A 57671-nucleotide genomic window follows, 5' to 3' on the forward strand; every position below is an offset into this window, starting at 1 on the left:
CCCGGTGCAATACCGGACTCATTTGGATCAAGCTGCCTAATGAAATAACCGTGTCTAACTTTTAGGGGTCACTTCAAAATCCGCTCTTTTTTATTTATCTTACTATTTTCAGGAGAATTATATGAATAATGCTTTTATTAATGAAAACTTCATGTAATTTTTTCTGGAATATATGTGAAACATTGTATAAAATAATCAAGAAAGCCAAAAATTATAGGGGGAAAGTTGTGAAGAAAAATAAGAGTTTAATAAGTTTTTTAGGAGTGTTTATTATGTTGTTTTCTTTTTGTTTTCAAGGAAACGTACAGGCAAATGTAAATACTGTTCAACCTGGAAAAATAAAATCAGGAAACGTAACGGTATGGGAAGTTGGAAATGTAGCGAAAGTGTTAGCTGATGTAGAGCGCTTAAATTTAAATACAGTAAATGTACCGATTCAAGTAGATATTCCGAATGTGACTTCTACTAACATGGTAATTAATCAGGCGCAAAAGAAACAGGCTATCATTTTAATTCAAGAATTATTAAAGCGTAATATTCAAGTTATAGTGGAACCGTTCCCATATATTCAGCAGGGGAATGTTGGAGAAACAGAATGGAATCCAAGTAATATTAATGATTTCTTCTGGAATTGGAAAACGGTTATTCTACAAGATATTTTTAATTCTATTACAAGTAAATACAATGTGTATGGACTAAAGATTGCTTCTAATTTCGTTAATATGGAATATGCAGAAGGATATTGGAACGATACGATTAATTTTGTCCGTCAGCAGTATAAAGGAAATGTTTTGTATCAAATGAACTGGTGGTTAACAGCAAGCTGGGACCCTTCGTATGAAGCGAAGTTTAAAGAGAAAATAAATCGTCCGTATTTAAAAAAGGTGGATATTGTTAGTATCGATAGTTGGTTTGAAGTTTCAGGAAAAAGGAATCCATCATACGAAGAAGTGAAGCAAAGTTTATTCGCGACAACAGTATATAATCGTGGACAAAATGTTGTTCAACAACTGGAACAATTACATAATGCAACAGGAAAGGCAGTTTATTTTGGTGGATTTAACGTACCAGCGCGTGAACTAGGACTACAAAATCCATGGAATCCAGATGTTTCAAATGTATTTTCAAAAGATGTACAATTAAATGGATGGCGCGCTTACCGAGATGTATTAGAACCGAAACCGTATTTTAAAGGTTTTTCAATTTGGTTTATTGGCTCTAATGATAGTACGCATGCGTATCAGATACATAGTAAAGAAGCAGAGGCAGTTATTAACGGATGGTATCGAAAATAAATTTTATAAAATAGGTAAGTTTTGAAGTTTACTACATATATTTCTAGTGAAAGGCCTTTCACCATCTTATCACCTAGGGGGCAATCATAATGAAATTTTTGTCTTACCTTACAGTAATTTTGGTGATTCTTGGCGGTTTGAATTGGTTGTTTGTAGCGTTAGATTACAATGTAGTTGAGAAATGGTTTGGTTCTATGCCGGCGCTTGTGGACACTATTTATTGGCTCTTTGGTCTTTCTGCTATTTATCAAATTTTTGATCGGTTCTTTACGGACAATTAGCTATTATTCTTCTATTATTAAAGTGTTAAGTACGATTATGTACTTAACACTTTTTTATATGTTTACATATAGTATGCACGTGCAAGCGATTCCATCGCGTCTTGAGACATAATATTAGAAAAGAAATTGACCGTATATTGTATTGTGGGTTATAATTCAGAAAGTTTAAAAAATAATAAAATGAGAAATAGGGAGGTCATCCGGGTGATGGAGAGAGTGTATAATTTTTCTGCAGGACCATCAATACTCCCTTTGCCAGTTTTAGAGAAGGTGCAAAAGGAGCTTTTAAATTATAACGGGACAGGCATGTCTATTATGGAAATGAGTCATCGATCTTCTTATTTTCAAAGTATTATTGATGAAGCGAGTAGCCTGCTTCGTGAATTAATGAACATTCCTGATGAGTATGAAGTTTTATTTTTACAGGGCGGTGCATCATTACAATTTTCTATGATACCGTTAAATATAATGAATACGTACAAAAAAGCAGGTTATGTACTGACTGGCTCATGGTCTAAAAAAGCACTGCAAGAAGCAGAAAAAGTAGGGGAAGTACAAGTGATTGCTTCTTCTGAACAAGAGAAGTTTACTACGATTCCTAAATTGGATGGTTTACTCGGTAATGAAAAACTAGATTATGTACATATAACAACGAATAATACAATTGAGGGGACAAAATATGTGGATATTCCACATCTCGAAGAAGTGCCGCTAGTTGCGGATATGTCCTCAAATATTTTATCAGAACGATATGATGTTACGAAGTTTGGCCTCATATATGCGGGAGCACAAAAGAATTTAGGGCCAGCGGGCTTAACGATTGCTATTATAAAAAAAGATTTAATTGGCGGGGCAGATTGCTCTTGTCCTACAATGCTAAACTATGAAACTTATAGTAAAAATAACTCCTTATATAATACACCGCCATCCTTTAGTATTTACGTAACGAAGCTTGTACTAGAGTGGTTAAAAGAACAAGGCGGGGTATCTGCGATTGAAGAACAAAATAGAATGAAATCGTCACTTCTTTATCATTTCTTAGATGAATCTAAATTGTTTACTTCACCAGTTGATCCTACGTATCGATCACTTATGAACATTCCGTTTACAACACCGTCAGAAGAATTAAATAATCAGTTTTTACAAAAAGCGAAGGAACGCGGGTTCGTTACGTTAAAAGGACATCGTTCAGTAGGTGGCATGCGCGCTAGTATTTACAATGCAATGCCAGTGGAAGGTGTGCAGCAATTAGTAGATTATATGAAAGAATTTGAGCTTGAAAATAGATAGGGAGATGGGGATATGTTTCGTGTTCAAACGTTAAATCAAATTGCAGAAAAAGGTTTGCAAGTTCTTGGCGGGGAGCGCTATGAAGTAGGGGATAGAATGGATCATCCAGACGGCATTTTACTTCGCAGCTATTCTTTACATCAAGAAGAGTTTTCAAAAGATTTAAAGGCGATTGCAAGAGCTGGTGCGGGTGTAAATAATATTCCTGTCGATCGATGTACGGAAAAGGGAATTGTAGTATTTAACACGCCAGGGGCTAATGCGAATGCCGTAAAGGAACTTATTATCGCAAGTCTTATTATGTCTTCACGTAACATTATTAATGGGGTAAGCTGGACGAAAAATCTAGAGGGTGAAGAAGTACCTCAGCTTGTTGAATCAGGGAAAAAACAATTTGTTGGATCAGAAATTGCGGGGAAACGTCTAGGGGTTATTGGCCTTGGTGCAATTGGTGCTTTAGTCGCGAATGATGCGCTAGCTTTAGGAATGGACGTTGTCGGATATGATCCTTACATTTCAGTTGAAACAGCTTGGCGCCTTTCTACACATGTGCAAAGAGCGTTTAGCCTAGATGAAATTTTTGCAACGTGTGATTATATTACACTTCATATTCCTCTTACGAATCAAACGAAGGGGCTTATTGGTGAACATGCTATAGAGACGATGAAAAAAGGAATGCGTCTATTCAATTTCTCAAGAGGGGAACTTGTAGATGAAAATGTTCTTCAAAAAGCATTAGAAGAAGATGTTATTACACATTACGTAACGGATTTCCCGAATGAAAATGTGATTAAGATGAAAAATGTAACAGCGACGCCCCATCTTGGTGCATCTACATCTGAATCGGAAGAAAATTGTGCAGTAATGGCTGCACGTCAATTACGTGAATATTTAGAGACAGGAAATATTCGTAATTCAGTCAACTATCCTAACGTAGAACTTCCGTATATCGGAAAGAAACGTATTACAATTATGCATCAAAATGTTCCGAACATGGTAGGACAAATTACAGGATGTTTAGCAGAACATCATATAAATATTGCGGATATGATTAATCGTAGTAAACATTCTTGGGCGTATACAATGATTGATATTGATAACGGAATTGATGATATAATTAAAGAGAATGTTGTGGAAAATATAAGCAAAATTTCAGGTGTTGTAGCCGTTCGAATGATTGTGTAAAGGAGAGAGGAAGTTGGCAAAAATCCGACCGTTTCGGGCCATTCGTCCAGTAGAAGAAAAAGCAGCACAAGTTGCGGCTTTACCGTATGACGTATTAAATAGTGAAGAGGCAAGAGAAGTTGTAAAAGGCAATCCGTATTCTTTCTTACACGTTGATAAAGCAGAAATCGATTTAGATCCGGCACTTTCACCGTACGATGATCGCGTATATGAAAAAGCGGGTGAAAATTTAAAGCAATTTATACGAGAAGAAGTGTTCATTCAAGATGAGGAGCCAGCATTATACATTTATGAGCTGACGATGCAAGGAAGAACGCAGTCAGGACTTGTCGTTTGTACATCTATTGATGAGTATGATGATGATACAATTAAAAAACACGAAAGAACGCGTCATGAAAAAGAATTAGATCGCATCCGTCACGTTGATGTGTGTGATGCAAATACGGGCCCTATCTTTTTAACGTACCGTACAAAAGATGAAGTGAAACGTTTCATTAGCAGCTGGAAAGAAGAACATGCGCCAATTTATACATTTACAGCAGAAGATGGCGTTGAGCATGTTGCTTGGAAGGTTGCAGATGAAGGTGTAATTGCCACTTTAGTAAACGCATTTGAAGATATTCCGAACTTGTACATTGCAGATGGACATCATCGCTCTGCATCAGCAGCAAAAGTAGGGCTTATGCGAAGAGAACAAAATCCGAATTATACAGGAGAAGAGGAATTTAATTTCTTCTTATCCGTTCTATTCCCTCACGATGAATTATCAATTTGGGACTATAACCGAGTTGTGAAAGATTTAAACGGCTTATCAGAGGAACAGTTTTTAAAGCAAATTACGCAGTATTTTTATGTAGAAGAAGCAAATGTTTCTCCGTATAAACCGAATGAGCCGAAAACATTTGGTATGTATATAAACGAGAAGTGGTATAAGCTCACTGTGAAAGAGGAAACGTTTGATGCGAACGATCTTGTGAAAGGTTTAGATGTGTCTATTCTGCAAGACCATCTATTAAGCCAAGTACTTGAAATACATGATCCGCGATCTGATTCACGCGTCGATTTTGTAGGCGGAATACGCGGGTTAGAAGAACTAGAGCGCCTTGTGAACAGCGGTGCATATAAAGCAGCGTTCTCATTATATCCAACGTCAATGGAAGATTTATTAGCAATCGCAGACGCTGGGGAAGTCATGCCGCCAAAATCGACGTGGTTTGAACCGAAACTGCGCAGTGGGTTGTTTGTACATTCTTTAAAGTAAATATAGACTTCTTTAGATTGAAAAACCGAAATGATTTTTAGTTTCGGTTTTTCTTATTTTAAAAGTGTTTTCGAGGAGGGGTATCAATGAAATTGCAAGTAGGCGAAAAAATCACCTTTGAGCGAACGTTTACAAGAGAAGATGTTGTTTTATTTACAGAGGTATCTAAGGATGAGGGAGTTCATCATGTTACACCTGATGAACAAGGGCGATTTGTTGTACAAGGACTTTTAACATCAACACTGCCTACGAAAGTTGGCGGTGATTATAACGTATTAGCTCGCAAGATGGATTTTGAATTTTTACGTCCCGTTTTTAGTGGGGATACGATTCGATGTGACGTAACAATTGAAAAATTTGAACCCGATGAAAAAAATCGTACGAAGATTATTGCGATGTTTACATGTATGAATCAACTTGAAAAAGAAGTATTGAAGGGGAGTTTTTCAGGGATTATTCTTTAATTGGTAGGAGAAGTAATGAATAAGTGGGGGCCCATGCCTCTCAGGCTTAGAGTTTTAATTCCCACCCATAACGAAAATTTTATGTATTATACTCTGTTCTTTTCTTAACGATTAGAAAATAGTTGGATAAGCTCGTCAATAAAAAGGACATTCTTAGTATTACAAGAAATGTCCTTTCCACTAAATTATAGGGTATTTTGCTAAATTTCAAATTCTAAAATTAGTTTACTAGTTTGACCTGTAAACTGATAGTTATAGGACCCTCTCAGACTTTCTAAGTTACCGGTAGCTTTAATAATTGTTCCTGGGGAATCTAAATTTCCTTTATCAAATATTCCTTGCTCTATAGCTGTAAATGTTCCTTGTTGCCCCTTATAAATTCCTTCAAAGTGTAAAAATCCAGAAATTTTAGCAGTAGCCAAGTGACCATCATTTATATTTGAGTCTAAATAATATAATAAGTATTCAACAAAAGCTTTTCCTTTTAATTCCCCATCAATATCATATTCAACATGGGCAATATTAATAGGGAAATCTTTTCTAGTATCATCAATTGGTTTTTCATCCCATTTCCTTACTGTAAATGTTACTTCCATACACGTAAATCCCCCTTTATCATTAGATAAGTAATCTCCATATCATTTAAAAAGTAACAATTCACAGTCATATCTCATAGGAGTGTTTTTATTGATTTGAGTCCTGCCATATCGCTATCAAGCTAATAAAATAAAAATACGCTAGGATCAGGAAAACATAATTATAAAACTTATGGCTTTACTTATTGAAAGTTTCACTCCACTCCACTTTCCCAAATAGAGAAAGATCCATTTTCACAATCAATTTCTGCCATCGCACCGTAAGGTAAAATAAACTTCGGTTCAGTATGGCCAAAATTTAAATTATAAAGAATCGGCAAATCTTCTAAATTATTTTCCTTCATAATCTTAAGTATTGCCTGTTTATATTCTTCATAATATGTTTCGTCTTTCGGTTTACCGAAGATGATTCCCTTTGCTTTTTGCAGAATGCCTTGCGCTGCATAATTTCGCAACCAATACTTTATATAATTTGGTTCTGGATGTTCTTCAGATGTTTCAAAGAATAGAATACTATTCTCCCAATGCTTTTTCTCAGGCCAAAGTTCCGTTCCTTTTACGAATTCCAATACTTCAATACAACCACCAATTAAACGCCCTCGTACAGTCCTAGATCCTTGAAGGACCTCATATCCGTTGTTTTGCTGCATCGTACGTCTTGTATCCTTATTTATTTCTATCCATTCTAAACGCTCACTCGTCCATTCGTTAGCTGGTTGAATTTCACCAATAATCTCATTTGAAAAGAGAGTTCGATTCACTGTTTCAATCGTATATGAATCCATCTCTATATTTTCAGCAAAATCGGTTAAGATTGCTGGACCGTAAAAAGAGGAAATTCCTGCTTTATGACAAAATAAGTGTGACACGGTATCGTCAGAGTACCCCATAAAGATTTTCGGATTTTCACGTATCACATTAAAATCAATATAAGGTAGTAAACGGATACTATCTTCGCCACCAATATTAGTAATAATTGCTTTAACACGCGTATCTTTAAATGCTGTCATTAAATCTTCCGCACGAGCCCCTGGATTGTTATAAAGGTATTCGCTACCTTTTAAACTATTTGGCATTGGGATAACTGTAAGCCCGAATACTTCTTCTAATCTCTTTACTCCTTGCTCATAACGCCATCTTAGCTTAGAATCACCCGCTCCTCCCCATGAAGCACTTACTGTTGCTACGATATCTCCTGCCTGTAATCTCTTTGGTTTTATTAACATATGAATTCCGCCCCTACATAATGTAATGAACTACGATTATACAAACCGTAGCATTGAAAAATATGCTGCATGACAGTAGTTTCTTCATCATCAATCCGTTTACCTGCTGATATTCAAGAATTTAGCAGTAGTGTTGAATATAGGAATAATCGATTTATATTTAAAAATTACAGTATGCAACATTGCAAGAGAAAAGTGGTTGTTATTTTTTATAATCTGTAACCATAATGGTTACAGATTGGTCGTATCCAATCAAAAATAAAATCATCATGAATGGAGATGTACATAATGGGCATGAAAAAAATAATTTTAGCAGGTGCTTTAGGTATCGCAGCATTATCAGGAACGAATGTACCAGGATTAGAAGTAACGAAAGCGAGTGCGGCTTCTATTGAATCGAATTTCTTGACATTAGAAGGATGAGTAGTAGAAGTAGATAATGATGTGATTGTTGTGAAATCTAAGCAATATGAGGAGCCTGTTAGTGTGTATATGGATTCACTTTCAAATGTGAAAGTAGGAGACGAAGTAAAAGCGACTGGATCTATGATGCGTAATTTTACAGAATATATGGTTGCAACTGCAGTTGAAAATACAACAAACAAGTTAGGTATGCACATGAAAGAAGATGGTTCTCCTGGTTATGTAATTGGAGAAGTATCAAAAGTAGGAACGATGGAAGATGAGGGAGACGGTTCTACTAAATATGTCGTAGTTGAGTATCCATCGCTAAATGGGAAGAAAGTTATTATTGATGTTTTCTTAACGAAGGGACAAGTATTTCATACGGGTGAGAAAGTAAAAATTGATATGAAGTATGTGGGCTGGGGCGGAAGTTCTATTAATTGGAACACAACGGACAACATTGAAAAAGTTCATGATGTAAAGAGCAACGTTGAAAATAATGATGATATTTGGATTTGGTCTTAATTAGACTTCTGTAAATAACAAATGTATCATACAGTACCCAGCAAATGGTCATACACATGACTATTTGCTGGGTACTTTTTTGTTTTGTATTTTTTGAGAATAATGGATTTTCGATTAGAATATGATGTTTAAATCGGGGCGAATTTAAAAAATACAATAATGAAAGAGGTGTTTATATATGGAGCGAGATGAGAATTATTTACGAGCTAAAAAAAGAGTGGAGAATTTAAAAGCATTTTACATTCATTTAACGGTTTATATACTAGTGAACTTAATGCTTTTTATTATAAATATAAGTTCTGATTCAAGTAAATTATGGTTTTTATATCCACTTGCAGGTTGGGGGATTGGTATCGTTATACACGGATTGACGACTTTTCCATTTGGGATATTCGGAAAAGAGTGGGAAGAACGAAAGATTAAAGAATATATGGAGAAAGATAAGTAAATTTATTTCTGGAATTTATGAATATAAAATCTCATATAAATCTCTATGATTACACGCTTGGTGCGAAGTATATTCTATAGCTTCGCCTATTTGCTTTGTATTTGAAGTTTGTGCGAGTGAGAGTGTTCATATACATTTTTTAGGGTGAACTGCATGTGAAATCAAAACTTTATTTGTAGTACATAATAAATACAGTTATTTTACTTTTTAAATTACATGTGGATATAGGATAAAGTTGATTTATTACCCTATATTAAAATAAAAATAAACCACTGTTCGATTTGAATATTCCACGATATAATGGTGAGAGTTTATATCTGAAGAAATATTTGCATAAGAAGTGAGGTACTGTATGAAAAAAAGAACGACAGACATTATTTTTATTATTATTGGTGCATTCCTTTTTGCTTTAGGTGTCAATTTGTTTGTTATCCCGAATGAGTTCGGTGAAGGCGGGGTAACAGGTATCACGATTATTACGTACTATTTATTTGAGTGGTCACCAGGTTTAGTCAACTTAATATTAAATGCGATTTTGTTAATAGCTGGTTATAAATTTTTAAACAAGATCACAACAATTTATACGATTATCGCTGTAGTTACGAACTCGCTATTTCTTCATTTGACAGAAGGTTGGACGATTACTTCTGATGAAATGCTCGTAAATGCTATTTTCGGTGGAATATTTATTGGGTGCGGGATTGGTCTTATTATTCGCGTTGGCGGAACAACAGCAGGTACTACCATCTTAGCAAGGATGACGCATAAATATTTAGGATGGAGCATTAGCTATGGTTTACTGTTCTTCGATTTAATTGTTGCGTTTTCATCTTATTTCATCATTGGTGCAGAAAAACTGATGATAACAATTATTATGCTATATGTAGCAACGAAAGTGATGGAGTTTGTAATTGAAGGTTTAAATCCGAAGAAAGCCATTACGATTATTTCTGATAACCCGAATGAAATTGCCGGGAAGGTAACTACCTTAATGGGCAGAGGGGTTACTGTGTACTCAGGTCATGGCTATTACACGAAAACTCCGAAGGAAATTCTTTATGTTGTTATTAATAAGCAAGAAGTAGTGAAGCTAAAACGGATTGTTCAAACTACAGATCCGGCTGCGTTCATCGCTATCCACGATGTTCGTGACGTATTTGGAGAAGGATTCGTTGATATTTCTAAAGCATAGAAATTACTTTTCATTAAAATAATCTTAATACTAAAACGTAAGAATTTATTTTGAATAATCTTTTTTCAAAATAGATTCTTTTTTATTTATCTTAAAATGTTGGTTTGTTTTTCTTTTTCTTGCAAAAAAACCAATTGTTTCTTAATGTAAGAAATGTAGAAGGATGAACAAGAGAGGGTTTAATGAAGATGATACATATTTTATTAGCTGATGATGATAAGCATATTAGAGAGTTGTTACATTACCATTTACAAAAAGAGGGGTTTAAAGTTTTTGAAGCGGAAGATGGAAAGGTAGCGCAAGAAGTATTAGAGAAGGAAAATATTCATCTTGCAATAGTAGACATTATGATGCCGTTTGTTGATGGCTATACGTTATGTGAAGAAATTCGGAAGTATCATGATATACCTGTTATTTTATTAACCGCAAAAGATCAATTAGTCGATAAAGAAAAAGGATTCATTTCTGGTACGGACGATTATATCGTAAAACCGTTTGAGCCAGCTGAAGTCATTTTTCGTATGAAAGCTTTGTTGCGCCGTTATCAAATGTTGAGTGCTGACATTATTACACTCCATGGAACAACAATTGATCGTAAAGGTGTTGAAGTAAAGTGTAACGGGCAAACGATTTTGCTTCCGCTTAAGGAATTTGAGCTATTGTCACAACTTGCTAGTTATCCTGGAAGAACATTTTCAAGAGAAGAATTAATTGAGTTAGTATGGGGAATGGATTTTGAAGGGGACGAGCGAACAGTAGATGTTCATGTAAAACGTCTTAGAGATCGTTTTTCAAAACGAACAGATGATTTTCAAATTACGACAGTGCGCGGACTCGGCTATAAGTTGGAGTTGAAATAAAATGAAATCACTATATTCTAGATTCGTTTTTATGACAGTAAGTATTATGCTTCTTAGTAGTATTATCGGTTTTTTATTAACGAATGTATATTATCAAGTGAAGTTAAAACCGTATAATAGTGAAAAGATTTTAAACTATGCTGAGGAAGTTAAATCGTTATATGAAAAGCAAAGTGAAGAAAATAAATATGATTATTTACAATCTATTGCGAAGTTAGGATATGAAATTTATATTGTAGACGACCAAATGAATGGAAAGCGTATCGGCAACGCGTTTCGTAAAATAACGATAAGTGATGATACGGTTCGTAAAGTATTGCAGGGGGAAACGTTTAATGGTGTTTCCACATATCCAACGAGGCTCTTTATTACAGGATTCTTCGATAATGAATTAATTAATAGTGTCGGTGTACCGTTAAAACACGGTGATAAACAGTACGCTTTATTTATTCGTCCTGACATTCAGCAACAATTTGGTGAAATGAGAATTTTCTTAGCGGTTTTACTTGGTTTTATCGTGTTATTAAGTATTATTTTTATTGCGATTGCAGCAGGATATATCGTTCGCCCAATTCGTAAATTTACGAAAGCTACGCAAAAAATTGCAAGTGGCGAATATGAAATTGAATTAGACGTAAAACGAAAAGATGAAATAGGAACGTTATCTACAAGCTTCCAAAAGATGACGAAAAGTATAAAAGAATTAGATGAAATGAGACAAGAATTCGTTTCGAACGTTTCGCATGAATTTCAATCGCCGCTTTCTTCCATACAAGGATTCTCGAAAACATTGCAAACAGAAAAGATGAGTGAAGAAGAAAGAAACCATTACTTACAAATTATTGAGGGTGAAAGTAAGCGAATGTCTAGTTTATGTAAACAGTTACTTACGCTCGCTTCATTAGATAAGGAGGAAAAGGTTTTACAAGTAAAAGACTTTTCCTTACAAAAACAAATTAAAGATGTCATTTTTATGCTCGAATGGAAATGGCGTGAGAAAGATATCGCTGTTGAATTTGATGTGCCGGACATTACTATAAAAGGTGATGAAAATTTACTACATCAAGTGTGGAGTAACATTTTTACGAATAGCATTAAGTTTTCAAATGATGGTGGGACGATTGAGTTTTTTGTCGAAGAGTTAGAATCCAGTGTCATTATCTCTATATCCGATAACGGGATCGGCATGGAAAAAGAAGAAATGGACCGTATTTTTGATCGTTTTTATAAAGTAGATACGGCAAGGGCAAGAAACGTAGAAGGTAGTGGCTTAGGATTATCAATCGTGCAGAAAATTGTTGAACTGCATAAAGGGGCAGTTTCGGTGTATAGTACGAAAGGGGAAGGGACGACTGTTCGGGTTGAACTTCCGAAATAGATGGAAGAGGCTGTTTGCGAACGCCTCTTCTTTTTTTGTCCGTTATTCTACATGTAAAGTGAAAAAATACGAGTAATCCTATTCTATAATTGGACTTGTTTGTGGAATAAGATTAGGAGGAAGTTTATTTGAAAATGTAGAATCTCTACAGAGTTATAAGGATTTTATTGAAACTTTAACTATTTAGGGAGGAAATTACTTTGAAACGAGTTGACTTGTTTTTAAACGTACTAGATTCAACATTCGATAAAGAGAGTTGGTATGCACCGTTTAAACATGCTATAGAAGGACTTACAGCCGAACAGGCTATGTGGAAACCATCTGGAGAGGGAATGAAAACCATTTGGGAGAACGTTAATCATCTTATTTATTACAAAGAGAGACTTGCTGCAAACTTGGAAGGCCGTGAATGGACACATAATCTCGACGGTGATGAAACCTTTTATCTTACTAAGCAATCTAGTGGTGATAAGGAATGGAAGGAGGTCGTTGAACGTTCTGAAAATGCTCAATGTAATTTAAGACAGGTATTAAGTGCAATTTCTGAAAAAGAACTTGAACAAAATTCACTTGAGGGTAAGTTACTGGATATTATGCTTCACGATGCTTATCATACTGGCCAAATTATTCAATTAAGGAAAATGCAGGGGGCATGGCCATCAAAACGTTAACTGAACGTATTAGTTATTCCATTAAAGGGCGCTATTGTTGAATGGAATTTAGATTTTTCAAATGAATTTATTGTTATATATTTATTTTAGTATCTTACATCCAAAAGTAAACAAGCATAACCCCGTCCTAAATTTAGGACGGGGTTATGCTTGTTTGCGCTTTATAGCAAAAAGAAAATATTTTCTTTATTTGCTATAAGGCAGTACCTTTCACCTGTTCTTCCTTGAACCGAAGCTCAAAAGTATCCTCTGTAATCTTCTGTTCATATTCCGTTCATATTTCTTTTTTATGATAAGTGCATAGAAAGAAAGAGGAAGGAGCGAGCGAAATGTTTTTAGCTCTGCGTGAATTGAAACAATCAAAATTAAGATACGGATTAATCGGACTTATTATGGTGTTATTATCATTTTTAGTCCTTGTTATTTCAGGATTAGCAAATGGATTATCATATGATAATGCGTCATCGATTCAAAATATGGAGGCAAATAAGTTCGTTTTAGCAGATGATGCGGAAAATAAATTACTTCGTTCACAAATTAAGAAAGATGATGTAGATAACGTAGTAAATCAAGTAGGCGAGAAAGAGGCAGTTCCGTTTCGTGTGAAAGTTTCAACGTATGAAAAGAAAGATAGTTCGAAAAAGGTTGATATCGCCATTTTCTCAAGTGAACGTGATACATTTTTAGAACCGAACATTGTAGAGGGTGAGAAATTAGGTACAGCGAATAATGAAATGGTTGCTGACGAATCCATTAAAGAAAAAGGAATCGATATTGGGGATACAATTATCGATCCTGTTTCAAAGAAAGAATTTACAATCGTTGGATTTACGAAAGACCAAATGTTTAGCCATACACCAGTTGTATATGTAAACGAAGATGTATGGGGCGCTATTTCACAACCAAATCAAAAAGATTATAGTGCAATTGCACTTAATACAGATAAAGAGATTAAAAATGCCCATGTTATTGATAAGAAAGAAGTACTGCAAAGTATTCCAGGATTTAAAGAAGAGCAAGGAACATTAACGATGATCATTGCATTCTTACTTGTTATCGCTGCGTTATTAATCGGTGTATTCTTCTACGTCATTACGTTGCAAAAAACACAGCAATTAGGCGTATTAAAAGCAATTGGTACTAAGAACTCGTATTTAGCAAATAGCTTAGTCGTGCAGGCGTTATTCTTATCAGTCGTTGCGATGGTAATCAGTATTGTTCTTGTACAAGGATTAGAACAAATTTTACCAGCAGGTATGCCGTTCTTATTAACAACACCGATGATTGCACAATATGCAGCAATCTTTATCGTCATTAGTATTTTAGGAACACTTATTTCGTTATATCAAGTATTAAAAGTTGATGCATTAGAAGCGATTGGAGGCGGGATGTAATGACTTCATTATTAAAATTAGACAATGTAAGTAAAGTGTACGGAGAAGGGAATACGGAAGTAACAGCCCTTCATCCGATATCGCTTGATGTGAAAGCCGGAGAATTTATTGGAATCGTCGGTCCTTCTGGATCAGGGAAAAGTACGTTATTATCAATCGCGGGTGCTTTATTATCGCCGTCAAAAGGGGATATATACATTCGTGAACAAAATATTACGCAGTTATCCGAAAAGGAAATGACAGATATACGTTTGAAAAAGATCGGTTTCATTTTCCAGTTCGCAAACCTTGTTCCGTATTTAAATGTGAAAGAACAGTTACTTTATATTGCAAAGCTGAAAAAAGACAACAAACAAGAGTCTGAAAAGCGTGCGGATCACCTATTAGCGGCATTTGGATTAGGAGAAAGAAAAAATCATTATCCAAATCAACTATCTGGTGGAGAAAAACAAAGGGTAGCAATCGCTCGTGCGTTCATGAACAACCCAGATTTAATACTAGCAGATGAACCAACGGCAAGCTTAGATTCAAAACGTGCGCGTGAAGTCGTTGAAATGATGAAACGCGAAGTGAAAGAAAGTCAAAAAGCAGCCATTATGATTACGCATGATGAAAGAATGCTTGATGTATGTGATCGTATATTGACGCTTAGAGATGGACAGTTAATATAAAGAAAAAGGCCAACCGCACATGCGGTTGGCCTTTTTATAATTGTTTTTAATAAGTATAATGGCTTTATTTTGAGAATAACGTTTTAATTTTATTTCGTGTTACTAATAAAACGCTGCCTAATACAGATAACATACCTAAAGCCATATTATTTGATTGCTCACTACCAGCGTTAGGAAGTTCTCTAGCATTATTGTTTTTAGTGCTATTATCTGCTTGCGTTTGTTTCGATTGTGATATTTCATTAATTTTGTTATCAACATTTAGCTTCGTTGTATGTAACTCAGCTAATTTGTCATCAATTTTTTTCTCAGTATGTTTAAAGTCGTTGATTTTAATATCTAAGTCTTGTTTTTTCTTTGTTAAATCGTCTGAAACAGTTTGTTTCGCTTGTTTAATTTCGTTAATTTTATTTAGTAAGTCTTGTCTAGCCTTTTGTAATTCAGCTAGCTTATTTTTCACATCTTGTTTAGCTAGTTCTAAGTTAGTGGAAAGACTATCTAAATTGCCTTTAATTTTCTTAAGTTCTTCTAACGTGTTACCAGTATTCGGCTTATTTTCTTTTAGCTCAGCAAGTTTATCCTCAGCAGTTTGTTTCGCTTTCTTTAACTCAGCTAATTTTTCATCTACTTGTTTTTTAACTTCCTTAAGTTCATTAACCTTCTGATCGATGTTTTCTTTATGTTGCTTAATTTCATTTACTGTTTCATCGACAGTTTGTTTATGTTCTTTAATCTCATTAACCTTTGTATCAATATTTTCCTTATGTTCTTTTATTTCAGCAACTTTGTCATCTACTTGTTTTTTATGCTCTTTAATTTCAGCGATTTTATCCTCGGCGATTTGTTTGTCTTGCTGAAGTTTTGCATCTAACTCTTGTTTACGTTGTTTCATTTCGTTAATTTTTTCATCAGCAACTTGTTTACGCTCATGTAGTTCATTAACCTTCGTATCAACATTTTCCTTAACTTGGTTAAGTTCATTCAATGTTTGATCAACGTTTTCTTTGTGTTGCTGCAATTTCGCATCTAATTCTTGTCTATGTTGCTTAATTTCAGCTAATCGATCTCCCGTACTTTGCTGAGGAGTAGCATCAGTTACTTCCGCATGAGCTGAGTTTGCGCCAGCAATCATTGCTAAAGCTAGTGTAGACGCAGCAATTGTTTGTTTTGTTTTCATATTTTTGTACCTCTTTTCTTTCATATGCATGAGCTATTTTGTGTAAAATTGAGCATATAGAAGTAGATTATTTTATTATTATATACCATGTTAGGCGCTCAGAGGAAGGATTTGCATAATAATCTATGATTATGAAATTCTTATAGTCATTTATTTTTGGATAGGGGACAAATCTTTAGCTATATGAACAATTTCTTCTATAGTAGTGTTCACATCTTTACTATCGTGAATAACAAACAAATAATCAGCCTCATTTTCTATAGAATCCACCACATCTTCATGTAGCGATTCAGCCTGTTGTCGATCGAGTACTTCTTTGAAATTAGAATAACCACCTCTAAAAATATTGGTACTTCGCGTGCTTCGAGCTACTCTTTCATAAAGTACATCATCTGGAATGTCAAAGTGAACGAGTATGCGTACATATTCATTTTGTGGAAATAATTCGTTTAATAAATATAACCTTCCGTTTTTACTGCGATTAGAGTTACAAATAATAAGGTGTAAACTTGTATGTCCTCTCGCATAATCAACAATGAATTTCGAAAGACCGTGCTTAAATGTATTAGGGCCTTCAGTTGGTTGTAATTTCTCATAATGTGTGTTAATAAATTCTGCTTGGTTATCTTGGTCCATAACGAAAGAGTGGGGTAACTCTTTTTCTAATACTTTTGCAAATGTAGTTTTTCCGCTGTGGGTTTTTCCTACTGTAATGATAACTAATCTTTTCATGACGGCCTCCGTTGGTGTTGTTATAAACTGGAATATTCTATGCAAGAAGGAGTATTCCTGCTAGAAAATCCACAAATTGCTAGAGTGAAGGTGAGCTGAAAACTTGACAAAAAAACTTATTTATGCTATAATTTACCAATATAAAAATAAAGTGTATAATAGGGTTCTCCTGGCCAGGGGAACCCTATTTTTGTTGTGAAAATGAAGGAGAGTGTATGTGCGTGAAACAAGGTGAAGCAAGTGTAACGTCGTTAGTATCAGCTTTTGGAAGGGCATATCATAGTGAATTTGATAGTCCTAAAATCTTTGATGATTATGTAGCTAAAGATTTCATTTCACAAAAAGAACGTAACAATATTGAAACGAATATGGTTCAAGGGATACATTTTTTCAATAAAGATATTGCAGAGCAGTTTCAAGATAATCCGAAAGAAATATTAAAATGGATTACACAAGTTCAGTTATCACCAACACCTTTAGCACGTGCAGCATATTGTGAAAAGGTATTACTACATGAAATTACATTAGGAGCAAAACAATACGTCATACTCGGTGCAGGCTTAGATACGTTCAGTTTTAGACGCCGAGAATTAGAAAATAAAATAGAAATATTTGAAGTAGATCATCCTTCTACGCAAGCGTTTAAGAAAATAAGAGTGAAAGAGGCAGGATTTGAAATTCCAAATAACCTTCATTTTGTTTCCATGGATTTTACGAAAGGATTTTCCTATGAACAGTTACGCAATGAAGGATTTGAAAATAAAAAAACTTTCTTTAGCCTTTTAGGTGTTACGTACTATTTAACGAAAGAGGAACTTTCCAGTTTAATAGAATGTTTATTCGAGTTGGTTCCAGCAGGGAGTTCCATCGTTTTCGATTATCCTGATGAAAACTTATTTATAGAAAAAGGGTTGTCCAATCGAGTTGAAAACATGGTGAAAATGGCTGCGGTAGGCGGAGAACCGATGAAATCATGTTTTTCTTATACCGAAATAGAAGCACTGTTAGAAAAGTCGGGCTTACTCATTTATGAGCACTTATCACCAGTGGACATAAATAAATTGTATTTTGAAGGAAGAAACGATTATTTAGAAGCTTTTGAGACGGTACATTATGTGCATGCGGTGAAAAGGTAAGAAATTAGTAGGCATGGGGAGGAATCTCTGTGTCTTTTTTGTATTAAATTTCCTGCCTTCGAATAAAGAACAGTAAAACCCTTAAGTATGTAGAGTTTTGATTTTTATTACAATTTTGTAAGGTTAAGTAATAAAAATCGATAGAACGGGATATTAGAATGGGATACTCTGATTTATGGATAGAATATTCTGAAAAAAGGGTGAAGCAAATGAAGAATAGGCAAAAAGCATCGATAATATGCAAAAGTATTTTATGTTTAATGATTTGTATATTCATTACGAATGAAGTATGGTTTACAAATGTGGTGAGGGCAGAATCGGGCACGCTGACTGATAGGAGTATAGAGGATTTCAAAAAAAAGATGGATGAACAGGTACCAAAATGGCAGGAGAATTATGAGGTACCAGGGGTTGCAATAGGTATCGTACATGAGGGGCGTATTGCTTATACACTTAACTACGGTTATGTAGACAAAAAGACAAAAAAAGCGGTGAGTGATGATACATTGTTTCAAGCTGGTTCTATATCTAAAAGCCTTACAGCGTGGGGAATCTTGCATCTTGTAGATGAAGGTCGTTTATCACTAGATGATCCCGTTGGAAAATATCTGACCAAATGGAAATTACCTAATTCAGAGTTTAATAATAATGAAGTCACGATAAGAAGATTATTAAGTCATACAGCAGGGCTGTCTGCACATAAAGGATACCTCGGGGTTGCACCAGGGAAACATCTTGACTCTATTGAGGAATCTCTGTCTGGAAAAGGATGGCTTAATGAACCAGTGGAGGTTACCAATAAACCAGGTTCAGAAACAATTTACTCTGGTGGCGGATATACAATTTTACAACTTGTAATTGAAGAGGTTACCGGAATACCGTTTGATCGTTATATGGAAGAACAAATTATGAAACCTTTAGGAATAAAATCTAGTTCATTCTTACAACGTCCTGAAAACCATAACCTTTCGAAAGCTTATGGATATTTTGGAGAGGAGCTCCCTAGTTACCAATTTACCGAACAGGCTGCTGCAGGTCTTAAGACAAATGTTACGGATATGATGACATTGATACTTGCAAGCATGGATGAAAATAATAAAGGGAATGGTGTCATCAAAAGTGAACATGTTGAAGAAATGCAAAAGCTAGTATTAGGGGAGAATGGTTTAGGTATATTTGAAAAAAAACTATCTAATCAATGGAAATTACTTTATCATTCTGGTGACAATCGAGGCTGGCATTCTTTTTATGGTTTCATTCCTAATACAAAGGATGGATTGGTAATCCTTACAAATGGTGAAGGTGGTATAGACTTACGACAGGATATTTACCACGCATGGATTGAATATGAAACGGGAAAATTACCTGAAAGTTACTTCTCTCTAGCTGAGCAGAGAAAAAACAACTCTATTACATCAATTGTTATTGGAGCCACACTTGGTTTATATTTGCTGCTATTTGTGATTAGATTGTACAAAGGTAGAAGAACTTTCATTTTTAAGCAAGAGAAGAGATCCTACATCGGATTAGTAGTTAGGACATTTTTACTTATTATTACTGCTATCCTCGTATTTTGTGCTGCCTATTTGTGGAGAGTTTTCAGCTTGAATTCCGGTAATACAATAAATTTTATTCTAATAATGGTATGGATTATAACATTATTAATTAGTGGATTTTTCCCGAAAATTAAAAGTAATAAAAAACAACGTATGAAACGAAAAGATTTAACATCAAAATTTACATGTATGTAATGTTAAAGGCTAGAAAGCTAGATTGGCGCGAATCTCGAATTGTGGAGTGCAATGAAAAGACAAAATCTCTTAAAAAACAATTAATTTTTCACTCCATTAGCCTTTACAATCTCTCCCTATAATATGAATTGGACAAGCACCTAAGAGAAAGCAGAACATGTCAGTTTGTACATTCTATTAGTAGGGGGAGAATTTGTATGAAAAAGACAGTTGCTTCGTTAGCAGTTATGGCAGCATTATTACCGACGTTTTCAGTGCATGCGGAAGGGAAAGAGCAAGTCCGAAAATCAGCTACAACTTTTAACGTTATTAGTGATATTCAAGGGGATTTAGGGGACTTTGATCACGTGTTAAAAGATATGAACAAAGTGACGCCGCTTTCTAGAGCGCTTATTATGAATGGGGATATAACGCCAACTGGACAGCAGTCACAATATGATGATGTGAAGCGTGTGTTAAACAAAAATAAACATCCGGAAAATGTATGGTCAACTGTTGGGAATCATGAGTTTTATGCTGGGAAATGGACAGCTGACGGGAAACTTTCTCAAAATACATGGCCAAATGGTGTAACTGAGGAAACGCTATTTAACCGTTATCTGAAATTCAGTGGGCAAGAAAAGGTATATCATAAAAAAGAATTAGACGGTTATCCGCTTTTATTTTTAGGAACTGAAAAATATATGAAATACCATGATTCAAAAATGTGGGACGAAGTATATATGAGTGATGAACAATTAGGTTGGCTTAAACAAAATTTAGAAGAGTATAGCCAAAAAGATAAAAATAAACCAATTTTTATTTTCTCTCATCACGTTTTACCTGATACAGTATCTGGATCGAAACAATCACCATATTTACAAGATTATTTAAACGTGGATAAATTGTACGATATATTAAAAGACTATCCGCAAGTTGTTTTCTTTACGAGTCATACACATTGGGATTTAAACTTACCAGATTGGGCTGGTAAAAAGAAAATTGCAGGTGGAGATGAAAAAGGATTTACAGTTGTAAATACGGGCGGAATTGAAACAGGTTGGATGTCAGCTGGACCAAATGGTGGCGAGAAGAATGCTCCTGATGGATATTCATTTAAACAAGGACTGCAAGTGAAAGCATACGGTAACGATGTTGTCGTAACGGCTTACGATTATAAACGTGATAAGGATATTAAGAAATTATTAGTTAGTGATTCAAAAGTTGCGCAAATGGCACCAAATGTAACAGCTGATGATAGTAAAAACGTAATTGCCGATGCAACTGAATACATGGAGTACTCTATAGAAGGAACGAATGAGTGGTATACGTATAATAAAGCAAATCCTCCGAAATTTGATGGAGATAAAACTGTATACGTACGTCATAAAGGTGAAATGAATTTAGAGCCGGGATTAACGCAGTTACTTCGTTTTTCGGTAAATAAGTGATTGGAGGGAGTCCGCATTTGAATGTGTGGGCTCTTTTTATTTTGTCACTTTTTGTCGGTAAGTCGATATATTTGAGAAATCGCTGATATATTTTGAAAATCGCCGATATAAATTGAGAATCGCTGATATATTTGAAAAACCGCCGATATAAATTTCATGTACCGAATTTTGATATATTTTTCACCTCAGAAAGGTGACTTCATCATTTTTACATGTAATAATAGTATCGTTACATATATTGTGAAAGAAGTACAAAAGGAGCGTTACAATGAATTTAGCTAAATTCCCGAGAAAAACATATACAGAATCATATACACCAATTGAAAAGTTAAACAATTTTTCTGAAGTACTTGGTGGGCCGACTATTTATTTTAAACGAGATGATTTACTTGGTTTAACAGCAGGCGGTAATAAGACGAGAAAGTTAGAATTTCTAGTTGCGGATGCACAGGAAAAGGGTGCAGATACGTTAATTACAGCAGGTGGTATTCAGTCTAATCATTGCCGCCTGACACTGGCAGCTGCGGTAAAAGAGAAAATGAAATGTATCCTTGTATTAGAGGAAGGGCTTGAGCCAGAAGAGAAGCCAGACTTTAACGGAAACTATTTCTTATATCACTTATTAGGTGCTGAAAACGTAATTGTTGTACCAAACGGAGCAGATCTTATGGAAGAGATGCAGAAGGTAGCGAAAGAAGTAGGTGAAAAAGGTAGTACACCATATGTAATACCGGTTGGTGGATCAAACCCTACTGGCGCAATGGGATACGTTGCTTGTGCGCAAGAAATTATGGCGCAATCATTCGAGCAAGGAATTGATTTCAGTACAGTTGTTTGTGTAAGTGGTAGTGCGGGTATGCATGCTGGTTTAATTACTGGTTTTTCTGGAACGCAAAGCCAGATTCCTGTAATCGGAATTAACGTAAGTAGAGGAAAAGCTGAGCAAGAAGAGAAAGTAGCAAAACTTGTAGATGAAACTTCAGCTCACGTTGGTATCCCAAGCTTTATCCCGCGCGAAGCCGTTACATGCTTTGATGAATATGTAGGACCAGGATACGCTTTACCAACACCAGAAATGGTTGAAGCAGTTCAGTTACTTGCGAAAACTGAAGGTATTTTACTTGATCCAGTGTATACAGGTAAAGCAGTGGCGGGACTCATTGATTTAATTAGAAAAGGTACATTTAATAAAGAAGATAACATTTTATTCGTACATTCAGGTGGCTCTCCAGCTTTATATGCGAATACATCTCTATTTGCGTAAGTGTAAAAAGCATTGGGTATCCAATGCTTTTTTGTTATATACGGTACTTAGCATTTCTATTTTATTAATTTTATTTGTGGCTTATGGGGTGTATTCTTATTTTACATCTTGAAAGCATAAATGAAGTAAACCATTATATATTAAAGGCGAAGTGCGCTATGCAAATTAGAAATTTCTTTTTAGTCTTCATCGTGATTTGTTTATTTGAAGTAGCAGGTTGCTCAAATAATATAGGAAATGACGAGCAAACAGTCGAAGTGCAAAAACGTGTTGGTGATAATATATATGAGGATTTGAATGTAGTTACAGACAATAATGAAGTGTTGCAAGTAAAGAAGATATTAAAAGATACTCATTTTGAAAATAAAAAAGTCGGTTCTTTCGTAAAGGAACCGGCTTTTGTAGAATTTTGCTTAGTGTACGAAATTCGCGTTTTGTTGGTGCTACCACATCGCCATCAAGCTAACAGATGCAATCACCTTCAACTATCCCTTTAATTATAATTACGTTTAGGTATGTTTTTAATAAAAGCTTTCTTAATGAACATATATCCAGATACAAGGTAATAGATGTTTTTATTATTTGAAAGACGAGGAAAAAACTTAGATGGAGTATTTGGAAGGATACGTTGAGAGGCATGTTTAAGAAGACTAAATCAATGGAAAAGGAAATGTTTTTTTAAGTCTGGGCTATGGACCTATCCTCCCGTTCTGATTAACTAAAAGAAGAATTTCCCTATACCGATTAGACTACTAATCATTCCTACTCCACTCATGGTGCCTTTGCCTACTGTAAGTAAGTTTCCAAGCATTCCTGGCTGACCGTTACCTCCGTTATTTCCCCATCCCATTGGGGCCCACGGACCACCCCATCCTGGAGGGTTTCCAAAAACACCCCATTTATTGGTACTAAAATTAAAAGGCTTGGCTGGCGGCGATAGTAAAGCAGCAAGATGACCTTGTGCGAACATCCCTGTATGATTAAATGGTTGGGCCCAGGGGAAGGGAGGTTTTTGAAAATTAAAACCTGCATGACCTGGTAATGGAGTCCAATTAGCAGGATGACCTTGGGGCATTATCCCTACATAATTGATTGGCTGTCCCCAAGAGAAGGGAAGGGGTTGGGAATTGAATCCCGTATAATTGGATGATGAATCCCAACTAACTGGATAGACTCGATAACTCCAATTCTCAGGAATCCCAAGACCAATTATTCCCTCAGCTTTGGTTATTTGGGGCTGTGAATATAATGATGATATTGAAATTTGGTTATTATATAGTTGCCCGTTCCCATTTGAATTCAAATACCAATATTGGTGCATACGCTGATTCCCCCTCACTTTAAAAATGTAATGTTAGACTTAGCCTATGTAATATTCCTTTTTATGGATGGTTACATAACTAGATCTACAAGCCCGTATTTAAAGAAATGGGTGCGTGGTCTTGGTGATTTTTCTCGCTGCCTGTAAAATTCTCAATGATTTAAAGTTTCACTTTATTTTAGAAGAGTATTTTCAGTTGCTTCTTTTGTTTATTTCAGCCTAATTTAATTTCCGCTAACAAACGTTTTTATAAAGGTTTAATCAACAAATAGATTTTAAAATGTTATGGTGAGAAAAGGGAATTGCTAAAAAGAGAATATCTATTCGAAGAGTTTGGCAAAATACTGCAAGGATAAAGTATTCTTGTGCAGATATGCAAACGATTTAAACGAATCAATGAAATTTATAATGAGGGAGCAAACAAATATATGAGTGAAACATTACATAAAAGAAAACCACCATATTTAATGCTTGTAATTCTTTTTATTGGGGCCTTTGTTTCATTTCTAAATAACTCGCTTTTAAATGTAGCTTTGCCATCAATAATGAAAGATTTAGACATTCAAGATTATTCAACGATCCAGTGGCTTTCTACAGGATATATGCTTGTTAGTGGTATATTAATTCCGGCATCAGCATTTTTAATAACCCGCTTCTCAAATAGGAGCTTATTTATTACATCTATGGTGATTTTTATTCTTGGGACTGCCTTAGCGGCTGTAGCACCGAACTTTGGTTTATTACTTACTGGTCGGATGGTTCAAGCGGCAGGCTCTTCAGTTATGGGACCTTTGTTAATGAATATTATGCTAGTAAGCTTTCCGAGAGAAAAAAGGGGAACAGCAATGGGGATTTTTGGACTAGTTATGATTACAGCTCCAGCAATTGGACCGACACTATCAGGTTATATTGTAGAGTATTATGACTGGCGTTTGCTTTTTGAAATGATTTTACCGTTAGCAATCATTAGCTTACTATTAGGGGTTTGGAAATCTGAAAATGTCATGAAACAAAATAAAAATGCAAAACTTGATTATCTCTCATTGCTATTATCTTCTGTCGGTTTTGGCGGTTTGTTATATGGATTCAGTTCTGCAAGCTCCGATGGTTGGACGAATAAAGTTGTTTTAACAACCTTAATCATAGGCGCTATTGCCCTAATTGCTTTCATTATTCGTCAATTAAAAATGGATGAGCCGTTATTGGATTTACGTGTTTACAAGTACCCAATGTTTGCACTTGCGTCTGTAATTGCAATTGTCAATGCGGTGGCCATGTTTTCAGGTATGATTTTAACACCAGCTTATGTACAAAACGTCCGTGGCATTTCGCCGCTGAACTCTGGGCTGATGATGCTTCCGGGTGCGGTAATAATGGGGGTTATGTCACCAATTACAGGTAAACTATTTGATAAATATGGCCCTCGGATTCTTGGCATAGTAGGACTTTCCATTACAGCTGTTTCAACTTATATGCTGGCAAACCTGCAACTCGACTCTAGTCACACGCATATTATTCTTATTTACACACTGCGGATGTTTGGGATGGCGATGGTGATGATGCCGCTTATGACAAATGGTCTTAATCAATTGCCAACTCGCTTAAATCCGCACGGTACAGCTGTTAATAATACAGCTCAACAAGTGTCCGGTTCGATTGGTACTGCTATTCTTATTACGATTATGAATTCTGTAACAAAAACAAAAGCTGAAAGTCTAATGGCTGATGTAGATCCAACAACCTTCACAGAAGCTACGAAGGCAATGTTAACGCAGAAGGCTTTATTATCCGGAATTCAGCATTCATTCTATGTAGCGCTTGGCATGAATGTTGTTGCACTACTATTAGTTTTTTTCGTTAAACGTGTAGATACAAGTGCGGAAGCTGTCGAGAGGTTAAATCGTTAAAGCAAAAAAACTCTTGATAATGATTCCTATAAGTTTTTTGCTGATTAGTTAGGCTGTGAAGAAATACAATTTTTTGTTGCTAAGGCGTCGGTATTTAAAGCTGGAAAAGAACCAGTGAAATAATTACATATAGTAAAAAGGATCTGATATTCATATCAGATCCTTTCAGATTGAAGACAAACACATTGTTCAATTAAATAATGTGTTTGTTTTTTATCTATTTCTCTATCCTTCTCAACCTTTTTATTCGGTGTTTTTTTATTTTTACTCAATATTTTCTACATGTAAACACTTAGTTTCACAGTAATAGCCTTTGCCGCCAACATAAACTTTTTCTATTTCATTCTTGCTATTGGTTGCTAATTTAACTAATATTTCGGAAGGCGAGTGTAAAGAATAACCTTGTTCAAATACATAGACTTCTTTTTGTAAGTAGTGCTGTTCATAAAGGTAGCAAGCTAATGCACCGTTTGAAGTTCCAGTCGCTGCTTCTTCATTGATATCGTATAGTGGAGCAAAGTTTCTGCATATAATTCGATTGTCATTAAAAGTATATAGATGCATCCCGACAACATCATAATACTTGCTGATTTTTTTAATTTTTTCAAAATTAGGTTGCATTGTATGTAATTGTGTTTCGCTTTTTATAGGAATTAAAATATCTTTTAAGCCCGTGGAGACAATTTGAATTGGGTATTTATTGTCTATATCTTTAATGTCAAAGCAGTCGATAAACTCATTTGGAGATATAACATCATAGAATATCGGTTCGTTTTGTTCCATGAATATGATGTCCTCTTTTATGGTAATAGTAAGAACACCGCTGTTCGTTTCAATCGTATAGCGATTCTTGAAAAGTTTATTTAAATGCATCAGTATCGTGAAAGAGCCAATTGTGGCATGTCCACATAAATCAACTTCTTCTTTTGGTGTAAAATACTCAATTTTATAATCAGCAATTTCAGATTCTGATATAAATGCGGTTTCCGCATAGCCCAGTTGTTTGGCTATTGCCATTTTTTGAGTAGTGGTCAATGTATTCTCCATAAATACCACTCCTGCTTTATTTCCGCCTTTATGATCCTTGCTAAATGCACTTGCAACATAAACAGATATTTTCATAAGACACCTTCCTCACTTATAGTAAATTGTAACATGGAAAGCACTACGTATAAATGTTGTTGGATAAATTTACTATAAAGCAAGAGACAAACTATTTTTTAGCATCGGAACTCTCTGGAAATAGTTTCACTAGTCAAACATTACTTACTTATCGTATTTGTTTGACTGGACATTAAAAACTATGGGCTTTCCAAATACTACAATCTTAAGCTCATCAACTTCTTTGTTTTGGGTGTTCGCTTTTCTTAGCTTGACGGATATGTAGTGCAACTGTAGCTGTAAAATAAAGTGTGATCAAAATATGTGGGGAGTTTTTAGATTATCTTTTAACACCAACATCATAATGCTCCAATTATAATAATTCGCTTCATTGTAAGTTAGTATTTTTTTCTGCAAATTATAAATCTAATGTCAACAAACAACTTAGATTACCAACCTTATAAGCAATATCATAATCATGAATAGTTAGGGAAAAGATAAAGTAAGGTAATCAATTACATATCTTTATCCCAGGCGATTGCTTGCTATCTTCTCTTTATTGAATGGGATATTTTATCCCGCTATTTGCCGGACAGTAAGACCTCCACCTCAAAATTCAGCGGAAGCAAAGAAGTTAGGTGGGGGTCGGGCTGCCCGTAAAAGCCCGATTGGTGAGGGCTGATTAAAGTTTCACTTTATTTCATGCTTTTTGAAAGGGTGTTTTTAATGGATAAAAAAGTATCTGCCATTCCTCAGCCGAAAACATATGGACCGCTGGGGAATCTCCCATTAATCGACAAAGATAAACCGACCTTATCTTTTATCAAGATAGCGGAAGAGTATGGTCCTATTTTTCAAATTCAAACTTTAAGTGATACTATCATTGTCGTTTCTGGACATGAACTGGTAGCAGAAGTCTGTGATGAAACAAGGTTCGATAAAAGTATAGATGGTGCTTTAGCGAAAGTTCGCGCCTTTGCTGGAGACGGATTATTTACAAGCGAGACTGACGAGCCTAACTGGAAAAAAGCTCATAATATTTTGATGCCTACATTCAGCCAACGGGCAATGAAAGATTACCATGCCATGATGGTCGATATTGCTGTACAACTCGTTCAAAAATGGGCAAGACTGAATCCGAATGAAAACGTAGATGTTCCGGAGGATATGACCCGCCTTACATTGGATACAATTGGTCTATGTGGTTTTAATTACCGATTTAATAGCTTTTATCGTGAGACCTCTCATCCTTTTATCACTAGCATGAGCCGTGCTCTAGATGAAGCGATGCACCAATTACAGCGACTGGATATAGAAGACAAACTCATGTGGAGAACGAAACGTCAATTTCAGCATGATATCCAATCCATGTTTTCTTTAGTAGATAATATTATTGCTGAACGTAAAAGTAATGGAAATCAAGAAGAAAATGATTTACTTGCCCGTATGTTAAATGTGCAGGATCCGGAAACTGGTGAAAAATTAGATGATGAAAATATTCGTTTTCAAATTATCACTTTTTTAATAGCTGGGCATGAGACAACAAGTGGATTGTTATCTTTTGCAATCTATTTTTTATTAAAGAATCCGGATAAGTTGAAAAAAGCCTATGAAGAAGTAGATCGGGTATTGACAGATCCTACTCCAACATATCAACAAGTTATGAAACTTAAGTACATACGGATGATTTTAAATGAATCGCTACGTCTATGGCCTACTGCTCCAGCATTCAGTCTCTATGCAAAAGAAGATACAGTAATTGGTGGGAAATATCCAATTAAGAAAGGAGAAGATCGTATTTCTGTTCTTATTCCACAGCTACATAGGGATAAAGACGCATGGGGAGACAATGTGGAAGAATTCCAACCTGAACGATTTGAAGAGCCGGATAAGGTTCCTCATCATGCTTATAAGCCATTTGGAAATGGTCAACGAGCATGTATCGGTATGCAGTTTGCACTTCATGAAGCCACTCTCGTAATGGGAATGCTTCTTCAACATTTTGAATTAATCGATTATCAAAACTATCAGCTGGACGTAAAACAAACATTAACGCTAAAGCCCGGTGATTTTAAGATTAGGATCCTTGCCCGAAATCAAACGATCAGCCATCCTACTGTCCTTGCACCTATAGAAGAGAAGCAGAAAGACCATGAAATCAAGCAGCAAGTTCAGAAGACTCCTTCTATTATTGGAGCTGATAATCTTTCGCTGCTTGTTCTGTATGGCTCGGATACAGGGGTAGCAGAAGGTATTGCAAGAGAACTAGCAGATACAGCTAGTTTAGAAGGTGTTCAAACGGAAGTGGTAGCTCTTAACGAGCGAATTGGAAGTCTGCCAAAAGAAGGAGCAGTTCTTATTGTGACTTCTTCTTATAATGGAAAGCCGCCAAGTAATGCAGGACAGTTTGTGCTGTGGTTGGAGGAATTAAAACCGGATGAGCTAAAAGGTGTTCAATACGCAGTTTTTGGTTGTGGAGATCACAATTGGGCTAGTACTTATCAGCGGATTCCAAGATACATTGATGAGCAAATGGCTCAAAAAGGAGCAACAAGATTTTCTAAACGCGGAGAAGCAGATGCAAGTGGTGATTTTGAGGAACAACTCGAGCAATGGAAACAAAGCATGTGGTCTGATGCGATGAGGGCATTTGGACTAGAACTTAACAAAAATATGGAAAAAGAGCGCAGTACTTTGAGTCTGCAATTTGTTAGTCGTCTTGGAGGATCTCCTCTTGCCCGAACATATGAAGCAGTTTATGCATCTATACTAGAAAATCGTGAACTCCAATCATCCAGCAGTGATAGAAGTACGCGGCATATCGAGGTATCCTTGCCAGAAGGGGCTACGTATCAAGAAGGAGACCACCTTGGAGTGCTGCCAATTAATAGCGAGAAAAATGTTAACCGAATTTTAAAACGCTTTGGATTAAATGGGAAGGATCAAGTCATACTGAGCGCAAGTGGGCGCAGTGTAAATCACATACCTTTAGACAGTCCTGTTAGTTTGTTTGACCTTATTAGTTATAGTGTCGAAGTGCAAGAAGCAGCCACTCGAGCACAAATACGAGAAATGGTGACATTCACAGCATGCCCTCCTCATAAAAAGGAATTGGAATCATTATTGGAAGAAGGAGTTTATCATGAAAGAATATTAAAGAAACGTATCTCAATGTTGGATCTGCTTGAAAAGTATGAGGCTTGTGAAATCCGATTTGAACGATTTTTAGAACTTCTTCCTGCGCTCAAACCGCGTTACTATTCTATTTCAAGCTCGCCACTCGTTGCACAGGATCGTCTGAGCATTACGGTTGGTGTTGTTAATGCACCTGCATGGAGTGGGGAAGGGACATATGAAGGCGTCGCTTCTAATTATTTAGCTCAGCGTCATAATAAAGATGAAATTATCTGTTTCATTCGAACGCCACAATCAAACTTTCAATTGCCTGAAAATCCAGAAACACCAATTATCATGGTGGGACCAGGTACTGGAATTGCACCATTCCGTGGATTCTTGCAAGCGCGTCGTGTTCAAAAGCAAAAAGGTATTAACTTAGGACAAGCGCATCTATATTTTGGTTGTCGTCATCCTGAAAAAGATTATCTTTATCGTACAGAACTAGAAAATGATGAAAGAGATGGATTAATCTCTTTACACACAGCTTTTTCTCGTCTAGAGGGACATCCAAAAACATATGTACAGCATTTAATAAAACAAGATAGAATCAATTTAATTTCGTTATTAGATAATGGAGCTCATCTTTATATATGTGGTGATGGAAGTAAAATGGCTCCGGATGTAGAAGATACCCTTTGTCAAGCATATGAAGAAATTCATGAAGTTAGTGAACAAGAAGCAAGGAATTGGTTGGATCATTTGCAACATGAAGGACGATACGGGAAAGATGTTTGGACTGGAATATAAATGATCCTTAATTAGATAAGTAATCTGTAACGAATGAACTTCTTTCGACTAAATGTTACTTTACAAAATAAACGTATGGATAAAAATCCCGTATTTTTTATGGAATACGGGATTTTTCTATTTTTTAATAAGCTGGACTGATATTGTAGAAAAAGAAAAAATCTCATATGAAACTAAATTAGAGTGTTACACATAGAGTAGGGCCGTTCTATTAAAAAACTAAGTTTGATTAAATAAATGCGATAAAATCTTGTCAAAAATAATGAAATTTCAGGAAAAATAAGGTACACTAGTCAATGGTTTTGGTTTAAAATCGATTGACGTTAATGTCTATGGGGGAAAAATTGATGAACAACAATACAGTAAATGAATCAGTTGAAGAAGTTCATAAAAAACGAGTAAGATCAAGAAAACGTTTTCCAAATTGGAAATTTATCGCAGCGGGTGTTGGTATAATTGCGCTTCTCGTTGGGGGAGTGAGTTATTATCAGGCAACTCACTTTAATTCGAATGTTACGATTAATGACACCAAAGTTGGTGGTATGAGTGCTGATCAGGCAATACAGAAATTAAAAACATCTGGACTAGCAAATAAAGTCTATGTCGATCAACAACAAATTTTAGATGAAAAAGAGACAAAAACAGAACTTACGGAAAAAGATTTGCCTCAAGTTAAGAAGCTATTAAAAAGCCAGTGGACATTTTTCCCTTCCTCAAAGGAAAAAAATTATTCAGTGCTACCGGAAAAGGCGGATCAGTATCGTAGTGAAACGATGAAAAAACTTGTAGAAGAAAAGCTCGTTTCTATGAATAAAGAATTAAAAGCACCTCAAGATGCTATGGCGAAGCTTGAACAAGGAAAAATTGTTATTTCGAAGAGCGTTGATGGAAAACAGTATGACGTTACTAGTCTATTGAAAGATTACGACAAGCAGAAATATAAAAGCGAAATTCATCTGAAGTCTACATACATACAGCCTATTAAAGAAGACGATCCAATTATCAAAAAAGAGGAGCAAGCACTACAGAATCTTCTTGGGCAGTCCGTTGAATATAAAGTACAGAATGAAGTGTATCCTTTAAAAGCGAAAGATTTAATTCAAAATGCCTCTATGTCAAAGGATATGAAAGTGACAATCGATGCGAGCGACATTAAGAAAAAGATTACTGAAATTAATAATGCTAAATCAACATTAAATAAAAATTTCAGCTTTAAAACCCATTCCGGTTCGGTTATATCAGTAAAAGGACAAGGCTACGGTTGGGCACTAGATGTTGAAAAAGAAACAAAACAAGTTCAACAAGCTTTTGAAAAGGGTGAAAAATCGCTATCTGCTTCTAATATTCACGGAAATGGTTGGGAGAAGGAAGGTATCGGTTATGAAACAACAGCGAATAACGGTATTGGAGACACGTATGCGGAAGTTTCAATTGCAGATCAACAAATTTGGATTTATAAAGATGGAAAATTAGCAGTCACAACAAATGTAGTAACTGGTAAACATAGCACGAGTGAAGATACATCACCAGGTGTGTGGTACGTCCTATATAAACGAACACCATACACGTTGAAAGGAAGCGCAGTAGGTAAAGCTGATTATGCAGTTAAAGTAGATTACTGGGTACCATTCACAAATAGCGGTCAAGGATTCCATGATGCTGGCTGGCGAACAAATTGGGCGAATAATGCCTATTTAACAGGGGGATCAGGTGGGTGTGTTAACCTTCTTCCTAATGTTGCAAAAACTGTGTATGATAATTTGAACACGTATGATCCAGTTATCGTGTACTAGAAAATAGCAATCTTGCGTGAAGCGATGTATGTATGAAGAACTTAAATTAAAAAAAGAAGCAGAAAATCGTGAGTGATTTTCTGCTTCTTTTTTATTATGTATACTATGTACTTCTCGTGTGCGGGGGGAACTGTTATCTAGGTACATTTATACATAACATGTGGTTATCAATTCAGAGAAAGGCATCTGATGGTATCTTTTCTTTATTTCCAAAAGGACTTGCTCAATATCATCATGGATTTTTATTGATGGCATTTATATATATACTTACTCATAGGAATAGAACTAGCTGAGTATTTACTGGGGGGATTAAGAATGAATAGGGATGAGACCTCATTACATCCTGATACGGGTGTTACGTCTGTCATGTTTGTTGAACGATCATTAAATGAAATTCGTTTTTGGTCTAGAATCATGAAGGAACATTCTTTTTTTCTTCGATTGGGGTTTAGATGTGAGGATACCCAACTAATCGAAGAAGCTAATCAATTTTATCGATTGTTTGAACATATTGAACAAATAGCGTATTCCTATACAAATGAAACAGATCCTGAGCAAATAAAAAGATTTAATTCAGAAGTACAACAAGCTGCAACTAATATTTGGGGATTTAAAAGAAAAATTTTAGGATTAATTCTCACATGTAAATTGCCAGGGCAAAATAATTTCCCACTGTTAGTTGACCATACAAGTAGGGAAGCTGATTATTTTAGAAAACGTTTAATTGAATTAAATGAAGGTAAATTAGATGCCCTTCCTGATGCTATTATTAAAGAAAATGTTTTCTTTTTAAGGATTATGGCAGACCATGCTAAATTTATTGGTCATCTTCTTGATCCATCTGAAAGAAAGCTTGTAGATACAGCACGGAATTTTAGCAATGATTTTGATGAATTAATGTATCAAGCAATTGACTTAGAATCTATGAAACCACAATCTCAAACAGTTCCTCTTTTAGATCAATTTTTAGATCAAAATCGTGTGTCAGTCACATCTCTTCGGGATTTTAAGAAAACGGCACGTGATTTAATTGAGCAATGTAAAATAAAGAGTATCATTCATCCATTATTAGCAGATCATGTATTTCGTGAAGCGGATAGATTTCTTGAAATCATTGATATGTTTGATGCTCATCTTACCAATATTAAATCACAACCTAGATATTAAAAAATAAGGAAAGATACTATTTTTCCTTAAGCTGAGAAGTTAACAATTTATTGTTAGCTTCTTTTCCTTGTGATTTTTAATATTTCCAAGCAATGTAATGAAGTATAATTAGCATATAAGCTACAAGAACAAGGCAAACAGCTTGTGAAAATAGATAAGTGATTTCCTTCTGCAAAGATGTGTCGCGGTTGTAGAAACAAAAAAGAAATGTCACTATCTGAAAGAACAATGTAGACGATCGGAATTAAAAATGTTGAATAAAATTGACAATGAATATCATTTGCATTTATTATGGAATCGTCCCATGTAATTGGATATGATTTTTGTGAAAAAAAGTCTACTTTTTTATTAATGTAATAGATTTCAATTAAAATGTCACTTTCAAGAACTATCACTAATTTTTTTATGAATTTAAACGTAGGAAAGGGTAAGTAAAAATGAACTGGAAAAAAGGCGGATTATGGATTATTATTTTTTTCATTGTAAAAGGTACGATTTCTACACTTTTACTTGTTACAGGTGCTAAATATTTTAATTTATCATATATGCAACTTTTCGTACTAGTACTGATCTTATTACTGATTTCTCTCATAAGTCGAAAATTGCTTTATAGACATAAACAAAATAAAAAGCAAAAAGAGCTAAATATATAATGAAGCCCCAGAGACCTTTGGATTTCTGGGGTTTTACTTTTGGAAATTCATCCCGCTATTTGCGGGTAGTAAAACTCCCATCATTTACAATCTAGTAATAATTCATATAACCAAGAATACTTGGGCTAACAGATTTTATTAGAGTGCCATTATCTTTTTGTAACCGAATAGATTCATTACCGTTTCAGACTTATGTATGAATTCATAACCTAACAGTAAAAGGGGGATGATTGAAAATATGGCGAGTAATGAGGAATCAATTTGTCGACAGTTTGCCAGAATTATCGGTGGACAAGAAGGATTCGCCGGTGGAAAATGTGTAGCAACAATAAATCGGGAGGAAATACGAGCAACAATCTTAGGAAAACGTTTTAGAGTAACAACTTCCTTCTCATTTGAATCAAGAGATCATAAAACTGGACGGGCATTATGTCTAGGCCGAGTAGCGCTCTTGCAAAAGGAAGTTACTGAATTTGTTGCTACAATTATTAAACAAGGTATAATTGTTTCGTCTATACACAATGAATGGTTATGTGATGATCCGAATTTGATTTACGTTAATATCGAAGACGTTGATGATCCACTAAATTTTGCAAAAAAAGTTAGAAGAGCGTTATGCAAGTAACAAATTTCTTTCGTTAAATGTTTGATTTTATTAATTAGAATTTTTTGGAATAGATTTAAGTGAATGATTTTATAAAAAAGAAGGCGTTCCATATTTGGAATGTCTTTTCTTAATAATTTTGCTGCTAATGTCGGCTGTTACATTATTTTAATTGATTATATGCTGCTTATCTTGCAACAATAAGAACTGGGTGAGGTATGTTAACTTGATGGCGATGAGCTTGGATTGTGGAAAACCTCCAGATTTTTATTAGCTGGTTAGTTGAAGAAGAATTTGTTCCACAACCATTAAGTTATTATAATACAAAAAATTCTTCTCCTGTAATCCCTTCAAATCGGTCAATCTCCGCGTCTTTTGAATTCCCTGAAAGTTGCTAAACTTAAGCTAAATAACTATACCCTCTCTAGAGAAATAATTAACATATCCTATGCAAGAAAGTTTAGGTAGCTAATAGCATATGTTTTATTGAAAGGGTGTGTTTGAATTATGGAAAGGCCGAATTGGGGAATTGGAGGATTAGTATTCGTTGGCTGCATGTTTCTTGGTGGAGGAGTGGGATCTATGTTAGGAAGTACTCAAACTGGATGGCTAATAGGAATGGGTACTGGATTTCTTGGGATGGCTTTAACGAGACTGATTAGAAAGTAATATAACGGGGATTCTTCTTCCGGTAAATAATGAAATATGTATGTAAGTAATTAATGCCATAAGAACTCTATAAATTATAGTTAGAAGCTTCTCTTTTGTATTTGTCTTTTCTGATTTTTTCCATACATAGATATGATTCTCAAGTCAGAGGATGGCACCTTAGGGTGTTTTTTTATGCCCTCTAAAAATGTCTTAACATATAATAGCCGAGTTTTACCTTCAGTCGCCCAGCAAGCATAAAAGGAAAAACACCTCATAAAGTGAAAGTTTAATCAGTGGGGTGTTTATCCCTCACTGATTATTAGCCCTCACCAATCGGGCTGTTACGGGCAGCCCGACCCCCACCTAACTTCTTTGTTTTCACTAAATTTTGAGGTGGGAGCGTTACGGCCCGTTACTGCGGGATAAAATAAAAATTCTGCACCATTTAAACTCTGGTAACAATACAAATGATCAAGAATAATTGAGCTAATAGATTTCGTTAGATTCCCATCATCTTTTTTATAATAGCATAGATTCATTACCGTTTCAGACCTATGTATTCATTCATAACCTAACAGTGAAAGGGGTGATGATGAAAGGTATGGCGAGTAATGAGGAATCAATTTGTCAACAGTTTGCAAGAATTATCGGCGGACAAGAAGGATTCGTCGGTGGAAAATGTGTGGCTGCCTGTAGATATCAAATTTTATAAAATGTTATAAGAACATCATAAAAAGAAAGAGGATGAAGCGCTAAAAATTACTGTGGTCATATTAAGCGGGGAGATCTACGGAACTTCTGTAGAATGGAGAAGAAATAGTCAGCAGAAATCACACCGGAGGAATGTATGGAATAGATTTTGACTTTGAAAACAATAGGTAATTCATTTGACAATTAAAATGACCTAATTTAATATATATGTCATAGCATATAAATAGTGAAACAAATACATTCACTGTGAATAATTGACTGGTATGCTATATCCTTTTATATCTTAATTTATAGAGGTGATCCATGAACTTACATGATTTAATAGGCTATCTTGTTCATCGTACTGATGTGAAAATGACTAATTATTTTACTAAGAAATTAAAGCCTTATGGAGTTACACCAGAGCAGTGGGGAATTATTAGTGTTCTTTGTAGCCAAAGGGGCACTACTCAAAAAGAGTTAGCAGAAGCTATTGATAAAGATCAAACTACTGTCGTAAGAATGATACAGTCAATGGAGAGAAAAGGGATTGTAAAGAAGGCTTTGAATGACCAAGATAGGCGTTCACATAACCTTTTTTTAACTGAAAAAGGTGACGAGTTAAAGAAAACCATCTTGCCTGTAGTGAAAGACGCTCACCATTTCGTTACGAGTAATTTGAGCAAGGAAGAGATTAAAGTATTACAATCATTATTAAACAAATTGTATGATACACGCTATTAATACTTGTTCCTTATTAATACTATGCTATTCATAAGGAACAAACTTTGTTTTATGTATTATATATGCTATAGCATATAATTTCGTTTGTTTAGAGGAATGGTGGAGATGGTTTTATTCTTTATGATATTTGATTCAGGATCACTTTTTTGCCTAGTACCAGTCAAATTTATGTATTATATATGCTATGGCATGTAATTTCCATCTCTTTAATATTGAAAAGGATAATGTAAATTGAAGCGACTTCAATAGGGTCAATCTCAGGAAATAGGGTATAGGTAGTGACTACTACCTGAACAATACTGAGTTTTTATCAAATAATAAGAAAGGTGTGATTACTATTTTAATTTTCATCAATATTGTAAAAGTTTTGTTGTTTGTGTTCTTTTTAATGACAGGTACGAAAATTATATCTGGGAAAATGGCAGAGGAGTTCAAACGATTTGGTTTACCTTCGTTTTTTAATTTCTTAACTGGAGCTTTTGAGATTGTAGGAGCAATTGGAATGTTGATAGGAATTTGGAATCCAATAGTAGCTTTATTAGCAGGATTGTTGTTAGGTGGTACGATGCTTGCAGCTGCATTAACTCTTATTGTATTAGCGAGAGATCCTTTTAAGAAAGCAATACCTGCGCTTGTTTTGTTTGTCCTTAGTGTAGGGGTAAGTTGTTATCATATTTTTTAAACATAACCGAAAGCTGTTAAACTGTTTGCGTTCAAGTTACTACCGTTTTGTGATTATTTTACAAATAGGGGGATTCTCAAATTAGTGCTGGAATAATAATAGCAATACGAATTTAGACATTACGATTATTCGGATCATAATCAGTAAAAGAATGGCAAGAATTTTATATTAAAAATAGGAGTGAGTGAAAATGGCATATTTATTACAAGTTGATTTTTCGTTTGAAGGTCCTTTTGGTGAAGAAATGGAAAAAGCATTTTGGGATTTAGCAAATAGTATTAACGAAGAAGAAGGATTCCACTGGAAAATATGGACTGAGAATGAAGAAACAAAAGAAGCTGGAGGCATTTATGTATTTGGGGAAAAACAAGATGCTGAAAAATACGCTGAAATGCACAAGAACAGACTTGAAGCAGTTGGTGTTAAAGATATTAGAGTAAGAATTTTTAACATCAATGAAAAGTTAACGGAACTGAATCGTGGGTATATTAAATAATTTCGACAATCGGAGCAAGCGTAAAAGGAGGGGGATAATCCCCTCTTTTTTAAATTCTTAAATTGATGGTGAGGGGATTTGTGTATCGGTATATTGTTCCTTGGAAAAGGATGTATGAAGTGTAATATATGAGAGTTCTTACATTTGTGAAATTGACGTGAAAGTACTGTGGGGGAATTTTACTCTCGCTCATCAATATGGTCCAAGATGAAAGGAAAGAAATTAACTTATTTCTTTTTATTTCTATAACGAAATATAATTAGTAAATCAAAAATGATGATAATAATTAGAAGTAACAAGTGTATAAGTGCATCAGTTTTTCCGTTTAGTAAAGACTTTACAAAGAAATCCCATTCTGTTTCATAGGGAGGCTCTACCCAATTTCGTTGCAGTCCTAACACCATTCCATTTATGAAATAGACAATGCTTAATAGGATTCTTCCAAGAAATAAGGCAGTTGCTTTTATAGTCCACTTCTTTATCTTTATTATAAAAAGGGTTGGAAATAGTATAAGCACCCAAAAAATAAGAATGTAAACAGCATTGATCATTCTCTATACTCCTAACAAAACGATTTTTTCTTAATCTTGGTGAATTTTCAGGGTGAAAGTTAATGGTGTTCAAACCGTTTCTGCACTTGGGAAAAAAGGAGACAGAATTCCGGCTCCTTTTCCTTTTCTATCTCTCCGTCTCAAAAAACTCAATCCACTCCCCATCAGGGCCAGCGAAGAATATGTAACGTGTTCCATCTGGTAATGTTTCGATTTCTTCTCCTAGTAAAAATGTTACGCCGTGTTTTTGAATTCTTTCAATTTCATCTTCTAATGAATCCACTTTAAAGCAAATATGATGTACTTTTCCTTCTGCTGGAAGAGAAGAGTTATAACCTTCGATGAGTTCCAGTATCGTTTCCTTCGATTCTTCCACACCTAAAAAGGCGAGTTTTAAATCTGGATTCGGGTGCCCCATACGTTTAATGAGCTGTAAGCCGACTACTTTTTCATAAAAAGTAATAGATGTTTCTAAGTTTGCAACCATAAGTCCAACGTGTTCTATTCTTCTAACTGGCATGTAGATTCCTTCTTTCTGAAAATTTTATATGTAAAATGATATTGAAAATTAAGAAAATAAGCAAGATAAAAACCTTACAAATTTTAGCGTGTTATATGGTATAGTGAGAAAGTATGTTTGGGGAGAAGGAAGGAGATTATACGATGAATACACCTACTCAAACTCCTTCATTATCGGAAACGATGAAAGAGTGGCATTATGCATTAGCATATGAAATTAAACATTGGAAAACGATAGGTGGTAGTAAAATTTCTATCATGAACGGTCGTTTTTTATATACAGATTATGAAAATACAGTGTATGTATTTCAGCTTATTTCGGAAGTAAGCTTACCTGAAGGTTCACCAATTCGAATTGAGTTCGATGGTGAGGAAGCGACAGGGGAAGTATTATCTGTACATGGATTAGAAATAGAACTGAAATTAAATGATTATATACAAGGTGAAATAAGAGAAGCGGTTTTATATAGTGAACCGTGGCAATTGTTAGAGCAACTGCAAGAGAGATTGAAAGAAGCGCGAAAAGATAAACTGAAACGTAATCGTATAAAGCGTCTTGTCGATGGGACGAGTAGTCCCAAGCATATTGAAAAGATGAAAAATACGAAAAATGAATTGGCGTATCGTTCATTTTACAATCCGACAACGTACGTATGGGGACCGCCTGGAACAGGGAAGTCGTACAATTTATCACGTATTATTTCGGCTCATTACCAAAAAGGAAAATCGGTACTTGTGTTAGCTCATAGTAATGCGGCAGTGGACGTATTAATGAGTGAAGTAACGAAGCAAATTGAAAAGAAAAAGAAATGGACGCCTGGCGAAATTGTTCGTTACGGTTATAGTCAACATGAACATATACGAAATCATGAAACGTTACTTGCGTCGAAGTTAGTTGAAACGACGAACGGATCATGGGGTGAGGAAAGACTCTACTTAGAAGAAACACGCCAAGACCTTCGTGAAAAGATTTTATCGTATAAAGCAACATCTGCTGATAAGAAGCGTATACAAGAAATTGAAAGTGATCTTCGAAAGCAAAAAGCGAAAATTAAAGAAGTAGAAAAAGAATATATTGAAAATGCGAAAGTAATTGGTGCGACTTTATCAAAATGTGCCATTGATTCACTTATTTATGAGCGTACATTTGATTTAGTTGTCGTAGATGAAGTGAGTATGGCGTTCGTTCCGCAAATCGCATTAGCTGCTTCACTTGGAAAACGTATCGTCGTTTGTGGGGACTTTTTACAGTTACCTCCGATTGCGATGGCGAACCATGAACTCGTTCGCAAATGGCTCGGCGAAGATATGTTTTATCATGCCGGCATTGTTGATTCTGTAAATAAATCAGAAGCACATCCCAACCTTTTTATGTTGCAGGAACAAAGACGTATGCATGCGGACATATCGAAGTTTACGAATTCATTTATTTATAAAAATAGAGTATACGATCATCCGTCTGTTTCAGAGCGTAAAGAACTTGCACAGTTACAGCCGTTCGCAAATGAGGCGAGTGTTTTATTTGATACGAGTTTAATGGGAGCATTTTCGTTAAAAGATGCTGCTTCGGGTTCTCGTTTTAATATTATGTCTGGTTTAGTAGCGATGCAAATGATGTTAATCGGACTGCTAGATGGTGTGCAATCTATCGGTGTGGTTACGCCTTACAGGGCGCAGTCACGCTTTTTATCAACGTGTATTAGGGAAATGTTGCAGAGAACGAAATATCAAAACATACCAGTATTAGCGGCGACAGTTCATAAGTTTCAAGGTTCTGAAAGAGATATGATGATCTTTGATACAGTTGATAGTTATCCACAAGAACGACCTGGTGTGTTATTCTTTGACCATAAAAACCATCGCCTCGTCAATGTAGCAGTAACGAGAGCGAGAGGGAAGTTCATTCAATTATCGGATTGCCATTATATGCGTAAAAATCTTTCGAGAAAACAAGCGTTATCACAATTAACAGCTCATATAGAACGTCACGGGGATGTGTATGATCGCACGACATCCAGACAATTATGGGAGCGGAAAATATCGAAACGATTACGCTGGTTTATGGAAATGAATCTGGAGGAAACGAAAGGGCTATTAAAAGATATTTTAGCCGCAAAACGAAAAATCATTATTTCACTTCCAAGTACGAAGCAAGTAGATAAACGAGTATGGCAAGCGTTAATGCGTACAAATGCACAAATAACGGTTTATAGTGATGGACCAGTTCCATTAAAAAACGTAAAGTTACAAAGACAAAATAAAGCATTCCCATTTGTATTAATCGATGATGAAATCTTTTGGGCAGGGGCACCACTCACATCTCAAATGATGTTTGAAGGTAGTACGGAATTTCCGTACATATGTGCAAGACTACAAGCACCTGAGACAATTGGTGTATTAAAAGGATTTTTAGATATTCGGTAAATTCGGATAGGAATTCCTTGACTTTTGCTTGGAATGAACTTAGAATGAAAATAATTTAATACAATTTTATGAAAATTCTTATCACGAGAGGTTGAGGGACTGGCCCTATGACACCTCGGCAGCGGATTCTTTACGAATACTGTGCCAATTCCAGCAAGGTAACTTGAAAGATAAGAAAGAAGCTCATTTTGACTGTATATACAGAAGCCTCTTTCTATCTTTTAGAAAGAGGCTTTTTTACGTGAAAATAAAAGGAGGAAGAAAAATGGGAGCGACAGGAGTAACGTCACAAAGAAAAACAATTGAAGAGAGCATAGAAAGAAATAAGGAAAAGTACATAAAAACAAGTCATGATATTCATACGAATCCAGAGATTGGTAATCAAGAATTTTATGCATCAAGAACGTTAAGTTTATTACTAGGTAGTGCTGGTTTTCAGCTGCAGCATAATATAGCTGGGCATGAAACAGGTTTTATCGCACGAAAAAGTTCAGGAAAACAAGGACCAGTTATCGCATTTTTAGCGGAATATGATGCTTTACCAGGACTCGGTCATGCGTGTGGTCATAATTTAATTGGCACAATTAGCGTTGCAGCAGCAATCGCATTATCAGAAACGCTTGAAGAAATCGGCGGAGAAGTTGTCGTGTTTGGAACACCAGCAGAAGAGGGCGGGCCTAATGGTAGCGCAAAGTCGAGTTATGTAAAAGCTGGGTTATTTAAAAACATTGATGCGGCGCTTATGATTCATCCGAGCGGAAAGACAGCGACGACGAGCCCTTCACTAGCAGTCGATCCACTTGATTTTCATTTTTACGGAAAAACAGCTCATGCCGCAGCTTCACCTGAAGAAGGGATTAACGCATTAGATGCGGTGATTCAGCTATACAACAGTATTAATGCGCTTCGCCAACAACTTCCCTCAGACGTGAAAATTCATGGCGTCATTACAGAAGGCGGAAAAGCACCTAACATTATTCCTGACTACGCCGCAGCAAGGTTCTTCATCCGTGCAGCTACGCGAAAAAGATGTGCGGAAGTAACAGAAAAAGTAAGAAATATAGCACAAGGAGCAGCGTTAGCAACAGGTGCAAAAGTAAAAATTCATCAATTCCAAAATGAAATCGATGAACTACTCGTAACAAAAACATATAACGACATCGTAGCGGAAGAACTAGAACTACTAGGTGAAGAAGTAAATCGTAAAGAAAGAATCGGCATCGGCTCAACCGACGCCGGAAACGTCAGCCAAGTCGTACCGACCATTCACCCGTACATTAAAATAGGTCCAGATGACTTAATTGCGCATACGAATGAATTTAGAGAAGCAGCCCGTTCAGAATTAGGAGACAAAGCGTTAATTACATCGGCAAAAGCATTAGCAAATACGGCGTATCGATTAATTACGGAAGAAGGGTTGTTAGAGAAGGTGAAGGAAGAGTTTAGAGAGGCGCAGAGGAATCAGGGATAAGGGCATTAAGGTGCTCTTTTTGAATAGCAATCTAATTAATAAGTAGAGATATCAAAAAAGAACATTGAAATATCAATGTTCTTTTTTGTTTACTAATCATTGATTTTGTTGGTTTTTCTCATAAAGGAAAAACTTTTACTGTTAGCAGGAGATAATACGTATCCCTTTATCAGAACGACAATTTCTCCTCAAACTCACTCTTTAAAACAATTAAAGGAGATGATAATCCGAATTGCATTAACGAGTCTAAAAATGTAGCGAGAGAATCCATCGAATCGCTCATGACCTTCATCATATAATTAAATTCCCCGCTAATTCGGTATAAATCTGTTACTTCAGGAGCGGCATTACAATATTGGATAAAATCAGAGCATTGGCTCGTTTTAAACATGATGAATGCTTGAATGTTTTTATTAATTTTGGAAGGCTCAAATTTTGTTCGGTAAGCTGCGATAACTCCTTGATCTTCAAGTTTATTCATACGTTCCTTTACAGCAGGCTGCGTCATGGATATAATCCGTCCTATTTCTGAAACAGAAATTCTTGCATTTTCATACAACAAGTTCATAATTTTATGGTCAATTTCATCCAATTTTACTGCGTTTTGCATTGTGTAGCCTCCTTATTTTGTTTTTTAAGTGAATCACAAATTATAACTATAATATCATAAGTGAATGAACTAAATTACCTATAAATCTATATTTAAAATGATTGGTGTTTGCATGAAAATATAAGTATAGGTTTTTATCAAACGGAAATTTAGGAAGGATGGAAAAAATGAAGAATCTTGATGGGAAAGTAGCGTTAGTAACAGGAGCGAGTCGCGGCATTGGCCGTGCCATTGCAATGAGATTGGCGAAAGATGGTGCATTAGTTGCGATTCACTACGGCCGAAATAAAACAGCTGCAGATGAAACGATTAGTGAGATTGAATCTAATGGAGGAAAAGCGTTCTTAATTGAAGCTGAGCTCAATTCAATGGATGGTGTCAAAAAGCTAGTAGAACAATTAAAAAATGAATTACAAATAAGAGTTGGTACATCAGAGATTGATATTTTAGTAAACAATGCAGGGATAGGTACACAAGGAACGATTGAAAATACGACAGAAGAATTTTTTGATGAAATTATGGCCGTAAATATTAAGGCGCCATTCTTTTTAATTCAGCAAACATTACCATTACTACGAGCAGAAGGGCGAATTATCAACATTTCATCAGCTGAAGTACGACTTGGTTTTACAGGCTCAATTGCATACGGTTTAAGTAAAGGTGCACTCAATACGATGACACTGCCTCTTGCTAAACATCTTGGAGAAAGAGGTATAACAGTGAATACAATTATGCCTGGATATACGAAAACAGATATGAATGCGAAATTGCTAGATGATCCTGAAATACGAAGTTTTGCTACAAACTCATCTGTGTTCGGACGAATAGGGCAAGTTGAAGATATTGCAGATGCAGTAGCATTCCTTGCTTCTGCTGATAGCCGCTGGGTAACGGGGCAAATTTTAGATGTTTCTGGAGGGTTTTGTTTATAGGGGCACTACTCCATACCCATCAAGCTAATCAAGTAAATTACTAGTTATGAAACGATCCTTGTTTCATAACTAGTAATTTATAGAAAGGTAGGCATGCTAAAGAAGCCTATTAAAACGTGATTTTTTCGCTAGGCAACTTGAATAAGGGGGCTATTTTTAATTATTCGTAATCTAAAATAATCAAATTTTATTTTACAGTAACAATAAAACACAAAATATTGACCGATAGGTACAAAAAAGAGTATTCTATTCATGTTATCTTTAAAATGAGAGGAGGATACGATTGAATAAACGCGGCAGACCTCGAGAGTTTGATTATTCCTCAATTGTAGATGTTGCAATGAAAACATTTTGGTTAAGAGGATATGAAGGGTGTTCTACACAAGATTTATGCAGTGATACAGGACTTGGAAAAGGAAGTTTATACAATACTTTCGGTAGTAAACATGAACTGTATAAACAAGTATTAGAGCGCTACCATGAAATTGGGATTAGGGAACAGAGGAAATTGTTAGATACTCCAATTCCAGTTAAAGAACGATTAAGTAATTTTTTTGAATGGGCATTGAAAGAAGACTTTGAGAATATTGATCAAAAAGGATGTTTATTGATTAATGCCAGTATAGAACGTGCTAAAAACGATTTAATGGTACAAGAAATTTTCTCGAAGCATGTTGAACTTCTTAAACAAGCTATTGAAACAGTGATGGAGGAAGGATTGCAAACAGGTGAAATTTCAAAGAAGCAATCAGCTGAGGAATTAGCTAGTCTGCTTTTAAGCAGTTATTATGGATTCCGTGTTCTTAATGTATCGATGCAAAATCGGATGTTGTCTGAACAAGTTATCAAAGGAACAGTAGAGTCTATTTGTGGCGCTTAGTGCGCTCTTTTTTTGCACTATTTTTGTACCAATCATTACAATAATGAATAAGGAGTGTTTTTATGCCATCGATTATTTACTTATTAGCTTTAGCAATCTTTTGTATGACTACATCAGAATTTATGGTTGCAGGTATGATGAATGAACTTGCTCTTGCATTCCAGGTTTCTGTATCATCTATTGGGTATTTAATTTCAGCTTATGCAGGAGCAATGGTAATAGGAGGCCCCATTTTAACTGCAATCCTCTTACGGATGCGCAGCAAACAAGCATTATTGTTTTTAATGTTCATATTTTTAATTGGTCAATCGCTCGGAGCTATTGCTTGGAACTATAATATTATGATGACTTCACGTATTATAACTGGTATTGCTTCAGCTTCAGCTTTTGGAGTTGCGATTTCCTTTTCTGCAACATTGGTTCACTCTGATTCAAGGGGAAAAGCTGCATCAATTGTACTTGCAGGTTTAATGTTCGCAACTGTATTAGGTTTACCTATAACAACCGTTATTTCGCAATATTTTGGCTGGCGTATTAGTTTTGGGGCAGTTTCGGTTCTTGTGCTAGTATCAGGGATTATGATTCAACGGTTGTTACCATCATCTTCAAATAAAGAGCAATTAAATTGGAAAGACGAACTTCTGCGATTTAAGAATATTCATCTTTGGGCAGCGTACGTAACAAGTATGTTCATTATTGGCGGTACGTTTGCAGCATTTAGTTATTTCACTCCGATCTTTACAAATGTCACAGGCTTTTCAAGTGCAAGTATTCCATATTTACTTGCTCTCTATGGTAGTGCGACGGTAATTGGGAATATAATAATTGGCAAGTTTGCTGATAAATTTACAATGAAAATACTTATGGGTGGATTAATTATATTAATCATAGCGTTGTCTTTATTTGCTTTAAGTGCAGAGAATAAATACATTGCAGTTATTTCTACGATTTTTATTGGTTTAACTGGTGTAGCATTGAATCCAGCTATGGTTGCGAGGGTGATGAAAACAGCTAGTAATGGAATAATGATAAATACCGTTCATAGTTCTTTTATTACGCTAGGTATTGTTATTGGTTCGTCACTAGGTGGTCTTGGGATCAGTAAAGGATATGGTTTTGTATCTCCGCTATGGATTGGAGCTTGTTTAGCTATCCTTGGGGTAATTTCGTTATTCCCATATTTACATAAAGGAAAGGCAGATTAAGATGTTTAAAATTTCTTTATATGGGGGAGCACCACATTACTAGCTTGGTAGTATCACACATCCATCAACTTAAAGGACTATTTTTGAACTTGATTTTTATGAAATATGCACCCGAAAATTTATAGTAATAATTCTAATGTTACCTCTCTAGTTAGTAGGATATTTTTTCTTAATATATGCATACTAAACATACTATAAAAAGTACATAGAAAGTGAGAGAATCATGGCTAAATTTTTGAGGCGTTTAAAATATAGAGATAATTCTAAGTCATTTCCAATACGAGACAATACTCATTTTCAGGAAAAAAATATTGAAGACGCCCTCTTAGACGCTGATTTAACCAAAAACATAGCTGATATTCAGAATATATTTCGTCAAGCGCCTGATTTAGTAATTCGGCGGTTTCAAATAACAGTAGATGGATTAGAAGCAGCTTTAGTATATTTGTCTGGATTAACAGATAAAGAATTGATTCAGAATCATGTCCTAAGTCCTTTGATGAATAGTGATTTTGATACCAATACAGAACTTCCAATTCCATTAGGACAAATTAAAATTATTAATACATTGAGTCAGATTGAAAATGCTATTTATGGGGGAGATAGTGTTTTATTAATCCACAGTCGAACAACAGCACATCAATTGGATACAAAAGGATGGCCACAAAGAAGTGTTGAAGATGCACATAACGAAATAGCTCTAAAGGGTGCACATCAAGCATTCATAGAAACTGGAAGTCAAAATATCGCAATGATTCGAAGATATATTCCTCATCGTGAATTAGCGATAAAAGAAATAGTAATTGGTGTACGAAGCAAAACCAAAATTTCTATTTTATATTTGAAAGATGTAGCTTCTGAAGATGTGCTGAAGGAATTAGAAATACGAATTCAAAATATTACAATCGACGCTGTGACTAGTAATGGCGAACTTATAGAATTCATTGAAGATCACCCTTACTCGCCGTTTCCGCAATTTATATTAACTGAAAGACCTGATTTGGCTGTATCTCACATTTTACAGGGCAGATTTGTAACTGTAATGGATCATTCACCTAATGTATTAATTACTCCAACAAATTTTATTTCCTTTTTTCAAGGAGTTGATGATTACGGTACAAGGTGGTTAGTTGCTTCGTCTATTCGGTTGCTTCGTTTTATCGCCTTTATGGTTGCTTTATTTCTGCCGGCGAGTTATGTTGCGTTTATTTCCTTTAATTTTGAAGTTATTCCTGTAGAGCTATATTTATCTATTGCTGAATCAAGAACGCGTGTACCCTTTTCTCCAGTTATGGAAGCATTACTTATGGAAATAACATTGGAAACGATGAGAGAAGGGGCTTTACGGATACCTACTCCGATTGGTCAGACAGTTGGAATTGTAGGTGGTATTGTCATTGGTCAGGCGGCTGTTCAGGCGGGAATTGTAAGCAATATTATGATTATTGTTGTCGCTGTTACCGCCATCTCTTCTTTTGTTATTCCTAACTATGATATGGGAGCGGCAGTAAGACTTTTACGTTTTCCAATGATGCTAGCAGCTGCCTTATTTGGAATTGTAGGACTTGTTATCGGGTGGATGACTTTAATTGGGCATCTAAGTAGTCTTAAATCGCTAGGTACTTCTTACGGAACACCATTAGCACCCTTTCGTTTTGCAGATATGAAAGATGCTTTTGTACGCTTTCCTTTATGGACAATAAGAAGGCGTCCTAAGGGGAATGGAACCATTCAATCTATTCGACAAGGAAAGAATCGTAATAAAAGGTGAAATTATGAAAAAGTATGCTTATAATGAAATCTCTCTTATGCAGTATATTGTTTTAATCAATGGAATGCAGGTGGCCACTGGCGTTTTATCGCTTCCCCGTGTGCTTGCAGAAAAAGCCGGAACAGATGGATGGATAGCTATATTGATTGGTTGGATATTCTCCACAATATCAGGTGTATTTATAGTCAAAACTGCTGCAAGATATCCCGAGGACACGATTTATGACATTCTTATACGATTGTTTGGAAAAATAGTAGGGAGAGCATTCGTTGTTATTTACATGATGTACTTCTCTTTTTATTCTTGTGTAGTTCTTGTGAATGCTATGCTTTATCTTAAGGGATGGCTTCTTCCAAAAACGCCTGACTATCTCGTTATCTTTTTGTTTTCGATTCCTACCTTTCTTGTCGCACGTAACGGCCCTCGTATTATAGGGCGGTACTCCGAACTTACTTTTTATACGATGCTTTGGATTCCGTTATTTTTCTTGATACCTCTTAAAGAGAACGGAAGTTGGATGCCATTCTTTCCACTCTTAAAAGATGGGTGGAAACCTATATTTACAGCTGTACCGACTACTATTTTTGCTTATTTAGGATTTGATATTGCGTTCTTTTTATATCCCTTTTTACAAAAAAAACAGTATGCAGTCCATGGAATGGTTATTGCAAATACTTTAACGATGTTATTTTATTTATTTGCTACTTTTGTTTGCTTTGCCTATTTTAGCCCTGATAGCATTACGCAATTTAACCAACCAGTACTAAATTTACTTAAAGTAATTGAGTTTCGTTTTTTAGAACGTTTTGACATGATTTTATTGGCTCTTTACTTACCAGTTGTTTCCACAGCATGGATTCCCACCATATATTGCGCTGTATTTTGTTCAAGCCAATTACTTGGAAAACAAAACCATAGCTCTCATGTAGTTATTCTCTTATTGCTCATTATCGGATTCATATTTTGGACTCATCCTAGTTGGAATGAAGCCGAAATTTGGCAACAGGTATTATCGAATGCTGGATTAGGATTAACCTATATATTACCTATCATTTTATGGCTGTACTGCTGTCTATATGAGAAGTTTCGCCAGGGGAGGATACATTGAAAAGAAAAGTACTGTGTTGTATTTTGTTATCGGTATTCATGATGACTGGATGCTTTGATCAAACAAATGTTGAAGACGTTTCTCTTACTCTTGTTCTTGGTATTGATTTAGATCGTAATGATAATTTATTAGTGTATATATCAAGCCCTGTTTTCAATAAAGAAGCAAAAGTAAAAGAAGAAACTACTGTTGTGAAATCTGCTACGGTTCGAAAATCTAGAGACCAATTTGATGCTACTGTTATGGCACTTACCTCGGGAAGCAAAACACAGGTTATTTTAGTTGGAAAACGGTTACTGAAACAAAAAAATTGGATGAAATATCTCGATCCATTTTACCGAGATCCCAAAAATACAGTTACCACAAGGGTTGTTGCTGTAGATGGACCTGTTTCGGACGTCATTTATTATAATCCAAAAGATAAGCCGCGTCTTCCTCTATATTTAACAAAACTGGTTGATACCGCCTCTTTAAGAAATATAACAGTAAAAACAAATCTTCAAGAACTACATGAACAAATAGCAGACAAAGGGTTAACAGCAAATATGACTGAGATGAAAAAAACGAAAAAAATATTTGTGACAGGTACAGCTTTGCTAGATGAAAAAGGACGGTATAAATTAACACTAAAATACGATGAAAATAAATTATTACGCATTCTGCAACAAAGAACTACAGGCGATTTTCCATTTACAATGGCAATTAAACTAAAGTCGAATAGCCAGGATAAAGATTGGATAAGTTTTACTGCATATAATATTAAAGTAAAGACAAAGGTAAGATATGATAATAAGTTTATATTTAATACAGATATAAAGATGAGGGTCGGCATTACAGAACGGCTTTTTTCGTTCAATACAAGAAAGGATGCAGCCAAATTACAAAAGGCGATCAAAACTAAGCTGGAAGCTGATTTCAAACAATTAATAAAGAAAATACAAACTGCCAATATTGATCCTATTGGGCTTGGGAGATATGCAAGAACTTACACATATCCAGAATGGAAAAAAGTCCAAAATAAATGGAATAACGAATTAGCAAAAGGCGATGTCAACGTCAAGGTTAACATTAAAATTTCCGGAATGGGTACGATTAAGTAACATGAATTCAACTGTGATTCGTACTAAGATTGCAAGTACTGTCTACTTTAGAAGGAGAAATGTCTTTAATAGGAGTACCGTCACATCGCTATGAACCTTAAATTTTATAGTACCCCCAGAACGAAATTTTGTGTTAACTTGTAACAAAAACGATCTTTTTTTCGTCTTAGGGGTATTTGCATTTCTTAGCTTGATGGTGATGTGACGGTACCCCAATCGTAATTTATATGAAAAGAACTCCTCAACAGATGAAAGAGTTCTTTTTTATTTTCACATTCATTTTTCATCTTTCATTGATCAATAGACATTCCAACAAATAACTCTAAAAAGAACATAAATTCGTAAATGATCAGAACAAACTTTCAAAAGATCCTTACGCAATTTATTACCATGCGTATTACTCAATAGGAAAAAATGCCTGCCACTCCCTGAGAAATGTAGAATCTGCAAAATTCATTCAACATTTCCAGGATGATGACAATGGATTATTTTTATAATTCTATTTTCTGGTCACCACGTTTCTCTAGGTTTTTAGCAGTTTTACTTTGGGCAACATCTTTTTGGTCTTTAAAGGTTCCCATGAGAAAATCATAGGCTGGATTCGTAACACCATACCAGTAATTTTCATTTTTGAAGTGATGCCATAAATGAACTTTTTTCATCCATCGCCCCCATGGTGATATTGGTTGAAGGGGGCGATGCGCGATATAATGCTTCCACTCATAAAATAATAAAAAGAGCATAATACCTGCAATAAATGCGTTTGTCATGAAAAAGCTGGATGAAAGAAAATAAAAAATCGCTCCTGAAATTGCAATGTTTGGCACACTATACCATAAGGGTAAAAATAATAAATGTAATTCATTCGGATTTGTATGATGGTCATAATGTAGGCGCTTAAGCGTTTTTAATAAAAATGCATTCTTTGGTGGCTTTAGATGAAAAATAAACCTGTGAGTAGCGTACTCAGCTAAGGAATACATAATCATTCCCAAAATAAAAGCACCCCAAATTCCGATAGAGGTTAAATGTAAAATCATAAATCCAAAGCTAGTGAGGAAAAGACAGCTCATAATCAAAATATCAGGATAGGAAAAATATTCTTTAAAATATTTTAGTTTCATTTATCACGCCTCCAGCTTTCTTTATTTTTTTTCTATCTTTCCAAAGAGCCAAGCTTTTCTCCAATGTTGTCTTACACAATCTTTCTGCTTCAATCGCATCTCCCTTTAATGCAGCTTTTAATAAGTCGTGATAATAGTTGAAGGATAACTCACGATGATCTTTTACAGAAAAATACCTTTTTGCCATATCTACATAAATGGAATCAAAGCTATTTAAAATGAGTAGAAAGATTGGATTGGCAGCAAGCCCAGCACACCTTTTTTGCAAATCCCAATCAAATGCTGCATAGCTTTCTGCACTATCTTCAAGTTGCTCAAGATTAGCAAGGAGAGCAACCACTTTAGGTTGATTAAACGTAACAGCATTACGAATATAAGTCGGAGTCAACGAACTTCTAAATTCTAATAAATACATAATAAATTCATCTGTAATGGTATGATGATTCTCAACAATATTAATAAGTGTCGTTAGATTACCATTGCTCCAATAATCATTAATAATCGATGGCATTCCTTTTCTTCCTGTTATCCATCCACTTCTTCCTAAACGTTGAAGCGCCTCACGAATAGTTGGGCGACCAACACCAAATTCTTTCGCAAGCTCTCTTTCCGGCGGTAAAGTGCTTCCTATAGAATAAACACCGGCCAATATGGATTTAATTAATTCGTTCACAATTTTATCTGAGGTGCGTTCCTTTTCTTTCAAGTCATCGTCTCCTTTATTTAATGGTAATACATGTTAAAGACATTGGTAATACCAAAATTATATAACGAATTTGAATTTTCTGTCAATGATAAAGGAGTGAATTTTTATAATTAGGATTGTCGAACTTTCTATATATTTCTATGAAAAGAATAGTTTATTTTCATTGCTTTCGCACTCAACTTCTTTAATTTCAAGAAAATTTATTTATCAATCCGCTATTTTAGAAAAAGGAAAAAACCATCACTATAGAACCAGGAGAAGATCCATTTTATTTATGATTAATGACAATGACAAGATAGAAAATTATGAACTGGAAGGAATATAAAGGAGATGAAAATGATTGTTCCTGCAGGACAATGCCTATCAAGTTGTAATTATTGAGGATGTTTTAAATAAAGCTGAATTAGAAAAGATTATACTTTCCATGCTAAATCAAAAAATAGGGTTCTTAAGATAAGTATCCTAAGAACCCTATTTTTTGAAAAGAACTTCTAAATTGGACTGAGGAAATTTAGGATTCCTAAAATAACTAAGATCTAATTAACCATAGAAATATAAAATTTCCATTTTGGGCGTACTTCAGAGTATTAGCTTGATAGCGATGGGGGAGCACCACATCACCATCAAGCTAATACTTTCATATCCCCCTAAATTAAAATTTTCTTTCTCTACAGATAGCTATTCTGAGAAGCCGCTCATTTTTTCATTTTGGGGGCATTTCTTTTTCTTAAGTTGATGGGCATGTATGGCAACTTCTATTAGACGATAGTGAATTAACAATTTCGGGGTTTAGTTCAACTTTATTCAAAATAAGATTTTTTTGCAGTAAAATCAATGTTAGTGGAATTTTTTTATCAAATTTTTTTCTAAATTAACATAAATACTTGCAATGTTTAAATTAGTACTATATAGTTCTAGTTATGACAAAGGTAAAATTAATGAATCAAAAACGTGTGATTGAAGTAGCTGCAACATTATTTTTAGAAAAAGGGTTTGCTTATACAAGTATGGATGAATTAGTACGTGTAAGCAAAGTTTCAAAGTCTAATGTGTATTATCACTTTTCTAATAAGGAAGTATTATTAGAAGCGGTCGTTGATTATTGGATTGAAATGTATCAATCTGCAATTGATGACGTACTTTCTCAGAACCAATTTTTAGTTGAAAATCGTATCCAACTGTTTTTAAAGCAATTATCACAAGGAGTTCAGTCGAGAGAGTATAAGGGGAGCTGTCCATTTATTACTCTTTATATTCAAAGTCCTAAACAGGCCACGCAAATAAAAGAAAAAATAGGTCTTTTTTTTACAGGATTACAAAAGAAAGTTTCTCTATTACTTAAACAAGGGGTAGAGAATGGAGAATTCAGAAATACGATTAATATTGACGAGGTTGCATCCCTTTTTATTACAAATCTTGAAGGAGCGTTATTTATTTCAGAAACATTGAAGGATGCAACTGTAATCACGAAAACAGCATATCATTTTTTAAAATTGCTTCGATAAAAGAAGCATTTTTTTTACATCAAATTAGTACTAAGTAGTACTAAAAAGGGGATTTTATATGAGAACAGTATTTTTAACTGGTGGAACAGGCTTTATTGGAAAGCAATTAGTAAAAGAATTAGCCAAAGAGGATGTTAAAATTCTTCTTTTAGTAAGGTCGAAAAGTAAAGCAATACGCATTTTTCAAGAAAGAGGCATCTTAAAAAAGGCAGTTATGCACTTTATTGAAGGTGATTTGACGAAAATAGATTTAGGTCTAAGTGCTGAAGATAAGGAGAGGGTATTGAAAACGGATGTGATTATTCACGCAGGAGGCCCCATGGATATTCAAGCGACAAGTAAAGAGGCAGCTTCCGTATTTTTAAATGGCGCCAAACATATTAGTGAATTAGCTAAAAGCATTCATCAATTGAAGGGCTTGCAACAATTTATTCATATTGTAGGTTATATGAGTCCCTTTGATGATAAAAATAGCAAGATTGCAATTGATGTGTTTAAAGAAGGAAACAATTATTTGAAAATAAAAAATCCATATGAGAGAACAAAATTTTTAGCAGATCTTTATATCCGTCATCAGGCATCAGCAGTAGGTTATCCGCTTTCTGTAATTAATCCGCCAACTGTAGTCGGTAGTAGTAAAACAGGGAGTACAGAGCAGATAGCAGGATTAGGTTTGCTTGTGATGAGTATGCGAAGAGGGCTCATGCCAGTGATTCCTGGAGGTAAGGGATATAGGTTACCACTTATTTCAAACGATGAGCTTGCGAAGTTTATTGTGCAGGTTTTCAGATTGGAACAACCGACTATTCAAACATACACACTTGTTGAAGACAAACAGCACGATCAGAACATTGCTGAATTATTAAGTATTATGTCGGAAAGTATGAATATGAGGGCACCAAAAATATCTGTCCCAATGCCACTTATGAAAGCAATTATGAATAGTGGAGTAAGTAAAATAACAAAAATTCCTTCTGATGGACTGAATTTTATTACAAAACGAAAATTTTCAAATGTTTCAGCGAAAAAAATTATGGGAGGAGATTGGTTTAAGAAGACGAGTGTAATGAAATTTTTCCCTGCCGTAGTAGCTGATCTGGATTATCGAATGATGTATCAAAATGGCCAGCATAATCATTTATTTAAACGAACATTATGCGATAACAATACCCTTTACCAATTACAAGGAGAGGGTAAACCGTTTATTTTATTACATGGTTTATTGAGTGATGGAGAGGATTTATTTCCTTTAGCACAAGAGCTTCATGAAAAAACTGGTCAACCTGTATGGATCTTGGATCTTCCAGGTTTGGGACGTTCTCCTTTTAAACAAGAGAAAAATCTTCTAGATATCTATTTGAATGTAGTGAAAAAGTTATTGAAGAAAGCTACGAATGGTGCACATCTAATTGGCCATTCATTCGGTGCGTTTATTCTTCTGGAAGCATTGGTACAAGAGTACATAGATGAGAAGTATTCAATCACTTTACTTCAGCCACCTGTTGTTAAAAAAAATGCTAAATCGCTAAATGTTCCTCAATTTATGAACAAATGGACATTAAAATTGGCAACTACTAATTTGATAGGGCGTTATTTATTAAGTAATGGTTTGTTTGAAAGTATGGAGAGCATCCCTGAACATTATATTGAAAAAACAAGTAAAAGTTTTACTTCTCCTAGAATTTTAAATACGACGGTTCAGCTTAACAGCTTACTATTGAAAAACGATCAAGGTGATTTCAATGAAGTAACAAAGTATAATCTTCACATTATTTGGGGGGAGTATGACAGAGGCTATTCTGCTCCATCGCATCTTGGTAAGGTTGATTTTGTTCCATATGGCCATCATTTTCCTCTTAGCCATCCGAGTGAAACGGCAACATTAGTAATAAAAAATAGTAATACTAGCAGATGAGAGTGTGGGATAAATAAAAAGTGTGTAGTAAGATCGTTGTCTTTGAAATAAAATCGTACTGTTTCGGATCCCACCCCATCACCATCAAGTTAAAATTTTATAATGCTCCAAAACGAAAAATTTGAGTCTTTTATAGCAATGAAGTTCATTTTTTCGTTTTGGGGCAACCTGATTTGTTAGGTTGATGGACATGGGGTACCGCCAACAAGACACGAATTTTGCACGCTAAGCAAAAAAACAATAAGCTGCCCATATGGACAGCTTATTTACATAATTTTCGTTACCGGAAGTTGTTTTTACATTCCAGAAGTGTAGAGTGATAATAAAGTTGTTTAATTCGCTATAATAAAGCAAGAGCCTTACTACATATCAAATGTAATAAGGCTTTAAAAAAGTTGTTTAAAACTGAATTGATCTAAAAGAATATTGTTACTTAAAATGATAATAAAGTTGTTTAATTTTTTTCAACTAAAGCACCTGTTACTTTAAGTACAACATTTCACAATCTTACACATTGATGTTAATCACATTTCTTTCAGAAAGGGGAATTATAGGTTAATTTGCGCCCCTGTTAGATAATGGGGGCTGTTCATGTAGTCGTGGCTTCGCCACTCCTGCAAAGACGTTTCGTTTATATAAACGGCTATTCAACAAACTGGAATTTGGCGAACACGGATTATGCTTATACTATTCGCCTGTTCTTTTTGTCGTATATCACAACGGTTACAATTGAAACAAGAACAATCACAGCATTTGCGGCAATGGTTCCTGCCCAAGTCATAGTCATGGTGCCGAAGATGGGGGATGCCGCATTGAACATGGTGTGGAATAATACGCACATAAACACACGGCCTTTTCCTGATATTTTGTAGATTGCCCCGTTGAAAAACCGGAACGCAATGAGTTGAACTGCAAACATCCAAAAGTTAATGAGTCCCTCTCCGTGATTCGTCCCCGGAATGAAGAAGAGAGGGATATGCCATAAAATCCAAATGATTCCAACAAAAACAGAAGACAAGACAAAACCGTATTTTTTGTCAAGTTCAGGCTGCAATATGTACATCCAGCCAGCTTCCTCCAAGCCACCGATAATAAGATTACCAAGCAGGGAAAGGAAGAACGTATAAAATGGAAGCACCATTTCCGTGTGGCCTGAAACTGCAATATGTATCAAAAAATACAGTGCAAGTCCTGCAACAACGAACAAATAGAGAGATATGCTATTTTTGGCATAAAAAACAGTTCTCAACCATTCCTTGAAACCGGCTATTTTGTTATTTTTCTTCAGAACGATATATGAAGCAATAGCGGGCGACAAAATATAGATTGCAAAGGGGATATTCATCCCGAATTGCTGTAACGAGTAAACCCAATTGTGAACCGAATATCCGAATTGCCCAAGAGCAATCAAAGCACCTGACACAAGATAGGCTATGCAAAATGTCAGCATCGTAAATTGTACTGTGATTTTTTTGTCTGTCATGA

The 57671-nt window shown here is 35.2% G+C and carries 50 protein-coding genes, 3 pseudogenes and 1 riboswitch; of the genes and pseudogenes, 41 read left to right on the plus strand and 12 right to left on the minus strand.

Annotation, left to right across the window (positions count from 1 at the left end; all coding sequences use genetic code 11):
- Positions 1–227: 227 nt before the first annotated feature.
- The 6 genes from JDS81_RS06495 (at position 228) to JDS81_RS06520 (ending at position 5776) form a co-directional block, all read left to right on the plus strand.
- Positions 228–1295, plus strand: coding sequence for a glycoside hydrolase family 113 (locus tag JDS81_RS06495; RefSeq protein WP_142316292.1), 1068 nt, complete (start codon positions 228–230; stop codon positions 1293–1295).
- Positions 1296–1384: 89 nt separating this feature from the next.
- Entirely contained in the window at positions 1385–1576 is a 192-nt protein-coding gene (locus JDS81_RS06500; protein WP_000670800.1) for a DUF378 domain-containing protein, read from the plus strand.
- Between the two features lie 207 nt (positions 1577–1783).
- Positions 1784–2866 carry a 3-phosphoserine/phosphohydroxythreonine transaminase gene (gene serC, locus JDS81_RS06505; protein WP_016108787.1) on the plus strand — a complete coding sequence of 361 codons (1083 nt, stop codon included), beginning with the start codon at positions 1784–1786 and terminating at the stop codon, positions 2864–2866.
- A gap of 12 nt (positions 2867–2878) precedes the next feature.
- Entirely contained in the window at positions 2879–4051 is a 1173-nt protein-coding gene (locus JDS81_RS06510) for a 3-phosphoglycerate dehydrogenase family protein (protein WP_000490244.1), read from the plus strand.
- A 13-nt stretch (positions 4052–4064) separates the two neighbouring features.
- Positions 4065–5312 (plus strand): DUF1015 domain-containing protein, encoded by a 1248-nt coding sequence (locus JDS81_RS06515; RefSeq protein WP_001063058.1) that lies wholly within the window; start codon positions 4065–4067, stop codon positions 5310–5312.
- 86 nt (positions 5313–5398) lie between these two features.
- Entirely contained in the window at positions 5399–5776 is a 378-nt protein-coding gene (locus tag JDS81_RS06520) for a hotdog family protein (RefSeq protein WP_000776365.1), read from the plus strand.
- A gap of 200 nt (positions 5777–5976) precedes the next feature.
- On the opposite strand, the gene JDS81_RS06525 is transcribed toward JDS81_RS06520, so the two are convergent.
- Together JDS81_RS06525 and JDS81_RS06530 are read right to left on the minus strand one after the other, a co-directional pair.
- Positions 5977–6372 (minus strand): DUF3224 domain-containing protein, encoded by a 396-nt coding sequence (locus tag JDS81_RS06525; RefSeq protein ID WP_000454076.1) that lies wholly within the window; start codon positions 6370–6372, stop codon positions 5977–5979.
- A gap of 194 nt (positions 6373–6566) precedes the next feature.
- Positions 6567–7598, minus strand: coding sequence for a S66 family peptidase (locus tag JDS81_RS06530; protein ID WP_097952223.1), 1032 nt, complete (start codon positions 7596–7598; stop codon positions 6567–6569).
- A gap of 288 nt (positions 7599–7886) precedes the next feature.
- Here JDS81_RS06530 and JDS81_RS06535 point away from each other — a divergent pair.
- The 8 genes and pseudogenes from JDS81_RS06535 to JDS81_RS06570 all read left to right on the plus strand — a co-directional run bounded on the left by JDS81_RS06535 (position 7887) and on the right by JDS81_RS06570 (position 15142).
- Positions 7887–8528: pseudogene (locus JDS81_RS06535) on the plus strand (hypothetical protein).
- Positions 8529–8706: 178 nt separating this feature from the next.
- A complete protein-coding gene (locus JDS81_RS06540; RefSeq protein WP_097952221.1) occupies positions 8707–8976 on the plus strand; it encodes a 2TM domain-containing protein in 270 nt (89 codons plus the stop codon).
- Between the two features lie 352 nt (positions 8977–9328).
- A complete protein-coding gene (locus JDS81_RS06545) occupies positions 9329–10168 on the plus strand; it encodes a YitT family protein (protein ID WP_000747489.1) in 840 nt (279 codons plus the stop codon).
- Between the two features lie 182 nt (positions 10169–10350).
- Positions 10351–11028 (plus strand): response regulator transcription factor, encoded by a 678-nt coding sequence (locus JDS81_RS06550; RefSeq protein ID WP_000781966.1) that lies wholly within the window; start codon positions 10351–10353, stop codon positions 11026–11028.
- Position 11029: 1 nt separating this feature from the next.
- On the plus strand, positions 11030–12406 hold the full coding sequence (locus JDS81_RS06555) for a sensor histidine kinase (RefSeq protein ID WP_097952218.1): 1377 nt from the start codon (positions 11030–11032) through the stop codon (positions 12404–12406).
- A gap of 200 nt (positions 12407–12606) precedes the next feature.
- The gene (locus tag JDS81_RS06560; RefSeq protein ID WP_000831964.1) at positions 12607–13077 is read left to right on the plus strand and encodes a DinB family protein; all 471 of its coding nucleotides are present in this window, start codon (positions 12607–12609) and stop codon (positions 13075–13077) included.
- Positions 13078–13406: 329 nt separating this feature from the next.
- Positions 13407–14471 (plus strand): ABC transporter permease, encoded by a 1065-nt coding sequence (locus JDS81_RS06565; protein WP_097952216.1) that lies wholly within the window; start codon positions 13407–13409, stop codon positions 14469–14471.
- Positions 14471–15142 (plus strand): ABC transporter ATP-binding protein, encoded by a 672-nt coding sequence (locus JDS81_RS06570; RefSeq protein WP_000202616.1) that lies wholly within the window; start codon positions 14471–14473, stop codon positions 15140–15142. Before JDS81_RS06565 ends, JDS81_RS06570 begins: the two co-directional genes overlap by 1 nt.
- A 64-nt stretch (positions 15143–15206) precedes the next feature.
- On the opposite strand, the gene JDS81_RS06575 is transcribed toward JDS81_RS06570, so the two are convergent.
- Together JDS81_RS06575 and JDS81_RS06580 are read right to left on the minus strand one after the other, a co-directional pair.
- Positions 15207–16319 carry an LPXTG cell wall anchor domain-containing protein gene (locus JDS81_RS06575; protein ID WP_097952214.1) on the minus strand — a complete coding sequence of 371 codons (1113 nt, stop codon included), beginning with the start codon at positions 16317–16319 and terminating at the stop codon, positions 15207–15209.
- A gap of 150 nt (positions 16320–16469) precedes the next feature.
- A complete protein-coding gene (locus JDS81_RS06580) occupies positions 16470–17051 on the minus strand; it encodes an AAA family ATPase (RefSeq protein WP_097952212.1) in 582 nt (193 codons plus the stop codon).
- Between the two features lie 215 nt (positions 17052–17266).
- Here JDS81_RS06580 and JDS81_RS06585 point away from each other — a divergent pair, with 215 nt between their 5' ends.
- The 5 genes from JDS81_RS06585 to JDS81_RS30285 all read left to right on the plus strand — a co-directional run bounded on the left by JDS81_RS06585 (position 17267) and on the right by JDS81_RS30285 (position 23129).
- On the plus strand, positions 17267–18187 hold the full coding sequence (locus tag JDS81_RS06585; RefSeq protein WP_097952210.1) for a class I SAM-dependent methyltransferase: 921 nt from the start codon (positions 17267–17269) through the stop codon (positions 18185–18187).
- Between the two features lie 209 nt (positions 18188–18396).
- Positions 18397–19938: a serine hydrolase domain-containing protein gene (locus tag JDS81_RS06590; RefSeq protein ID WP_033663312.1), complete on the plus strand. Its 1542-nt coding sequence runs from the start codon at positions 18397–18399 to the stop codon at positions 19936–19938.
- Between the two features lie 197 nt (positions 19939–20135).
- Positions 20136–21368 carry a DUF4073 domain-containing protein gene (locus JDS81_RS06595; RefSeq protein WP_097952208.1) on the plus strand — a complete coding sequence of 411 codons (1233 nt, stop codon included), beginning with the start codon at positions 20136–20138 and terminating at the stop codon, positions 21366–21368.
- Between the two features lie 268 nt (positions 21369–21636).
- Positions 21637–22632, plus strand: coding sequence for a D-cysteate sulfo-lyase (gene cuyA / locus JDS81_RS06600; protein WP_097952206.1), 996 nt, complete (start codon positions 21637–21639; stop codon positions 22630–22632).
- A 158-nt stretch (positions 22633–22790) separates the two neighbouring features.
- Positions 22791–23129, plus strand: coding sequence for a hypothetical protein (locus JDS81_RS30285; protein ID WP_242481333.1), 339 nt, complete (start codon positions 22791–22793; stop codon positions 23127–23129).
- Between the two features lie 221 nt (positions 23130–23350).
- Here the strand turns inward: JDS81_RS30285 and JDS81_RS06610 are convergent, their stop codons facing one another.
- Positions 23351–23953 carry a hypothetical protein gene (locus JDS81_RS06610; protein ID WP_097952204.1) on the minus strand — a complete coding sequence of 201 codons (603 nt, stop codon included), beginning with the start codon at positions 23951–23953 and terminating at the stop codon, positions 23351–23353.
- 428 nt (positions 23954–24381) lie between these two features.
- Between JDS81_RS06610 and JDS81_RS06615 the strand changes: the two genes are divergently transcribed.
- On the plus strand, positions 24382–25860 hold the full coding sequence (locus tag JDS81_RS06615; protein WP_000005106.1) for a DHA2 family efflux MFS transporter permease subunit: 1479 nt from the start codon (positions 24382–24384) through the stop codon (positions 25858–25860).
- Positions 25861–26124: 264 nt separating this feature from the next.
- Here the strand turns inward: JDS81_RS06615 and JDS81_RS06620 are convergent, their stop codons facing one another.
- The gene (locus tag JDS81_RS06620; protein ID WP_097952202.1) at positions 26125–26982 is read right to left on the minus strand and encodes a PhzF family phenazine biosynthesis protein; all 858 of its coding nucleotides are present in this window, start codon (positions 26980–26982) and stop codon (positions 26125–26127) included.
- A gap of 705 nt (positions 26983–27687) precedes the next feature.
- On the opposite strand from JDS81_RS06620, the gene cypD reads away from it, so the two are divergent.
- The 11 genes and pseudogenes from cypD (at position 27688) to JDS81_RS06675 (ending at position 38365) form a co-directional block, all read left to right on the plus strand.
- Positions 27688–30885 (plus strand): bifunctional P-450/NADPH--P450 reductase, encoded by a 3198-nt coding sequence (gene cypD, locus JDS81_RS06625; RefSeq protein WP_199688499.1) that lies wholly within the window; start codon positions 27688–27690, stop codon positions 30883–30885.
- A 347-nt stretch (positions 30886–31232) separates the two neighbouring features.
- Positions 31233–32678: a L,D-transpeptidase family protein gene (locus JDS81_RS06630; protein WP_097952197.1), complete on the plus strand. Its 1446-nt coding sequence runs from the start codon at positions 31233–31235 to the stop codon at positions 32676–32678.
- A 315-nt stretch (positions 32679–32993) separates the two neighbouring features.
- Positions 32994–33845, plus strand: coding sequence for a DUF2935 domain-containing protein (locus JDS81_RS06635; RefSeq protein ID WP_001078035.1), 852 nt, complete (start codon positions 32994–32996; stop codon positions 33843–33845).
- A gap of 108 nt (positions 33846–33953) precedes the next feature.
- Positions 33954–34073: pseudogene (locus JDS81_RS06640) on the plus strand (RNA-guided endonuclease TnpB family protein); the annotation flags it as partial.
- Between the two features lie 209 nt (positions 34074–34282).
- On the plus strand, positions 34283–34498 hold the full coding sequence (locus JDS81_RS06645) for a hypothetical protein (RefSeq protein WP_001104095.1): 216 nt from the start codon (positions 34283–34285) through the stop codon (positions 34496–34498).
- A gap of 238 nt (positions 34499–34736) precedes the next feature.
- Entirely contained in the window at positions 34737–35123 is a 387-nt protein-coding gene (locus tag JDS81_RS06650) for a DUF1259 domain-containing protein (protein WP_142307101.1), read from the plus strand.
- Between the two features lie 486 nt (positions 35124–35609).
- Positions 35610–35771: a hypothetical protein gene (locus tag JDS81_RS06655; protein WP_000441014.1), complete on the plus strand. Its 162-nt coding sequence runs from the start codon at positions 35610–35612 to the stop codon at positions 35769–35771.
- 544 nt (positions 35772–36315) lie between these two features.
- A pseudogene (locus tag JDS81_RS06660) lies at positions 36316–36441 on the plus strand (DUF1259 domain-containing protein); the annotation flags it as partial.
- Between the two features lie 326 nt (positions 36442–36767).
- Positions 36768–37187, plus strand: coding sequence for a MarR family winged helix-turn-helix transcriptional regulator (locus JDS81_RS06665; RefSeq protein ID WP_097952191.1), 420 nt, complete (start codon positions 36768–36770; stop codon positions 37185–37187).
- Between the two features lie 331 nt (positions 37188–37518).
- Positions 37519–37869, plus strand: a complete 351-nt coding sequence (locus tag JDS81_RS06670; protein ID WP_097952227.1) for a DoxX family protein — start codon at positions 37519–37521, stop codon at positions 37867–37869.
- Positions 37870–38059: 190 nt separating this feature from the next.
- A complete protein-coding gene (locus tag JDS81_RS06675; RefSeq protein ID WP_097952189.1) occupies positions 38060–38365 on the plus strand; it encodes a monooxygenase in 306 nt (101 codons plus the stop codon).
- 227 nt (positions 38366–38592) lie between these two features.
- Here JDS81_RS06675 and JDS81_RS06680 read toward each other — a convergent pair whose 3' ends face one another.
- Entirely contained in the window at positions 38593–38916 is a 324-nt protein-coding gene (locus JDS81_RS06680; protein WP_097952187.1) for a hypothetical protein, read from the minus strand.
- Between the two features lie 127 nt (positions 38917–39043).
- A complete protein-coding gene (locus JDS81_RS06685; protein ID WP_001145291.1) occupies positions 39044–39436 on the minus strand; it encodes a VOC family protein in 393 nt (130 codons plus the stop codon).
- A 113-nt stretch (positions 39437–39549) separates the two neighbouring features.
- Between JDS81_RS06685 and JDS81_RS06690 the strand changes: the two genes are divergently transcribed.
- Positions 39550–41859: an AAA domain-containing protein gene (locus JDS81_RS06690; protein ID WP_141499498.1), complete on the plus strand. Its 2310-nt coding sequence runs from the start codon at positions 39550–39552 to the stop codon at positions 41857–41859.
- 75 nt (positions 41860–41934) lie between these two features.
- Positions 41935–42036: riboswitch (SAM riboswitch) on the plus strand.
- A gap of 88 nt (positions 42037–42124) precedes the next feature.
- Positions 42125–43330: a M20 family metallopeptidase gene (locus JDS81_RS06695; RefSeq protein ID WP_097952183.1), complete on the plus strand. Its 1206-nt coding sequence runs from the start codon at positions 42125–42127 to the stop codon at positions 43328–43330.
- A 169-nt stretch (positions 43331–43499) separates the two neighbouring features.
- Here the strand turns inward: JDS81_RS06695 and JDS81_RS06700 are convergent, their stop codons facing one another.
- Positions 43500–43940 carry an Lrp/AsnC family transcriptional regulator gene (locus tag JDS81_RS06700; RefSeq protein ID WP_001178574.1) on the minus strand — a complete coding sequence of 147 codons (441 nt, stop codon included), beginning with the start codon at positions 43938–43940 and terminating at the stop codon, positions 43500–43502.
- Between the two features lie 167 nt (positions 43941–44107).
- On the opposite strand from JDS81_RS06700, the gene JDS81_RS06705 reads away from it, so the two are divergent.
- The 6 genes from JDS81_RS06705 to JDS81_RS06730 all read left to right on the plus strand — a co-directional run bounded on the left by JDS81_RS06705 (position 44108) and on the right by JDS81_RS06730 (position 50936).
- Positions 44108–44872 carry an SDR family oxidoreductase gene (locus tag JDS81_RS06705; protein WP_141499499.1) on the plus strand — a complete coding sequence of 255 codons (765 nt, stop codon included), beginning with the start codon at positions 44108–44110 and terminating at the stop codon, positions 44870–44872.
- A 283-nt stretch (positions 44873–45155) separates the two neighbouring features.
- Positions 45156–45752 carry a TetR/AcrR family transcriptional regulator gene (locus JDS81_RS06710; RefSeq protein ID WP_097952179.1) on the plus strand — a complete coding sequence of 199 codons (597 nt, stop codon included), beginning with the start codon at positions 45156–45158 and terminating at the stop codon, positions 45750–45752.
- 62 nt (positions 45753–45814) lie between these two features.
- Positions 45815–46957 (plus strand): MFS transporter, encoded by a 1143-nt coding sequence (locus JDS81_RS06715; RefSeq protein ID WP_097952177.1) that lies wholly within the window; start codon positions 45815–45817, stop codon positions 46955–46957.
- Between the two features lie 223 nt (positions 46958–47180).
- Positions 47181–48728 (plus strand): spore germination protein, encoded by a 1548-nt coding sequence (locus JDS81_RS06720; RefSeq protein WP_097952175.1) that lies wholly within the window; start codon positions 47181–47183, stop codon positions 48726–48728.
- Positions 48729–48732: 4 nt separating this feature from the next.
- Positions 48733–49836, plus strand: coding sequence for a GerAB/ArcD/ProY family transporter (locus JDS81_RS06725; protein ID WP_179864492.1), 1104 nt, complete (start codon positions 48733–48735; stop codon positions 49834–49836).
- The gene (locus JDS81_RS06730; RefSeq protein WP_097952171.1) at positions 49833–50936 is read left to right on the plus strand and encodes a Ger(x)C family spore germination protein; all 1104 of its coding nucleotides are present in this window, start codon (positions 49833–49835) and stop codon (positions 50934–50936) included. Before JDS81_RS06725 ends, JDS81_RS06730 begins: the two co-directional genes overlap by 4 nt.
- A gap of 491 nt (positions 50937–51427) precedes the next feature.
- Here the strand turns inward: JDS81_RS06730 and JDS81_RS06735 are convergent, their stop codons facing one another.
- Together JDS81_RS06735 and JDS81_RS06740 are read right to left on the minus strand one after the other, a co-directional pair.
- Positions 51428–52060, minus strand: coding sequence for a sterol desaturase family protein (locus JDS81_RS06735; protein ID WP_097952169.1), 633 nt, complete (start codon positions 52058–52060; stop codon positions 51428–51430).
- The gene (locus JDS81_RS06740; protein WP_000659656.1) at positions 52041–52766 is read right to left on the minus strand and encodes a GntR family transcriptional regulator; all 726 of its coding nucleotides are present in this window, start codon (positions 52764–52766) and stop codon (positions 52041–52043) included. Before JDS81_RS06740 ends, JDS81_RS06735 begins: the two co-directional genes overlap by 20 nt.
- A gap of 938 nt (positions 52767–53704) precedes the next feature.
- Between JDS81_RS06740 and JDS81_RS06745 the strand changes: the two genes are divergently transcribed.
- Both JDS81_RS06745 and JDS81_RS06750 read left to right on the plus strand, forming a co-directional pair.
- Positions 53705–54271, plus strand: a complete 567-nt coding sequence (locus JDS81_RS06745; RefSeq protein WP_142312523.1) for a TetR/AcrR family transcriptional regulator — start codon at positions 53705–53707, stop codon at positions 54269–54271.
- A 58-nt stretch (positions 54272–54329) separates the two neighbouring features.
- On the plus strand, positions 54330–56186 hold the full coding sequence (locus JDS81_RS06750) for an alpha/beta fold hydrolase (protein ID WP_097952165.1): 1857 nt from the start codon (positions 54330–54332) through the stop codon (positions 56184–56186).
- A gap of 682 nt (positions 56187–56868) precedes the next feature.
- Here JDS81_RS06750 and JDS81_RS06755 read toward each other — a convergent pair.
- Positions 56869–57669, minus strand: a complete 801-nt coding sequence (locus JDS81_RS06755) for a CPBP family intramembrane glutamic endopeptidase (protein WP_097952163.1) — start codon at positions 57667–57669, stop codon at positions 56869–56871.
- Positions 57670–57671: the final 2 nt, after the last annotated feature.

The sequence above is a fragment of the Bacillus cereus group sp. N31 genome (assembly GCF_016483245.1).
Lineage (GTDB): Bacteria > Bacillota > Bacilli > Bacillales > Bacillaceae_G > Bacillus_A > Bacillus_A toyonensis.

Bases quoted from the DNA above. Each gene is read 5' to 3' on its own strand.
- JDS81_RS06620 (WP_097952202.1), bottom strand. From the start codon at position 26,982: ATGAAAATATCTGTTTATGTTGCAAGTGCATTTAGCAAGGATCATAAA.
- JDS81_RS06635 (WP_001078035.1), top strand. From the start codon at position 32,994: ATGAATAGGGATGAGACCTCATTACATCCTGATACGGGTGTTACGTCT.
- JDS81_RS06610 (WP_097952204.1), bottom strand. From the start codon at position 23,953: ATGCACCAATATTGGTATTTGAATTCAAATGGGAACGGGCAACTATAT.
- JDS81_RS06525 (WP_000454076.1), bottom strand. From the start codon at position 6,372: ATGGAAGTAACATTTACAGTAAGGAAATGGGATGAAAAACCAATTGAT.
- JDS81_RS06665 (WP_097952191.1), top strand. From the start codon at position 36,768: ATGAACTTACATGATTTAATAGGCTATCTTGTTCATCGTACTGATGTG.
- JDS81_RS06500 (WP_000670800.1), top strand. From the start codon at position 1,385: ATGAAATTTTTGTCTTACCTTACAGTAATTTTGGTGATTCTTGGCGGT.
- JDS81_RS06510 (WP_000490244.1), top strand. From the start codon at position 2,879: ATGTTTCGTGTTCAAACGTTAAATCAAATTGCAGAAAAAGGTTTGCAA.
- JDS81_RS30285 (WP_242481333.1), top strand. From the start codon at position 22,791: ATGCAAATTAGAAATTTCTTTTTAGTCTTCATCGTGATTTGTTTATTT.
- JDS81_RS06650 (WP_142307101.1), top strand. From the start codon at position 34,737: ATGGCGAGTAATGAGGAATCAATTTGTCGACAGTTTGCCAGAATTATC.
- JDS81_RS06530 (WP_097952223.1), bottom strand. From the start codon at position 7,598: ATGTTAATAAAACCAAAGAGATTACAGGCAGGAGATATCGTAGCAACA.
- JDS81_RS06570 (WP_000202616.1), top strand. From the start codon at position 14,471: ATGACTTCATTATTAAAATTAGACAATGTAAGTAAAGTGTACGGAGAA.
- JDS81_RS06685 (WP_001145291.1), bottom strand. From the start codon at position 39,436: ATGCCAGTTAGAAGAATAGAACACGTTGGACTTATGGTTGCAAACTTA.
- JDS81_RS06695 (WP_097952183.1), top strand. From the start codon at position 42,125: ATGGGAGCGACAGGAGTAACGTCACAAAGAAAAACAATTGAAGAGAGC.
- JDS81_RS06550 (WP_000781966.1), top strand. From the start codon at position 10,351: ATGAAGATGATACATATTTTATTAGCTGATGATGATAAGCATATTAGA.
- JDS81_RS06690 (WP_141499498.1), top strand. From the start codon at position 39,550: ATGTTTGGGGAGAAGGAAGGAGATTATACGATGAATACACCTACTCAA.
- JDS81_RS06755 (WP_097952163.1), bottom strand. From the start codon at position 57,669: ATGACAGACAAAAAAATCACAGTACAATTTACGATGCTGACATTTTGC.
- JDS81_RS06615 (WP_000005106.1), top strand. From the start codon at position 24,382: ATGAGTGAAACATTACATAAAAGAAAACCACCATATTTAATGCTTGTA.
- JDS81_RS06750 (WP_097952165.1), top strand. From the start codon at position 54,330: ATGAGAACAGTATTTTTAACTGGTGGAACAGGCTTTATTGGAAAGCAA.
- JDS81_RS06720 (WP_097952175.1), top strand. From the start codon at position 47,181: ATGGCTAAATTTTTGAGGCGTTTAAAATATAGAGATAATTCTAAGTCA.
- cuyA (WP_097952206.1), top strand. From the start codon at position 21,637: ATGAATTTAGCTAAATTCCCGAGAAAAACATATACAGAATCATATACA.
- JDS81_RS06585 (WP_097952210.1), top strand. From the start codon at position 17,267: ATGTGCGTGAAACAAGGTGAAGCAAGTGTAACGTCGTTAGTATCAGCT.
- JDS81_RS06545 (WP_000747489.1), top strand. From the start codon at position 9,329: ATGAAAAAAAGAACGACAGACATTATTTTTATTATTATTGGTGCATTC.
- JDS81_RS06715 (WP_097952177.1), top strand. From the start codon at position 45,815: ATGCCATCGATTATTTACTTATTAGCTTTAGCAATCTTTTGTATGACT.
- JDS81_RS06520 (WP_000776365.1), top strand. From the start codon at position 5,399: ATGAAATTGCAAGTAGGCGAAAAAATCACCTTTGAGCGAACGTTTACA.
- JDS81_RS06580 (WP_097952212.1), bottom strand. From the start codon at position 17,051: ATGAAAAGATTAGTTATCATTACAGTAGGAAAAACCCACAGCGGAAAA.
- serC (WP_016108787.1), top strand. From the start codon at position 1,784: ATGGAGAGAGTGTATAATTTTTCTGCAGGACCATCAATACTCCCTTTG.
- JDS81_RS06555 (WP_097952218.1), top strand. From the start codon at position 11,030: ATGAAATCACTATATTCTAGATTCGTTTTTATGACAGTAAGTATTATG.
- JDS81_RS06700 (WP_001178574.1), bottom strand. From the start codon at position 43,940: ATGCAAAACGCAGTAAAATTGGATGAAATTGACCATAAAATTATGAAC.
- JDS81_RS06630 (WP_097952197.1), top strand. From the start codon at position 31,233: ATGAACAACAATACAGTAAATGAATCAGTTGAAGAAGTTCATAAAAAA.
- JDS81_RS06725 (WP_179864492.1), top strand. From the start codon at position 48,733: ATGAAAAAGTATGCTTATAATGAAATCTCTCTTATGCAGTATATTGTT.
- JDS81_RS06645 (WP_001104095.1), top strand. From the start codon at position 34,283: ATGAACTGGAAAAAAGGCGGATTATGGATTATTATTTTTTTCATTGTA.
- JDS81_RS06595 (WP_097952208.1), top strand. From the start codon at position 20,136: ATGAAAAAGACAGTTGCTTCGTTAGCAGTTATGGCAGCATTATTACCG.
- JDS81_RS06745 (WP_142312523.1), top strand. From the start codon at position 53,705: ATGAATCAAAAACGTGTGATTGAAGTAGCTGCAACATTATTTTTAGAA.
- JDS81_RS06735 (WP_097952169.1), bottom strand. From the start codon at position 52,060: ATGAAACTAAAATATTTTAAAGAATATTTTTCCTATCCTGATATTTTG.
- JDS81_RS06590 (WP_033663312.1), top strand. From the start codon at position 18,397: ATGAAGAATAGGCAAAAAGCATCGATAATATGCAAAAGTATTTTATGT.
- cypD (WP_199688499.1), top strand. From the start codon at position 27,688: ATGGATAAAAAAGTATCTGCCATTCCTCAGCCGAAAACATATGGACCG.
- JDS81_RS06680 (WP_097952187.1), bottom strand. From the start codon at position 38,916: ATGATCAATGCTGTTTACATTCTTATTTTTTGGGTGCTTATACTATTT.
- JDS81_RS06675 (WP_097952189.1), top strand. From the start codon at position 38,060: ATGGCATATTTATTACAAGTTGATTTTTCGTTTGAAGGTCCTTTTGGT.
- JDS81_RS06575 (WP_097952214.1), bottom strand. From the start codon at position 16,319: ATGAAAACAAAACAAACAATTGCTGCGTCTACACTAGCTTTAGCAATG.
- JDS81_RS06540 (WP_097952221.1), top strand. From the start codon at position 8,707: ATGGAGCGAGATGAGAATTATTTACGAGCTAAAAAAAGAGTGGAGAAT.
- JDS81_RS06655 (WP_000441014.1), top strand. From the start codon at position 35,610: ATGGAAAGGCCGAATTGGGGAATTGGAGGATTAGTATTCGTTGGCTGC.
- JDS81_RS06565 (WP_097952216.1), top strand. From the start codon at position 13,407: ATGTTTTTAGCTCTGCGTGAATTGAAACAATCAAAATTAAGATACGGA.
- JDS81_RS06705 (WP_141499499.1), top strand. From the start codon at position 44,108: ATGAAGAATCTTGATGGGAAAGTAGCGTTAGTAACAGGAGCGAGTCGC.